51 protein-coding genes (1 of these 51 running past the window's edge) are annotated in these 56,773 nt (G+C 60.8%); 23 read left to right on the plus strand and 28 right to left on the minus strand.

From position 1 onward, the window contains the following. Positions 1–22: 22 nt before the first annotated feature. The 3 genes from folD to AC1DV6_RS09265 form a co-directional block, all read right to left on the minus strand. The gene (gene folD, locus AC1DV6_RS09255) at positions 23–904 is read right to left on the minus strand and encodes a bifunctional methylenetetrahydrofolate dehydrogenase/methenyltetrahydrofolate cyclohydrolase FolD (protein WP_477977162.1); all 882 of its coding nucleotides are present in this window, start codon (positions 902–904) and stop codon (positions 23–25) included. Between the two features lie 89 nt (positions 905–993). Continuing rightward, positions 994–1,620, minus strand: a complete 627-nt coding sequence (locus AC1DV6_RS09260; protein ID WP_477977163.1) for a response regulator transcription factor — start codon at positions 1,618–1,620, stop codon at positions 994–996. 17 nt (positions 1,621–1,637) lie between these two features. Continuing rightward, entirely contained in the window at positions 1,638–4,160 is a 2,523-nt protein-coding gene (locus AC1DV6_RS09265; protein ID WP_477977164.1) for a PAS domain-containing sensor histidine kinase, read from the minus strand. A gap of 562 nt (positions 4,161–4,722) precedes the next feature. Between AC1DV6_RS09265 and aceE the strand changes: the two genes are divergently transcribed. From aceE to AC1DV6_RS09305, 8 genes are all read left to right on the plus strand, one after another. Next, a complete protein-coding gene (gene aceE / locus AC1DV6_RS09270; protein ID WP_477977165.1) occupies positions 4,723–7,422 on the plus strand; it encodes a pyruvate dehydrogenase (acetyl-transferring), homodimeric type in 2,700 nt (899 codons plus the stop codon). A gap of 18 nt (positions 7,423–7,440) precedes the next feature. Then, positions 7,441–9,096, plus strand: a complete 1,656-nt coding sequence (gene aceF / locus AC1DV6_RS09275) for a dihydrolipoyllysine-residue acetyltransferase (protein WP_477977166.1) — start codon at positions 7,441–7,443, stop codon at positions 9,094–9,096. Between the two features lie 9 nt (positions 9,097–9,105). Further along, a complete protein-coding gene (locus AC1DV6_RS09280) occupies positions 9,106–9,693 on the plus strand; it encodes an MFS transporter (protein WP_477977167.1) in 588 nt (195 codons plus the stop codon). Positions 9,694–9,759: 66 nt separating this feature from the next. Further along, complete coding sequence (lpdA, locus tag AC1DV6_RS09285) at positions 9,760–11,598, plus strand: dihydrolipoyl dehydrogenase (protein WP_477977168.1); 1,839 nt, start codon at positions 9,760–9,762, stop codon at positions 11,596–11,598. Positions 11,599–11,747: 149 nt separating this feature from the next. Beyond that, positions 11,748–12,167 (plus strand): CBS domain-containing protein, encoded by a 420-nt coding sequence (locus AC1DV6_RS09290; protein WP_477977169.1) that lies wholly within the window; start codon positions 11,748–11,750, stop codon positions 12,165–12,167. 6 nt (positions 12,168–12,173) lie between these two features. Further along, positions 12,174–14,312 (plus strand): acyl-CoA dehydrogenase, encoded by a 2,139-nt coding sequence (locus AC1DV6_RS09295; protein WP_477977170.1) that lies wholly within the window; start codon positions 12,174–12,176, stop codon positions 14,310–14,312. A 49-nt stretch (positions 14,313–14,361) separates the two neighbouring features. Continuing rightward, positions 14,362–15,420, plus strand: coding sequence for a 16S rRNA (cytosine(1402)-N(4))-methyltransferase RsmH (gene rsmH, locus AC1DV6_RS09300; protein WP_477977171.1), 1,059 nt, complete (start codon positions 14,362–14,364; stop codon positions 15,418–15,420). A 30-nt stretch (positions 15,421–15,450) separates the two neighbouring features. Further along, complete coding sequence (locus AC1DV6_RS09305) at positions 15,451–16,713, plus strand: FAD-dependent oxidoreductase (RefSeq protein WP_477977172.1); 1,263 nt, start codon at positions 15,451–15,453, stop codon at positions 16,711–16,713. Here the strand turns inward: AC1DV6_RS09305 and AC1DV6_RS09310 are convergent. From AC1DV6_RS09310 to AC1DV6_RS09360, 11 genes are all read right to left on the minus strand, one after another. After that, a complete protein-coding gene (locus AC1DV6_RS09310; RefSeq protein WP_477977173.1) occupies positions 16,699–19,551 on the minus strand; it encodes a peptidoglycan-binding protein in 2,853 nt (950 codons plus the stop codon). The genes AC1DV6_RS09305 and AC1DV6_RS09310 overlap by 15 nt on opposite strands. Before the next feature lie 91 nt (positions 19,552–19,642). Then, positions 19,643–20,419, minus strand: a complete 777-nt coding sequence (locus tag AC1DV6_RS09315) for an SAM-dependent methyltransferase (RefSeq protein WP_477977174.1) — start codon at positions 20,417–20,419, stop codon at positions 19,643–19,645. After that, positions 20,416–21,138, minus strand: a complete 723-nt coding sequence (locus AC1DV6_RS09320; RefSeq protein WP_477977175.1) for a YceI family protein — start codon at positions 21,136–21,138, stop codon at positions 20,416–20,418. Before AC1DV6_RS09320 ends, AC1DV6_RS09315 begins: the two co-directional genes overlap by 4 nt. A gap of 15 nt (positions 21,139–21,153) precedes the next feature. Further along, the gene (locus AC1DV6_RS09325) at positions 21,154–21,537 is read right to left on the minus strand and encodes a hypothetical protein (RefSeq protein WP_477977176.1); all 384 of its coding nucleotides are present in this window, start codon (positions 21,535–21,537) and stop codon (positions 21,154–21,156) included. A 91-nt stretch (positions 21,538–21,628) separates the two neighbouring features. Continuing rightward, positions 21,629–22,258, minus strand: a complete 630-nt coding sequence (locus AC1DV6_RS09330; RefSeq protein WP_477977177.1) for a TetR family transcriptional regulator C-terminal domain-containing protein — start codon at positions 22,256–22,258, stop codon at positions 21,629–21,631. A gap of 19 nt (positions 22,259–22,277) precedes the next feature. Continuing rightward, positions 22,278–23,282: an ABC transporter substrate-binding protein gene (locus AC1DV6_RS09335; RefSeq protein WP_477977178.1), complete on the minus strand. Its 1,005-nt coding sequence runs from the start codon at positions 23,280–23,282 to the stop codon at positions 22,278–22,280. Between the two features lie 51 nt (positions 23,283–23,333). After that, positions 23,334–24,212, minus strand: a complete 879-nt coding sequence (locus AC1DV6_RS09340) for an ABC transporter permease (protein ID WP_477977179.1) — start codon at positions 24,210–24,212, stop codon at positions 23,334–23,336. Next, on the minus strand, positions 24,209–25,102 hold the full coding sequence (locus AC1DV6_RS09345) for an ABC transporter permease (RefSeq protein ID WP_477977180.1): 894 nt from the start codon (positions 25,100–25,102) through the stop codon (positions 24,209–24,211). The genes AC1DV6_RS09340 and AC1DV6_RS09345 overlap by 4 nt, the downstream gene beginning before the upstream one ends. Then, entirely contained in the window at positions 25,089–25,904 is an 816-nt protein-coding gene (locus AC1DV6_RS09350) for an ABC transporter ATP-binding protein (RefSeq protein ID WP_477977181.1), read from the minus strand. The genes AC1DV6_RS09345 and AC1DV6_RS09350 overlap by 14 nt, the downstream gene beginning before the upstream one ends. Before the next feature lie 140 nt (positions 25,905–26,044). Next, the gene (locus AC1DV6_RS09355; RefSeq protein ID WP_477977182.1) at positions 26,045–26,518 is read right to left on the minus strand and encodes a nuclear transport factor 2 family protein; all 474 of its coding nucleotides are present in this window, start codon (positions 26,516–26,518) and stop codon (positions 26,045–26,047) included. Positions 26,519–26,537: 19 nt separating this feature from the next. After that, entirely contained in the window at positions 26,538–27,524 is a 987-nt protein-coding gene (locus tag AC1DV6_RS09360; RefSeq protein ID WP_477977183.1) for a hypothetical protein, read from the minus strand. A gap of 94 nt (positions 27,525–27,618) precedes the next feature. On the opposite strand from AC1DV6_RS09360, the gene AC1DV6_RS09365 reads away from it, so the two are divergent. Further along, the gene (locus AC1DV6_RS09365; RefSeq protein WP_477977184.1) at positions 27,619–28,161 is read left to right on the plus strand and encodes a hypothetical protein; all 543 of its coding nucleotides are present in this window, start codon (positions 27,619–27,621) and stop codon (positions 28,159–28,161) included. On the opposite strand, the gene AC1DV6_RS09370 is transcribed toward AC1DV6_RS09365, so the two are convergent. The 3 genes from AC1DV6_RS09370 to AC1DV6_RS09380 all read right to left on the minus strand — a co-directional run bounded on the left by AC1DV6_RS09370 (position 28,162) and on the right by AC1DV6_RS09380 (position 31,589). Continuing rightward, the gene (locus AC1DV6_RS09370) at positions 28,162–29,901 is read right to left on the minus strand and encodes an ABC transporter ATP-binding protein/permease (RefSeq protein ID WP_477977185.1); all 1,740 of its coding nucleotides are present in this window, start codon (positions 29,899–29,901) and stop codon (positions 28,162–28,164) included. A 119-nt stretch (positions 29,902–30,020) separates the two neighbouring features. Beyond that, positions 30,021–30,632: a tRNA-uridine aminocarboxypropyltransferase gene (locus AC1DV6_RS09375; protein WP_477977186.1), complete on the minus strand. Its 612-nt coding sequence runs from the start codon at positions 30,630–30,632 to the stop codon at positions 30,021–30,023. Between the two features lie 6 nt (positions 30,633–30,638). Continuing rightward, positions 30,639–31,589, minus strand: a complete 951-nt coding sequence (locus AC1DV6_RS09380; protein WP_477977187.1) for a LysR family transcriptional regulator — start codon at positions 31,587–31,589, stop codon at positions 30,639–30,641. A gap of 122 nt (positions 31,590–31,711) precedes the next feature. Between AC1DV6_RS09380 and AC1DV6_RS09385 the strand changes: the two genes are divergently transcribed. Together AC1DV6_RS09385 and AC1DV6_RS09390 are read left to right on the plus strand one after the other, a co-directional pair. Further along, a complete protein-coding gene (locus tag AC1DV6_RS09385) occupies positions 31,712–32,398 on the plus strand; it encodes a glutathione S-transferase family protein (protein ID WP_477977188.1) in 687 nt (228 codons plus the stop codon). A gap of 35 nt (positions 32,399–32,433) precedes the next feature. Beyond that, positions 32,434–33,417 carry a hypothetical protein gene (locus AC1DV6_RS09390; RefSeq protein ID WP_477977189.1) on the plus strand — a complete coding sequence of 328 codons (984 nt, stop codon included), beginning with the start codon at positions 32,434–32,436 and terminating at the stop codon, positions 33,415–33,417. Positions 33,418–33,427: 10 nt separating this feature from the next. On the opposite strand, the gene AC1DV6_RS09395 is transcribed toward AC1DV6_RS09390, so the two are convergent. Next, on the minus strand, positions 33,428–34,069 hold the full coding sequence (locus tag AC1DV6_RS09395; RefSeq protein ID WP_477977190.1) for a LysE family translocator: 642 nt from the start codon (positions 34,067–34,069) through the stop codon (positions 33,428–33,430). A gap of 177 nt (positions 34,070–34,246) precedes the next feature. On the opposite strand from AC1DV6_RS09395, the gene AC1DV6_RS09400 reads away from it, so the two are divergent. Both AC1DV6_RS09400 and AC1DV6_RS09405 read left to right on the plus strand, forming a co-directional pair. Beyond that, on the plus strand, positions 34,247–34,810 hold the full coding sequence (locus tag AC1DV6_RS09400; protein ID WP_477977191.1) for a fasciclin domain-containing protein: 564 nt from the start codon (positions 34,247–34,249) through the stop codon (positions 34,808–34,810). A gap of 37 nt (positions 34,811–34,847) precedes the next feature. Then, positions 34,848–35,834, plus strand: a complete 987-nt coding sequence (locus AC1DV6_RS09405; RefSeq protein WP_477977192.1) for an MYG1 family protein — start codon at positions 34,848–34,850, stop codon at positions 35,832–35,834. On the opposite strand, the gene AC1DV6_RS09410 is transcribed toward AC1DV6_RS09405, so the two are convergent. Then, positions 35,794–36,726, minus strand: coding sequence for a LysR family transcriptional regulator (locus AC1DV6_RS09410; protein ID WP_477977193.1), 933 nt, complete (start codon positions 36,724–36,726; stop codon positions 35,794–35,796). The genes AC1DV6_RS09405 and AC1DV6_RS09410 overlap by 41 nt on opposite strands. Positions 36,727–36,823: 97 nt before the next feature. Between AC1DV6_RS09410 and AC1DV6_RS09415 the strand changes: the two genes are divergently transcribed. From AC1DV6_RS09415 to AC1DV6_RS09425, 3 genes are all read left to right on the plus strand, one after another. Further along, on the plus strand, positions 36,824–37,861 hold the full coding sequence (locus tag AC1DV6_RS09415) for an NAD-dependent epimerase/dehydratase family protein (RefSeq protein ID WP_477977194.1): 1,038 nt from the start codon (positions 36,824–36,826) through the stop codon (positions 37,859–37,861). A 63-nt stretch (positions 37,862–37,924) separates the two neighbouring features. After that, positions 37,925–38,245, plus strand: a complete 321-nt coding sequence (locus AC1DV6_RS09420; protein ID WP_477977398.1) for an ArsR/SmtB family transcription factor — start codon at positions 37,925–37,927, stop codon at positions 38,243–38,245. Then, positions 38,235–38,720 (plus strand): SRPBCC family protein, encoded by a 486-nt coding sequence (locus tag AC1DV6_RS09425; RefSeq protein ID WP_477977195.1) that lies wholly within the window; start codon positions 38,235–38,237, stop codon positions 38,718–38,720. The genes AC1DV6_RS09420 and AC1DV6_RS09425 overlap by 11 nt, the downstream gene beginning before the upstream one ends. Positions 38,721–38,757: 37 nt before the next feature. Here the strand turns inward: AC1DV6_RS09425 and AC1DV6_RS09430 are convergent, their stop codons facing one another. Together AC1DV6_RS09430 and AC1DV6_RS09435 are read right to left on the minus strand one after the other, a co-directional pair. Next, on the minus strand, positions 38,758–39,585 hold the full coding sequence (locus tag AC1DV6_RS09430) for a diguanylate cyclase domain-containing protein (protein WP_477977196.1): 828 nt from the start codon (positions 39,583–39,585) through the stop codon (positions 38,758–38,760). A 60-nt stretch (positions 39,586–39,645) separates the two neighbouring features. Further along, complete coding sequence (locus AC1DV6_RS09435) at positions 39,646–40,551, minus strand: LytTR family DNA-binding domain-containing protein (RefSeq protein ID WP_477977197.1); 906 nt, start codon at positions 40,549–40,551, stop codon at positions 39,646–39,648. 154 nt (positions 40,552–40,705) lie between these two features. On the opposite strand from AC1DV6_RS09435, the gene AC1DV6_RS09440 reads away from it, so the two are divergent. The 3 genes from AC1DV6_RS09440 to AC1DV6_RS09450 are packed head-to-tail and all read left to right on the plus strand — an operon-like array spanning position 40,706 to position 43,531. Continuing rightward, entirely contained in the window at positions 40,706–41,851 is a 1,146-nt protein-coding gene (locus AC1DV6_RS09440) for an acyltransferase family protein (RefSeq protein WP_477977198.1), read from the plus strand. Positions 41,852–41,873: 22 nt separating this feature from the next. Further along, positions 41,874–42,989: an acyltransferase family protein gene (locus AC1DV6_RS09445; protein WP_477977199.1), complete on the plus strand. Its 1,116-nt coding sequence runs from the start codon at positions 41,874–41,876 to the stop codon at positions 42,987–42,989. A gap of 14 nt (positions 42,990–43,003) precedes the next feature. Beyond that, entirely contained in the window at positions 43,004–43,531 is a 528-nt protein-coding gene (locus AC1DV6_RS09450; RefSeq protein ID WP_477977200.1) for a hypothetical protein, read from the plus strand. Positions 43,532–43,538: 7 nt separating this feature from the next. On the opposite strand, the gene AC1DV6_RS09455 is transcribed toward AC1DV6_RS09450, so the two are convergent. Next, positions 43,539–43,913, minus strand: coding sequence for an iron chaperone (locus AC1DV6_RS09455; RefSeq protein WP_477977201.1), 375 nt, complete (start codon positions 43,911–43,913; stop codon positions 43,539–43,541). A 129-nt stretch (positions 43,914–44,042) separates the two neighbouring features. On the opposite strand from AC1DV6_RS09455, the gene AC1DV6_RS09460 reads away from it, so the two are divergent. Genes AC1DV6_RS09460 through AC1DV6_RS09470 form a run of 3 tightly spaced genes read left to right on the plus strand, consistent with a single transcriptional unit; the run spans position 44,043 to position 46,621 of the window. Beyond that, complete coding sequence (locus AC1DV6_RS09460) at positions 44,043–45,728, plus strand: M20/M25/M40 family metallo-hydrolase (protein WP_477977202.1); 1,686 nt, start codon at positions 44,043–44,045, stop codon at positions 45,726–45,728. 41 nt (positions 45,729–45,769) lie between these two features. Then, positions 45,770–46,171 (plus strand): nuclear transport factor 2 family protein, encoded by a 402-nt coding sequence (locus AC1DV6_RS09465; RefSeq protein ID WP_477977203.1) that lies wholly within the window; start codon positions 45,770–45,772, stop codon positions 46,169–46,171. A 21-nt stretch (positions 46,172–46,192) separates the two neighbouring features. After that, positions 46,193–46,621, plus strand: coding sequence for a hypothetical protein (locus AC1DV6_RS09470; protein WP_477977204.1), 429 nt, complete (start codon positions 46,193–46,195; stop codon positions 46,619–46,621). A 1-nt stretch (position 46,622) separates the two neighbouring features. Here AC1DV6_RS09470 and mauJ read toward each other — a convergent pair whose 3' ends face one another. From mauJ to AC1DV6_RS09495, 5 genes are all read right to left on the minus strand, one after another. After that, on the minus strand, positions 46,623–47,657 hold the full coding sequence (mauJ, locus tag AC1DV6_RS09475; RefSeq protein WP_477977205.1) for a methylamine utilization protein MauJ: 1,035 nt from the start codon (positions 47,655–47,657) through the stop codon (positions 46,623–46,625). Positions 47,658–47,681: 24 nt separating this feature from the next. After that, positions 47,682–48,953 carry a Zn-dependent hydrolase gene (locus tag AC1DV6_RS09480; RefSeq protein WP_477977206.1) on the minus strand — a complete coding sequence of 424 codons (1,272 nt, stop codon included), beginning with the start codon at positions 48,951–48,953 and terminating at the stop codon, positions 47,682–47,684. A gap of 11 nt (positions 48,954–48,964) precedes the next feature. Further along, positions 48,965–50,407, minus strand: coding sequence for a dihydropyrimidinase (hydA, locus tag AC1DV6_RS09485; protein ID WP_477977207.1), 1,443 nt, complete (start codon positions 50,405–50,407; stop codon positions 48,965–48,967). 87 nt (positions 50,408–50,494) lie between these two features. Beyond that, positions 50,495–51,802 (minus strand): NAD-dependent dihydropyrimidine dehydrogenase subunit PreA, encoded by a 1,308-nt coding sequence (preA, locus tag AC1DV6_RS09490; protein ID WP_477977208.1) that lies wholly within the window; start codon positions 51,800–51,802, stop codon positions 50,495–50,497. Positions 51,803–51,833: 31 nt separating this feature from the next. Beyond that, on the minus strand, positions 51,834–53,213 hold the full coding sequence (locus AC1DV6_RS09495; RefSeq protein WP_477977209.1) for an NAD(P)-dependent oxidoreductase: 1,380 nt from the start codon (positions 53,211–53,213) through the stop codon (positions 51,834–51,836). Positions 53,214–53,360: 147 nt separating this feature from the next. On the opposite strand from AC1DV6_RS09495, the gene AC1DV6_RS09500 reads away from it, so the two are divergent. Then, positions 53,361–54,149, plus strand: a complete 789-nt coding sequence (locus AC1DV6_RS09500) for a tetratricopeptide repeat protein (RefSeq protein WP_477977210.1) — start codon at positions 53,361–53,363, stop codon at positions 54,147–54,149. On the opposite strand, the gene AC1DV6_RS09505 is transcribed toward AC1DV6_RS09500, so the two are convergent. After that, positions 54,146–56,773: the 3' portion of a DEAD/DEAH box helicase gene (locus AC1DV6_RS09505; RefSeq protein ID WP_477977211.1), read on the minus strand. It continues 123 nt past the right edge of the window; only the last 2,628 of its 2,751 coding nucleotides appear in the window; its start codon lies off the right edge, out of view — the gene reads right to left on this strand; the stop codon is at positions 54,146–54,148. The two genes, AC1DV6_RS09500 and AC1DV6_RS09505, sit on opposite strands and share 4 nt — an antisense overlap.

Raw genomic sequence — 56,773 nt, forward strand, 5'->3', positions numbered from 1 at the left:
GTAGATGGGGGCAGACCGGCCCCTATGCAAGACCGCGCTGGGCAGCGTCGCGCTCGGCGGCTTCCAGCGTGTTGACCAGCAGCATCGTGATGGTCATGGGACCCACGCCGCCGGGCACTGGCGTGATGTAACCCGCCACCTGGCTGACACCGGCAAAGTCCACATCGCCGCACAGCTTGCCGTTGTCGTCACGGTTCATTCCCACGTCGATCACGACAGCGCCGGGCTTGACCATGTCGGCAGTCAGCACATTGCGTTTGCCGACGGCGGCGACCACGATGTCGGCTTGGCGTGTGTGGTGGGCCAGGTCGGCCGTGCCACTGTGGGCGACGGTCACCGTGGCATTGGCGGCCAGCAGCATCATGGCCATGGGCTTGCCAACGATGTTGGAGCGGCCGATGACGACGGCATGCTTGCCGCGCAGATCCTTCATGCCTATGCTCTCCAGCATCTTCATGCAGCCGTACGGTGTGCACGCCTTGAAGCCGACTTCGCCCACCATCAGCGCGCCGGCGCTGGCGATGTGGAAGCCGTCCACATCTTTGGCCGGAGAAATCGCCTCTATGACTTTGTGGTCGTCGATGTGTTTGGGCAGCGGCAATTGCACCAGGATGCCGTGAATTGCGGGGTCGTTGTTCAATGCGTCGACGCGTGCCAGCAGTTCGGCTTCGGTCAGGGCCGCATCGTACTTTTCCAGCACCGAATGCAGACCTGCATCGGTACAGGCCTTGACCTTGTTGCGCACATAGACCTGCGAGGCCTGGTTGTCACCGACCAGTACCACGGCCAGGCCGGGCGTCAGGCCACGGGCCTTGAGGGCGGTGGTACGGCGCGCAACATCGGTGCGCAATTGTGCGGACAGGGCGTTGCCATCGATGATTTGGGCGGTGGAGGCAGTAGACATATTCAATTTTTCAAGTAAAAACGCCCGCAAACCAAGGTGGAGCGGGCGCGAGCAGCTATGAAATCAATAGCGTGCGGGACAAGGTATCGTCAGGCTTTCGGTGCATTCTGCCCCAGGGCAATCTTCAGCAAGTCGGCCACGGTGTTGGCGCTGAGCTTTTCCATGATGTTGGCGCGGTGCGCCTCCACCGTCTTGATGCTGATGCCCAGATCGTCGGCGATCTGCTTGTTCAGACGCCCGGCGACGATGCGCTCCAGCACCTGCGATTCGCGCAGCGTCAGCTTGGACAACAGCGCGTCGCGGTTGATCGCGAGCTGGTAGTCGGCAAAGGATTCCTTGGCGTGCTCCAGCATGCGTTCCACCAGGCCCACCAGTTGGTCTTCCTTGAACGGCTTCTGGATGAAATCCATCGCGCCTTTTTTCATCGTGTCGACCGCCATAGGCACGTCGCCGTGGCCGGTGATAAAGACGATAGGCAGCGGTGACTTGGCTTCGATCAGCTTGGTTTGCAGTTCCAGACCCGTCATGCCGCCCATGCGGATATCGACGATCAGGCAGGCGACTTCGCGGGCGTCGTAGCGGCTGAGAAACGATTCGGCAGAGTCAAAGCAGCGTACTCGGTAGCCTTTGCCTTCCAGCAGCCACTGCAGCGAATCGCGCACGGCCTCGTCGTCATCTACAACGTAGACAGTACCTTTTTTGGGGATCAAGCTCATTCGTTTTTTCCAAAATCTCAGGGGGCTGTGCGCAGCAAACGCTGGGCATCGGAGCTGGCTTCTTCCAGGGGGATCCAGAAGGAAAACCGGCATCCAGCAACTTCCGCGCCATTGTAGAGGTTCTCCGCCGTGATACGTCCCAGGTGGGACTCCACGATGGAGCGGCATAGCGAGAGTCCAATGCCCATGCCGTCGGCCTTGGTCGAATAGAACGCTTCGTAGAGCCGGGCGGACACTTCCGGTGCCAGACCCTTGCCGGTGTCCTGCACCGAAAACTCGATCACCGCCTTGCCGTCAATATGCCGGGGCACCACGCGCAACTCGACAATGCGCTCCGAGGTCTGGCGCAGCGCCATGTCAATCGCCTCAGCCGCGTTGCGCAGCAGGTTGACCAGCACCTGCTCAATCAGAATAGGGTCTACCAACAGCGGCGGCAGGCGTGCCGCCACATAGTGGTTCAGGCGTACGTTGAAGCGGCGCAATTCGATTTCGGCCAGTTCCACGGCCTCGGCCACCATCAGGCCTACTTCAGACTGAGTACGGTTGGGCTCACTGCGCTTCACGAACGATCGGATGCGCTGGATGATCTGGCCCGCGCGCTGCGCCTGCTTGGCGGTCTTTTCCAGTGCACCCAGCAGGTCTTCCTCGGAAATCTGCTTTTCCTTGATGCGCGACACCATGCCGTTGCAGTAGTTGTTGATCGCCGTCAGCGGCTGGTTCAGCTCGTGCGCCACGCTGGAGGCCATCTCGCCCATCGTGATCAGGCGGCTCGACGTTTGTGCCCGCTCGGCCTGGCTGGCGGCCTGCTCTTCGGCCAAACGGCGTGTCGTGATGTCGGTGGCAATCACCATTTGCGCCAGGCGACCGTCCACCCAACTGAGGTAACGGGTGCGCACTTCCAGCCATTTGCCTAAAGCGGGAATGAAAATCTCGGCGTTCTCGGCTTCGGTGTCGGCCAGTGAGTCGGTCGGCAATCCGGCAAAGGAATCCACGTTGTCGTTGGACTCATCATTGGTGGGACTGGTAGGCACGCCAGCTTGTGCGACCAGTTGCAGGTGCCCGTCGGAGTGCGTGCCAAACCACTGGCGGTAGGCCTTGTTGGCAAACAGCAGTTCGTCACTGCCCAGCGGTGCCACCGAGATCGACGCGTCCAGCGCCTCCAGCACGGTGGTAAAGCGTTCGTGCGATTGCGACAACTGCTCGCGCACCCGGTTGGGTTCGGTGATGTCGGTCATCGACGTCATCCAGCCGGTCTGTTTGCCGACCGAGTCGATCAACGGCGACACATACAGCCGCGCATCAAACAGGCTGCTGTCGCGCCGCTTGACGCGCACCTGGATACCACCGGGCGTGGTCTTACCAGTGAGCTCGTCTTCCAGGCGCGAGGCTAGGTGCTCGCGGTCGTTGTCGGGCCAGTAGGGGAAGGGCGCCGTGCGGCCGACCAGATCGGATTCTGTCCAACCGGTCATCTGGCAAAAAGCGGCATTCACATAGGTGATACGACCCTGCAAATCCATTGCACGCATGCCGGTCAGCATGGAGTTTTCCATCGCACGGCGGAAATTGGTTTCCGACATCAAGGCCTGCTGGGCCTGCAGGCGCCGGCGTGTGTGTCGCCAGTTGGCAATCAGCATCCATGCCGTCATCACGGACAGCGCGCTCACCAGCCAGAACAGTCCACTGCCGATTACGCCCAGCGACGCGCGGTAGGCCTGTGCCCGTATCACTAGCGCGCTGCCCACCGGCGATACTGGCATTGCGTATTCGTTGGCCTGCGGCGCCCAAGGCAGAGCGCCGACAGAACGCTTGGTCGGAATCACCGTGCCAGCCAGCAGCTTGCCATTGGCATCCAAGAGCGAAATCGCATACCGCGCCGATACCTCGGAAGGTACGCCGTAGCGGTACAGACCATCGACCGATATTTCTGCCAGCAATACGCCGGAGAAAAGTTCCCGATTGCTCAACGGGACGTACATCTGCAGGAAGGGCACCCGCTCGCTGGACCAAGTGCGCTGGATATAGACCGGCTGGTGTGATTCTTGTGCCTGCTGGAAGCCGATGTCTGCATCGCTGCGCCGTAGCGGGTCGACGGGCTGCTGCACTTCGGTAGCCAGACGGATGGTCGTACCAAAGCTGGCCTTGATGTTGCGGCGCTCATCGACCCAAGCGACGCCTTGCAACTCCGGATACTGGTTCAGCATCGCGCTGGCCCGGGTCTTGAAACTGTTGATGTCCAGTTCGCGGTTTCCGATTTCGCGGGCCATGCGCATCAGCTGTTCTTCGCGTTCCAGCAGGCGCAGCCGTAAGCGCTGTTGGGTGTATTCCACGTCGCGCTGTACGGCTTCGCGTTCACGGTCGATTTCCTCGACCCGCAGGTAGCCCAGCGCCGCGACGATCGCGACAAAGAACAGGAACACGGCCGCCAACGGTGCCAGCATCGCAACCCGGTCTTGCCGGTGCGGCGCAAGCCTGTGCCACCAGCGCTCCACCGGTGGTAAATCCATCGGGCTGGGGAGGGAGATTTTGCTGGACAAGGGCATGGGGTGATTCTCCCTTGTTTCTTCTTGCTTCTTTTCTTTTCCCCACTCCCCCCAACCCCCYCCCCCCAGCGGGGCGAGGGGGAGTCTTAACAGCCGATTTGGTTTCTTCGCGCTGGCTACGGCCTTACCGGCGATAGGTTGCGATACGTGTGGGGACGCCCCGGTTGGTGAACCTACGGCTCTAGAGACCTCGAATGCGTTTGCGCGGAACTGGCGGGCGCGGCGCGCGGCCCGCTGTGCGAGAGGCGCTTCGTAGGTGCTCTTTACGACCGTAGGTTCACCAATGTGGGCAACAAGCCCGTACCGCAGCGCCACTCTAGTAATTCCGTATTCGGCGCGAAGCAACCAAATCGGCTGTTAAGGCTCCCCTCGCCCGACGGGGGCGAGGGGCTGGGGGAGTGGGGAGTCAAAAAGAAAGAACATTGAAAGAACGAGCATGTTGCTATAAATTCACAATATGAAATCAATAAGCACAAGTTGAAATTTCAAAATAAATATGGAACAATAGGGTCACCGTACTAAATTACGGTCAAAGTACCCAAAAAAGCACAGGAGACAGACGATGTCAGCAGTTCCCCAACAACCGTCGGGCGGCCTCGATATGGACAGCCAGGAAACCCGCGAATGGATGGACGCGCTGTCCGCCGTCATCGAAGCGGAGGGCCCTGAGCGCGCCCACTTCCTGCTGGAACAACTGCTGGAACATGCCCGCCAGAAAAGCATAGATATGCCTTTCTCGGCCACTACGGGCTACGTCAACACCATCGAGCCCTCTGAAGAAGAGCGCTCGCCTGGCAACCTCGAAATTGAAGAACGCTTGCGCGCGTATATGCGCTGGAACGCGATGGCGATGGTGGTGAAGGCGAATCGCCACCACCCCGTCGACGGCGGTGATCTGGGTGGCCACATCGGCTCGTTCGCATCGCTGGCCAGCCTGTTTGGCGCTGGCTTCAACCACTTCTGGCACGCCGAGAATGAAAACCATGGCGGCGACTGCCTGTACATCCAGGGCCACGTGTCGCCCGGTGTTTACGCCCGCGCTTACCTCGAAGGCCGCCTGACCGAAGAGCAGTTGCTGAACTTCCGCCAGGAAGTGGACGGCAAGGGCCTGTCGAGCTACCCGCACCCCAAGCTGATGCCCGAGTTCTGGCAGTTCCCCACCGTGTCGATGGGCTTGGGCCCATTGATGGCGATTTACCAGGCACGCTTCCTGAAATACCTGCACGCCCGCGGCATTGCCAACACAGAGAACCGCAAGGTCTGGGTGTTCTGCGGCGATGGCGAGATGGACGAAGTCGAATCGCTGGGCGCGATTGGTCTGGCTGCGCGCGAGCGTCTCGACAACCTGGTGTTCGTCGTCAACTGCAATCTGCAGCGCCTGGACGGCCCGGTGCGCGGCAACGGCAAGATCATTCAGGAACTGGAAGGCGAGTTCCGCGGCTCCGGCTGGAACGTGATCAAACTGCTGTGGGGTTCCGGTTGGGACCCACTGTTGGCGCGCGACAAGGAAGGCGCGCTAAAAAAAGTCATGATGGATACGCTGGACGGCGACTATCAGGCGATGAAGGCCAACGACGGTGCCTACGTGCGCAAGCATTTCTTCGGCAAGGACCCGCGCACGGCGGCGATGGTTGAGAAGATGAGCGACGAAGAAGTGTTCGACCTGCGCCGCGGCGGCCACGACTCCAAGAAGGTCTATGCGGCGTTCCACAAGGCCGTGAACCACAAAGACCAACCGACCGTGCTGCTGATCAAGACCGTCAAGGGCTTTGGTATGGGCAAGGCCGGTGAAGGCAAGAACACGGTGCACCAGACCAAGAAGCTAACCGACGAAGACATCAAGGCCTTCCGCGACCGTTTCAACATCCCGATTCCCGACAGCGAACTGGCCAAGGTACCGTTCTACAAACCAGCCGATGACACGCCGGAAATGAAGTACCTGCACGAGCGCCGTAAGGCCTTGGGTGGCTACCTGCCGCACCGCCGCGTCAAGAGCGATGAGAGCTTTACCGTGCCGTCGCTGGAGACGTTCAAGGCTGTGATCGAACCGACCGCCGAAGGCCGCGAGATTTCGACCACGCAAGCCTATGTGCGCTTCTTGACGCAGCTGTTGCGCGATCAGGCGCTGGGTCCGCGTGTGGTGCCAATTTTGGTGGACGAGGCGCGTACCTTCGGCATGGAAGGCCTGTTCCGCCAGGTCGGTATCTACAACCCCGATGGCCAGCAGTACACCCCGGTCGACAAAGACCAGGTCATGTACTACAAGGAAGACAAGGCCGGGCAGATCCTGCAGGAAGGCATCAACGAAGCCGGCGGCATGAGCAGCTGGATCGCAGCAGCGACCAGCTATAGCACCAGCAACCGAATCATGATTCCGTTCTACGTGTACTACTCGATGTTTGGCTTCCAGCGCATTGGCGATCTGGCCTGGGCAGCGGGCGATATGCAGGCACGCGGCTTCCTTCTGGGCGGCACGTCGGGCCGCACCACGCTCAACGGCGAAGGCCTGCAGCACGAAGACGGCCACAGCCACATCATGGCCGGCACGATTCCGAACTGCATCAGCTATGACCCGACCTTTGCGCACGAAGTCGGCGTGATCCTGCACCACGGGCTGAAGCGCATGGTCGAAAAGCAGGACAACGTGTATTTCTACCTGACGCTGCTGAACGAAAACTATCCGATGCCTGGCCTGAAACCCGGCACCGAAGAGCAGATCATCAAGGGTATGTACATGTGCAAGGAAGGCGCCAAGATGACGCCGCGCGTGCAACTGCTGGGATCAGGAACGATCTTGCGTGAGTCGATCGCTGCACAGGAATTGCTGGAAAAGGAATGGGGCGTGGGCGCCGATGTCTGGAGCTGCCCAAGCTTCAACGAACTGACCCGCGATGGCCAGGACGCCGAGCGCTGGAACCTGCTGCATCCGCTGGAAACACCGCGCGTGTCTTTCGTCGCGCAGCAGCTCGAAAAGTTCAAGGGCCCCGTCGTCGCATCGACCGACTACATGAAGGCCTACGCCGAGCAGATTCGTCCGTTCATTCCCAAGGGCCGTACCTACAAGGTGCTGGGCACCGACGGCTTTGGCCGCTCCGACTTCCGCAGCAAGCTGCGTGAACACTTCGAGGTGAACCGCCATTACATCGTCGTTGCTGCGCTGAAGGCGCTGAGCGAGGACGGCACGGTTCCGGTGGCCAAGGTGGCAGAGGCCATCAAGAAGTACGGCATCAATGCCGACAAGATCAATCCGTTGTACGCATAAAAATATCCGGAGACAAACATGGCATTGCTAGAAGTACAAGTCCCGGATATTGGTGATCTGGATGAAGTGGCGGTCATTGAGCTGCTGGTCAAGGTGGGTGATACGGTCAAGGCCGAGCAGAGCCTGATCACCGTCGAGAGCGACAAAGCCTCGATGGAAATTCCGTCCAGCACCGCTGGCGTGGTCAAGGAAATCAAGGTCAAGCTGGGCGAGAAGGTCAAGCAGGGTTCTGTGGTCGTGATGCTGGAGGCTGCAGGCGCAGCAGCGGCGCCAGCCGCCCCAGTTTCAGAGGCTAAATCGGCTCCAACGCCCGTAGTACAGGCGCAAGCAGCTCCTGTTTCTGTAGCGGCGCCTGCGGTCAAAGTTGGCCCGGTTGAAGTGCGCGTGCCCGATATTGGCGACTTCAAGGATGTGGCCGTCATCGAACTGCTGGTCAAGGTCGGCGACACGGTGAAGGTTGAGCAAAGCCTGATCACGGTCGAGAGCGACAAGGCCTCGATGGAAATTCCGTCCAGCACCGCTGGCGTGGTCAAGGAGATCAAAGTCAAGATTGGTGACACCGTCAACATCGGTGACCTGGTGGTGATTCTGGAAGGCTCGGCTGCTGCCGCGGCGCCTGCAGCTTCGGTGCCAAATAGTGCTCCAGCGCCCGCACCCAGTGCGCAAGCAGCTCCTGTTTCTGTAGCAACAGCTACGCCGGCCGCTGTTCCCGCGCATGTTCCCGGCGGCTCAACGTTGGGCTTGCCACACGCATCACCTTCCGTGCGCAAGTTCGCGCGCGAACTGGGCGTGCCGCTGAATGAAGTCAAAGGCAGCGGCATGAAGGGCCGCATCACCGAAGCCGACGTGCAGTCGTTTACCCGCTCCGTAATGAGCGGCGCGGTGCAAACTCTGGCTGGTGCTGCGCAGAACAAGGGCAGCGCGGGTGGCGACGGCGCAGCACTTGGTTTGATCCCCTGGCCCAAGGTCGACTTCGCGAAGTTTGGTCCGATCGAGCGCAAGGAGATGTCGCGTATCAAGAAGATCAGTGGCGCCAACCTGCTGCGCAACGCGATCATGATTCCGGCGGTCACCAACCACGACGATGCCGACATCACCGACCTCGAAGCCTTCCGCGTGCTGACCAACAAGGAAAACGAGAAGGCCGGCATCAAAGTCACGATGCTGGCCTTCCTGATCAAGGCCTGCGTGGCGGCGCTGAAGAAGTACCCCGAGTTCAACAGCTCGCTGGATGGTGATGCGCTGGTCTACAAGAACTACTGGCACATCGGCTTTGCGGCCGACACGCCCAATGGCCTGATGGTTCCGGTGATCAAGGACGCCGACAAGAAAGGCATCTTCCAGATTTCAGCCGAAATGTCCGAGTTGGCTAAGAAAGCGCGCGACGGCAAGCTGAGCCCGGCAGAAATGTCCGGCGCGACCTTCACGATCTCGTCATTGGGCGGTATTGGCGGGACCTATTTCACGCCCATCATCAATGCGCCCGAAGTGGCGATCCTGGGTGTGTGCCGCTCGACCACACAACCGGTGTGGGACGGTAAGGCGTTTGAACCACGGTTGATGTTGCCGCTGTCTTTGACGTGGGACCACCGCGTGATTGATGGCGCTTCGGCTGCACGCTTCAATGTGTACCTGGCGCAGATCCTCGGCGACTTCCGCCGCGTTTTGCTCTAAGAAGTCGGCATGACAACCATTGTCGTGGTCCAGAAAGACCAGCAGGTTGCGATTGCCGCTGACACGCTGGTGACCTTTGGCGACACGCGCCTGGGTCACCGGTTTGAAGCGAACAGCAAGATCTTCAAGGTCGACGCGGCGGGTGGCTTGAGCTACGTGGCTCTGGCGGGCTCCACCGCGCACTTCCCGGTTCTGCGCAAGGCCATGGCCGCGCTGCCGCGCAAGGAGCTGTTGCTGGGCAGCAAGGATGAGGTGTTCGACACCTTCACCCGGTTGCACCCGTTGCTCAAGGAAAACTTTTTCCTGCAAACCAAGGAAGACGACAACGACCCCTACGAGTCCAGCCAGTTCAGCGTGGTGATCGCCAACGCAACTGGCATCTACGGCCTCTACAGCTACCGCGAAGTGTTCGAGTTCAAGGAGTTCTGGGCCATTGGTTCCGGGCGCAGCTTTGCGCTCGGCGCAATGCACGCAGCCTGGAGCACGGCCAAGAGCGCGCGCGAAGTCGCGATGGCCGGGATGCAAGCGGGTTGCGAATTTGACAAGAGCTCGGCCGGCCCGGTCGAGGTCTTCACAATCAAACTAAAGAAAAAGTAACAAGCTTGTGGGTCAGACCACTTTGCACAGCAAATGTGCTCTGACCCCAACTGATTAGAGGTATTTATGGCACTCATCGAAATCAAGGTCCCGGACATTGGCGACTTCGCAGAAGTCACCGTCATCGAGTTGATGGTCAAACCCGGCGACACCATCAAGCCCGAGCAGAGCCTGATCACTGTCGAGAGCGACAAGGCGTCGATGGAAATTCCGGCGAGCCAGGGCGGTGTGGTCAAGGAGCTGAAGGTCGCGATCGGTGACAAGGTCAAGGAAGGTTCTGTCGTTCTGCTGTTGGAAGGTGCCGCTGGAGATTCAGTGCCAAATGTGCCCCCAGTGCCCGCAGAACGTGCGCAAGCAGCTCCTAAATCAGTAGCAACTGCAGCAACACAACCCGCACCAGCGGCAGCCAGTTTCGGCGGCAGTGCCGATCTGGATTGCGATGTGCTCGTCTTGGGCGGTGGCCCTGGCGGTTACTCCGCAGCGTTCCGCGCAGCCGATCTGGGCCTGAAGGTCATCCTGGTCGAGCGCTACGCCACGCTGGGCGGCGTCTGCCTGAACGTAGGCTGCATCCCGTCCAAGGCGCTTCTGCACGTAGCAGCGGTGATGGACGAGGTGAGCCACATGTCTGCGCTGGGCGTGGACTACGGCGCGATGACGCTGGACATCGACAAGCTGCGCGCGCACAAGGAAAAGGTGATCTCCAAATTCACTGGCGGCCTCTCTGGCATGGCCAAGATGCGCAAGGTGACCGTGGTGCGTGGCTACGGCAGCTTTGTCGGCGCCAACCATCTGGAAGTGGAAGAAACCAGCGGCACCGCACAAGAGAAGACCGGCACCAAGAAGGTCGTTGCCTTCAAGAAGGCCATCATCGCGGCTGGCAGTCAGGCTGTGAGCCTGCCCTTCATGCCCGACGATCCACGCGTGGTCGACAGCACCGGTGCGCTGGAGCTGAAAGAGGTTCCCAAGCGCATGCTGATTCTGGGCGGCGGCATCATCGGCTTGGAGATGGGCACTGTCTACAGCACGCTGGGTGCGCGCCTCGACGTGGTCGAGATGATGGATGGCCTGATGCAAGGCGCGGACCGCGATCTGGTCAAGATCTGGCAGAAGATGAATGCGCCGCGTTTTGACAACATCATGCTCAAGACCAAAACGGTAGGTGCGAAGGCGACGCCCGCGGGCATCGAGGTAACGTTTGCGCCGGCTGAAGAGGGTGGTACCGCCCCCGCGCCGCAAACCTACGATCTGGTGCTGCAAGCAGTGGGCCGCACGCCCAATGGCAAGAAGTTAGGGGCAGAGAAAGCCGGCGTGGCAGTGACCGACCGCGGCTTTATCAATGTCGACATCCAGATGCGCACCAACGTGCCCAACATCTTCGCCATCGGCGACATCGTCGGCCAGCCGATGCTGGCGCATAAGGCCGTCCACGAAGGCCATGTGGCCGCAGAAGTGATTGCCGGTGAGTTGCAAGGCAACAAGGAGCTGGCAGCCGCAGCGTTCAACGCCCGCGTAATCCCCAGCGTGGCCTATACAGACCCTGAAGTGGCCTGGGTGGGCCTCACCGAAGACCAGGCCAAGGCGCAAGGCATCAAGGTCAAGAAGGGCCTGTTCCCCTGGAGCGCCTCCGCCCGCGCACTGGCCAATGGTCGCGACGAAGGTGTCACCAAACTTTTGTTCGACGACAGCGATGAAGCCCACGGCCACGGCAAGATCCTGGGCGGCGGCATGGTCGGTACGCACGCCGGCGACATGATCGGCGAGATCGCGTTGGCGATCGAGATGGGTGCAGACGCAGTGGACATCGGCAAGACCATCCACCCGCATCCAACGTTGGGTGAGACGATTGGTTTGGCGGCTGAGGTCGCGCATGGGTCATGTACGGATATGCCGCCAGCACGGAAGTAGTTCGACTCTCTTCCCGTTTTTTAAAAGCCCAAACCCTCACAGGTTTGGGCTTTTTCATTGCGCCGCTGTGCGCCATCGCACGGTTCTCAGCCTGCATGTAGAAGAAGATGGTCTTTCTGATTGCGAACACAACCACAAGGACCAAAACCATGCAGAAACTCAAAGACCTGATGAGCTCCGACGTCAAAGTTATAGACCCCGACATGACTATTCGTGACGCCGCAATACAGATGCGGGAAGGCGACTTTGGAATGCTGCCCGTTGGCGAAAACGACCGCATGATTGGCGCGATTACAGACCGTGACATCGCTATCCGCGCGGTAGCCGAAGGCAAGGACGGCAGCACCAAAGTGCGCGACGTCATGTCCGAGGGCATTGCCTGGGTCTTCGAAGACCAATCGGTCGAAGAAGCCGCCAAGATCATGAGCGAGCGCCAAGTGCGGCGTTTGCCCGTCGTGGACCGCAACAAACGTCTCGTTGGCATTGTTGCGTTGGGTGACTTTGCCGTTGAAAGCTCAGAAATCCGACCGGCCGCCGAAGCGCTGTCTGAAATTTCCAAACCTTCGTAAGCCCTCATGGGGATTGCCTCCATCATCGGCCGGTTGGCCATGGCGCCTTTTGCCAAAGTGTTGCCCGCCATGGGCGATACCGAACGCGCGGCGCTGGAAGCTGGCACCGTCGGCTTTGAGGGGCAGTTGTTCGCTGGCAAGCCTGACTTTGACGCGCTGATCGCCACCGGCCCCAACAGGCTCACCGCAGAAGAGCAGAGCTTTCTTGACAACGAGGTGCACACACTGTGCGGCATGCTCGATGACTTTGCGATCGATACCGCGCGCGACTTGCCGCCGGAGGTGTGGCTGTACCTGCGGGAGAAGCGCTTCTTCGGCATGATCATCCCCAAGGAATGGGGTGGCTTGGGCTTTGGGCACTTTGCCCATGCCGCCGTGGTGACGCGCTTGGCTACGGTCAATGTGTCGGCCGCGGTGACGGCCATGGTGCCTAACTCTCTGGGGCCAGCCGAGTTGCTTCTGCACTACGGCACCGATGCGCAGAAGAAGCACTACCTGCCGCGCCTGGCCGATGGCCGCGACCTGCCTTGCTTTGGACTCACGTCGCCCTATGCAGGTTCTGACGCGGCCTCCATCCCCGACCGCGGCATCCTGACCACGCGCGAGATTGACGGCAAACCGGTGCGCGGCTTCAGCGTTACCTTTTCCAAGCGTTACATCACGTTGGCACCAGTGGCGACTGTTGTCGGTCTGGCCTTTAATGCCAGAGACGAGAGCCGCCCGGAAGGCGAACGCGACTTGGGCATTACCTGCGCGCTGATCCCTGTGCCCACACCGGGCATGCAGATTGGCCGCCGCCACCGCCCCATGGACAGCGCGTTCATGAACGGCCCTATTTTTGGTGAGGACGTGTTCGTGCCCATGGACTGGATCATTGGTGGGGAGAAGCAGATAGGGAAGGGCTGGCGCATGCTGATGGAGAGCCTGGCCGCAGGGCGCGCTATTTCGCTGCCTGCGCTGGGGGCTGCGACCCAGCAAAGCTCCGTCTTTATCGCCAACGGCTACGGCAAAGTGCGCGATCAGTTTGGCATGCCGATCGGCAAGTTCGATGCGATTGCCGGGATCATTGCCGGCATGGCGGTGGAGCTGTACGCAACGGATGCGGCCCGCCGCTTCACCGCCGCCGCACTGGACAACGGCGGTCAGCCCGCCGTGGCCAGCGCCATCTTGAAGGTGCACCTGACCGAGGCCGGCCGCACCTCCATCAACCACGCCATGGATATCCTCGGCGGCAAGGGCATCATCAACGGGCCGTCCAACCTGTTGTCGGTCGCGTACCGTCACATGCCTGTCGCAATTACGGTCGAGGGCGCCAACATCCTCACGCGATCGCTGATCATCTTTGGCCAAGGCGCAGTGCGCTGCCACCCGTTTGTTATGGCAGAGATGCAGGCTGTCGAGCAAAAAGACGTCGAGGCACTCGGCCGTGCGCTGATAGGCCACGGTGGCCATGTGGCGCGCAACTTCTGGCGCAGCCTGTTTGGCGCGCCCGTTGTGGGCACACCGCCGCACGGGCTGGCCAACGAAGCCCGCATGCTGGCCCGCCTGAGCGCGAAATACGCGTTGACCTGCGACCTGGCGATGGGCCTGCTGGGCGGCAAGCTCAAGCGCATGGAACTGTTGTCGTCTCGCCTTGGCGATTGCCTGGCGCACCTCTACATGGCCAGCGCCAGCATCTGGCGCTATTCGATGGAGGGCGACACGCAGATGCTGCCTCTCGCCCAAGCCGCCATGCGTGCGCAACTGGACGCTGCCGAAGAAGTGCTGAAAGACCTGTACGCCAACCTGCCCACCCCTGGGCGACGATTCATTGGCTGGTTGATCCTGAGCCGCACCTCCCATCTGGCGCCGCTACGTGATGTGGAGAAACTGGCCCTGGCCAAACTGCTGCGCGAGAACGCGCAGGTGGTGCAACGCTTGTGCCCTGACATGAGTCTGCCCAAGGGCGGCGGAATGGTTGATTTGATGAAAGCGCTGGAGCTGGCTGCCCAGTTGGGTGACGAGGCTACCGGCCAGCTCAACAAACTGGTTAGGCGCACTGGCTCATTCGAACATGCGGCCGCGGGCACGCCCAATCCGGCGCTGGCGCTGGCCTATCTGCAAGCGGCAGACAAAGTCATTCAGGTCGACGACTTCGCGCCTTGAGTGGGTCGTTGCCAATAGGCCTTTTTTAGCTGGGGCCGCATAATGGCCGATGACCGACGCTTCTCCTCCCCACAAGCGCCGCGTGCGTTATGTTGGTACCCATCCCCGGCAGTTTGAAGAAAAATACAAAGAGCTGGACCCTGTACGCCATGCGCAGGAGGTGGAAAAGGTCATGCAACGCGGGCAAACGCCTGCGGGCATGCACCGCTCCATTTGTGTCGATGAAATCCTTGCCATCCTGAAACCTTTGCCGGGCGAAACTGGCGCAGATCTGACGCTGGGCTTTGGTGGCCACACGCTGGCCATGCTGCCGCTGGTGCAGCCGGGCGGGCGCATGTTTGGCATGGATGTCGATCCGATTGAGCTGCCCCGCACCACGGCGCGGCTGCGGGCATTGGGTTTTGGCGAAGAAGCGCTCAGCGTGCACCGCGCCAACTTCAGCGAACTTGCCACCTTGCTGCCTCAGGCGGGCGGTGGCTTTGACTTCGTGCTGGCCGACCTGGGTGTGTCGTCCATGCAGATTGACAACCCGGCGCGGGGCTTCAGTTTCCGGGCCGATGGCCCTCTGGATTTGCGCCTGGACCCGACCAGTGGACAGTCCGCCAGCGAGCTGCTGTTGTGCGTCACCCGGCATCGGCTGCGGGACTTGCTGACGGACAACTCCGATGAGCCGTTTGCCATTCCCTTGGCCGCGGCCTTGCAAGGCCAGTACCTGGAAACCACGGTGCAGTTGGCCGACCTGGTGCGCTCCACGATGGAGCTGGCATACAAGCGCAGCATGCCGGTAGAAGAGCGCCTGGTGGAGACCAAAAAGGTGTTGCAGCGCACGTTTCAGGCGCTGCGCATTGAGGTGAACGATGAGTTTGGTGTGCTGGACACCATGCTGCTGAACTTACCCGCCTGCCTGAAGCCCGGTGGGCGCGTCGCAATCTTGAGCTTCCATTCCGGGGAAGACAGGCGCGTGAAAAAATGCTTTCAGGCAGGTGAGCGCAACGGCACCTTCAGCAGCGTGGCCGCTGATCCAATTCGCGCGTCGTATGACGAGCAGCGCAGCAACCCGCGCTCATCGTCCGCCAAGTTGCGTTGGGCGGTGCGGGCGATGCACTGACCACACCTTGCCCACTGTTAGCATCGCCCGATGGCGCAACAACGCATCGCAATCATTGGTAGTGGCATGGCTGGTTTGGCGGCGTCGTGGTTTCTGGGCGCAGAGCACGAGGTCACTTTGTTTGAACGCCAGGCCAGTCTGGGCATAGGTGCGCACAGCGTCCAGGCGCCGGGCGGAGTGGTTGATGTGCCGTTGCGCGTCATCTATCCGGGCTACTACCCCGAGTTGTTTGCACTGCTGTCGCAGACCGGAGTTGACGTTGAACCGCTGGACGCGTCCTTGGGCTTCAGCGACCTGGATGGCGACAGCTACTTTCGCTATCGCAACTACCAGGCACTGGGAAAGACGGTGCCGTGGGTTGTGCCCGCTAGCCTGCTGCACGATGCGCCGCGCCAGATCCTGTGGGACTTGGGGCGCTTTCTCCTGAAAACGCCGCTGGCGCTGGCGGCTGGCAAATTGGGCGGGCTTACGCTGGGCGAATATCTGCACGCGGAACACTATTCCAGCGCCTTCGCGGACCGCTTTCTGATTCCCATCTTTGCGGGCATCAACACGGTGAGCTGTCAGGCCGTGCGCGATTACCCGGCCGCTGTGATTGCGCAGTATTTCAACCGTGCCTTCATGCTGTCCAGCGTCTACCGTGCGGTGGGCGGGGCGACGGCCATTGCGCAGGCGCTCTCACAGCGCGTTGCGCACCTGCGCTTGGGCGCACGCATTGAAGGCGTGCAGCGCGAGGGCAGTTCCGTTGTCATCACGATGCAGGACGGAAGTACGGAGACCTTCGACGCTGTAGTGTTTGCCACGCAGGCGAACCAGATTCTCGATTTGCTTGGCGATGCAACCCGCGCCGAGCGTGCCGTGCTGCAGGCGGTGCGCTATGACGCCGTGCGGGTGGTAATGCACAACGACACACGTCTGATGCCCAAGGACCGCAGCGACTGGGGACCGGTCAACTATGTGCTGTCGCCAGAGTTCGATCGGCCGATGATCAGCATCTGGGTCAACCGCCTGCTGCCCTCATACCAACACGCGCAACCGCTGTTTCAAACCATCAACCCCATGCTGCAGCCCGCGCCGGAACTGGTCTTGCAGGACTGCAGTTTGCAGCGCCCGATGGTTGACCTGGCAACCCAGGGTAATCTGGAAAAGCTGCAAACCTTGCATGCGCAGCCGAAGCGGCGCGTGTTTTTCTGCGGGTCCTACGCGGCGCCGGGTATTCCTTTGCTCGAAAGCGCCGTGGCTTCGGCGCAGTCAGTGGCCAAGGCTTGGGCCGCGCGTTCAAAAGCCGCGTAAGTCGTCCACCGCCGCCGCCAGTTTGCCGCCGCGAATGCGCATCATCGTTGTGCGCAGCACCTCAATGCTGTTGTCGAAGCAGCCGTGGTTGGCATCGATTTCGACTTTTGGTTCTGCGGTCTTCACCTTGTCATCCGATACAGCGGTGTAGCGGTCTGGCGAGTTCAAACCCGCATCGGCTGCAGCGCGGCGCCATGCCTTCAGCGTCTCGCCCGTGCTGGAGGCACCGTCCCAGCCGTTGTAGGTCAGGTTGGTGATGTTGTCCAAGCCCAAGAGCGGCGTGCGCAAGTCCATCTCCAGCGCGTTGGACACCATGTACAGCAAGGACTTGCGGTAAATCGCCGCCACATTGTCATTGCGCTCCACCCGGTCTGACAGCACATGCAGGTACAAATTGCGCATCACTTCAGGCAGTGGTGCATAGTGTTCGTTGGCAAACTGCACCGTGCAGGCGGGTGCAAACAGGTGGGTCGATTTAACCAGGCCGTCCAGCTTGCGGGCCTTCATTGCGGACAGCATATGGCCCAGCAGAATGGAGCCAGCCGAATGCCCAACGATGTGGACTTCCAGCGCATCGCCCCAAGTGTCGCGTAGCTTTTGCAGCGCGGTGATTAGCAGATCGCCGCCGCGCCCGTTGCCAAATGCCAGCTCTGCGTTCTCTTTCATTTCACTCCAGACCGGGCGCACCAGGGGCCGGCCAATGACTTTTTCCACCAGCAGGTCGGTTTTCTCGCTAATAGCCTCACCGATGCCGCCTGCCATTGCCGGTTGTTTGCGGAATGCCTCGCTCAGCATATTGGCAATGGACTCCTGCAAGCCTGTCTTCCACACCAGAAACAGTGGGTAGCAATCGTTCGCCATGAAATGGCGGCCCATCGCCCGCGCGCGCGTGATGCCGGCGTCCTCGCTGTTGAGGCCGCCGTGCGCGTAGATCACCAGCCGTTTGGGCTGGTTGCCGCCTTGCGTACGGAACCACTGGTCCGGCAGGCCTGCGCCCTGGTGCAGCAGTGTGCGGCTCAGCTCGTCCTCCGTCAGATAGCGCTTGGCACGTCCATCGTTGCCCAGCACCACGCTGTGCTGGTAGGCCTGGTCTTCGCTCCACCAGGCAGTGGTATCTGCGCCCGCGGCCCTGCCGCCCGCACCCGTCGAGCGCACGCTGACACGGCCCACGACCACACCGGGAACGCCCATTGCCACGACCCAAGCATCCATCGCATTGGCCAGCCAGTCGGCATAGGTCAACACCGCAAATCCGCCCGCACCGAAGTTGGTGCCCCAGGAGTTCTGAATCACAAAGCCTTGGGCGTTAAAGCCCACCAGCGCAAACGCATGGCCGTCCACTTCCGAAGGGCGGCCGTCAAATGCGATGACCGGAAGATCAGAGTGGCCTTTAGGTGGTTTTGGAGTCTTGGGAACGTGGTCCCAGCCCTTGTGCGTGAAGGCGGAAACGTAGATGGCGCCAACGGCCTGGATTGCCGCCTGCATGTCGGTGATGGATTTCAGATCGATGCGGTAATACACGCCCAGTGTGTTGCTGCGTGCGCGGTCGGCATAACCGAATTTGGGTTGCAGGACCTTGGTGTCGCTGAAGGGCCAATCCGTCTCCATGCACACACCGTGGTTGAACCAACCCTTCAATGCGCCGCGGCAGCTCGAGCCCTCGTAGTTTTCACCGGCCAGTTCGTCGTAGCGCCGCGCGAAGTTGTAGAACATGCGGGGGCTGACCGAATGCAGTTTTTCAGGATAGCCCGCCTTGGCCCAGCGCAAGTAGTTGACCACGCCGGCCAAGCCAAAGCCGGTGCAGGCGCCTTCCTGCCCCTGGTTCAGGATCAGCCTGGCGCGGGTGTAGCGCGGCAGGAACTTGGCCATCTCGGCGTCGGTAGGAAACATCTCCTGCAAACCAACCGGGGGCGGCAAGTAGGCGCGGTCATTCAAATCGGTCGGATCCTTGCGCACCGTCAACGAACGCTTCTTGGTCGTGGTGGTTTTCTTCTTGCTGGCCGCGGCCGCCTTGCCCACAGGGGCGGGCGCAGCGGGCCATATGGTCGCTGCAAGTTTGAACACATCGCGAAAGCGTTCCAGCCCGTGTGTGCCGCCATTGACGCGCTGGCGCGCCCGTGCCAGCCGGCCCGCAGCCAGATCGTCGCGCATCGCATCGGCCTGGTTGGCAAGAAACTGCACCAGCAGGCAGGCTGCCACTTCGGGCGCATTCGCCAGTTCTGGATGGGCAATCAGATCAATGCCAACGGCTGGACCATAGATCTCATAGTTGGCGCGGCCTGTTAGCTGCACAAATCCTCGGCCTTTGAAGCGCGCCCCGTCACCGGGCTGGCTGTTGCCCAGTTTCTTTTTCGGGTCGTCGTACAGCGCGAAGGGCGCGCCGCCGGGTGCGGTATTGAACTGTGACTGGAATTCAGAGATCGGCAGAAAGCCTTCGCTCTCTGCGCGGATGGTTGCCAGCGCAGCGCAGACCATGGGTTGGTCCGTCAGGCGCATCGCATCCAGCGCAGCGGAAACGTAGGGCAGATAGCGCGAGATATTGGCCGGCTTGGTCGCAGGAAACAGGCGCTGCACCCACTCCAGCTTCAGCTCCATGGCCAGCGGGCCGGGCTTTCGCAGCCCCAATACCTGTTGGCAATACGGCCCTACCACGCCGTCGGCAATCAGACCAACACCTGATTGCCATCGCCGCACCGCAGCTTCGGCGTCTGCATCCAGAACATCGCCCTGGTCCAGCGCACCGTACAACGCGGCCTCAGGGCCTAGTTGCGCGGCCAGCGCTTGCCGCAGCTTGCGTACATCGTTACCGGTATCGCCCCGTACCCATAAGACTTTCATGGCCATGTCCTCCCTTTACAGTGATTCGATTTGCGCTGCATTGTGTGGCAGCTATCGACTTAGCGCAAATCGAAACAGACTCTGGAGCGCCTTATGTCGGGCGTTTTGCTGTTATCAACACGTAGTGCACCCGCGGCCCACGAAGCAACCAGCCAATGATCGCCGCCGTTGCAAGAACCTTGAGCCCGCCCACGCTGAGAGTCGCCAGGGTGCGTTGGCGTAGCAGGCGCGTTGCAAAGCGCGTGAAGCCGGACAGCACTTCTTCATCCAGTCGCTGCAATGTGACTGCAGTGAAACCCAGATTCGTCAACGCCTGCGCATACGCTGTTTGCGTCAGCAGGTTCTCTGGCGGTATGCCGCATAGCTTGGCCAAACGCGCGTGCTCTGAAGAATGGGTGTCGTCCGCAACGACGATATCGGTCAGTGCGAGCATCCCGCCGGGCATGAGTGTCTGAAAGGCATGGGTGAAGAAGGCAGAGCGGAGCGCAAAGTGGTACGCGCAGTCCAGCGCCAGTACACGGTCATAGCTTTCATCCAAGGGGCCCCAGTTACCGTTGCCGAGGTGAAGCGATACGTCTGTGAACTCTGCGAGCTTGCCCAGTGCCACGCTGACGGCGGATGCATCCGTTTCCACGCCGGTGATGCGACCCACACCAAAATGCTGTTTCCAGATCAGCAACTGGTCCCCACAGCCAAAACCGACATCCAGCACGCTGCATCCTGGCTGCAACTGTGCGGCCCCCGCCAGCGTGATGGCAAGCGCTCGACAGGCTGCGGGATAGTTTTGCGCATCGGTCCAGAACCCCAGATTCCCCCATGTGCTGCCGGGGAAACCGTGGTTCAGCAGTGTGCGGTCAATCGCCGTCATTGCGCCTTGGCGACCAATTCGAATTTAATTTTGATGGTGTCCTGAACCTGCAAGGCGCCAAGCGCGACGCTCAGGGGTGTGATGCCGAAGTCGGTCTGCTTGATTTGAAATTCGCCTTTCGCACGCATGCCGAAATCTATGGATTGCAGCGTAACGGGCAGCGTGACATTCCGGGTCTGGTCTTTGATATGGATGGCCGCCACTACGGTTGGCGCATTCGCATCGCCTTGAACAGTGACGGACCGGATACGAACGAAGGGAAAGTGCGCAGCATCCAATAGTGATTCGCGCAGCATATTGACCTTGGTAGCTTCTTTGGCTTCTTGACTTACATTGGCCGCGAACTCGTCGCCCTCTGTAGCACGTTCGGCACTATCGTCAACGATCAGATCGTTGATGGGAACCGTGATATCAAAGCCCGAACTCTCCGGCGTCGCCTCGCGCCAAATGCGGCCTTGCATGCTGTGCGAGCTGATCACATGGTTGTGCCCCAGTCGTGCCATTGGACCGGCACGATAGACCAGGATATGCAGTGTCGAGGCGGCGGCGTCAATCGCATAAGTCTGGGCAGCCCGTGTCAGCTGCACAGGTGCAAGCTGACTTACCTCGGGGGTGCCTGGGCTGGGCGGAGCCGACGTACATGCGCCCAATGCAACCAGGCTACTGAGCACCAGCCATCGGTATACAGCGTTGGATCCTTGAAGCGTGTCAGCGGCCATCGCCGCATTGTGCCTTCAGAGGTTGTCGGGCAGGGGATGCACCACGCGCAGTTCGGATTCGTCCCGGAAATGGATGGTCCAGAACGTGGGCGTGTGCGGCACATTGGGCAAGACGTAGCTGACGTTGTGCGTGGCGATATGCACCACGCTGGCGCCTTCGGCGGGCGCACCTGCGTGGTAATGCCGAAAGGTTGCCACCAGCGTTGGCAACTGCGCCAATACCTCGACCAAAGGTTCGGTGATGCGGATGCCATCGGTGTGCAAGCCAATCACCTGGATCGACGTTTTGCCGATCTGTGATTCGGGCGGCTCCTCTACGAACAGCACCGCCTCGGTATTGATATGGACCTCGTCATGGGTGGCGGGGTCGGTCGCCTTGTGGAAATGGGCAATGGGCATGAGATTCCTCCTTCCGGTCATGAAGCGACCCGATGGCACATGCTCCGTGATTGCGGCCAGCACTGCTGTGCGCTGGCGAACAGAAGGTGGGCTACAGCAAGCCGCAACCCCGCAAAATCAGGCTCACCACATGCTCTGTTGCACGGGCTTGGTCCTTGGCGGTCAGTTGCGCACGGCCCAGCACGGCCTTGATCTGTTCGTCAAAGTCGGCATAGGTTTGCGTAGACGCCCAGATCGTGAAAAAAAGGTGCACCGGGTCTACTGGCGCCATACGGCCAGCGTCTATCCAGGTTTGCACGACAGCGGCCTTTTCGCGCAGCAGTTTGCGCAGGTCCGTCTCCAGCAGGCCTTTGATGACCGGTGCGCCGTGCAGCAGCTCGTTGGCAAACACCTTGGAGCCATCGGGCCGCTCGGCCGATAGCGCCATCTTGTCGCGGATGTACTGCTCCAGCGCCGCACGCGGGTCGGCATCATCGGTAATGCCATGCGTGGGCGCCAGCCAGTCGTTCAGGATGCGGGCCAGTACCTCGCGGTATAGCACCTCTTTGCTGCCAAAGTAGTAATGCAGATTGGCCTTGGGCAGGCCGCTGGCCTCAGCGATGGCTGCCATCGTCGCGCCGCCAAAGCCTGCGCGGGCAAACACGCGTTCGGCCGCGGACAGGATCAGCGCCTCATTCGTTTGCCGAATGAGGCCCTTGGATGCGTCCACTGCCCTGTCCATGTTTGCCGTGGGTTGCAGATTACTTCTGCGCCGCGTTCCAGATCGCGTGCGAGTACGCGGCTTTGCCCGGATCCTTCTTGATCACCGGATCGCTACCACCGGATAGCAAGACCTTCACCGTGCGTTCATACGCAGCGGGTTCCAGATAGCCGATCTTGGCTGTGCCCGCATTGGTGATCAGCTTGGCGACGTTTTCCATCTGGCGCTTTTGCACCTTCAGGTTGGAGCTGCCGGATGTGTCCGCAGCTACGACGGCCTTGGCTGCGCCTTCGGGGTCTTTGACGGCTTCATTCCAGCCCTTCAATGTAGCCTTCAGGAACTTGCCCATGCGCGCCACAAAGGCCGGGTCTTTCAGATTGGCTTCCAACACATACAGACCGTCTTCCAGTGAGGCCACGCCTTCTTTTTCATAGAAGAAAGTGACCAGGTCTTTTTCCTTGACGCCAGCGTCCACGACTTGCCAGTACTCGTTGTAAATCATCGTGCTGATACAGGCGGCCTGGTTTTGCAACAGTGGGTCGACGTTGAAACCCTGCTTCAGGATCTTGATGTCGGAGTCGGTCTTCAAGCCCAGCTTGGCCATCCAGTTCAGGAACGGATACTCATTGCCGCCGTACCAGACGCCCAATGTCTTGCCCTTGAAGTCCTTGGGTGTGGTCACGCCGCTGGCCTTCTTGCAGGTCAGCATCAGGCCCGACTGGTTGAACACCTGGGCCACGTTGACCAGCGGAACACCGGCTTCACGCGCGGCCAGCGCCGATGGCATCCAGTCAACCACGATGTCGGCCTGTTTGCCGGCAATCACCTGCGTGGGCGCGATGTCCGGGCCACCGGGTTTGATGGTGACGTCCAGCCCTGCGTCCTTGTAATAGCCATTGGCGGCGGCGACGTAGTAGCCGGCGAACTGGGCTTGTGGCACCCACTTCAGTTGCACAGTGACTTTTTCTGCGGCCATAGCGCTAAAGCTGGCGGCGGCCATCGCCACAGCCAGCAGGCGCAGCGTGAACTTGGAAGAACGAATCATGGAAAGCTCCTTCAGAGGGTTAATGACAAGGGACGAAAGAAAATGCGCGAATCATCCTTCACGCACGGACGGATGCCAGAACGCCGCACGGCGTTCCAGCGCAACAAGCAAGGCGTAGGCCAGCGAACCGGTCACTGCCGCCACCACAATCGCACCCCACACCAGCGGCATGTTCATGCGCGCCGCCTCGGTGCTGATGCGAAAACCCAGGCCCGATGTGGGTGAGCCAAAAAACTCCGCCACGATAGCGCCAATCAGCGCCAATGTCGCATTGACCTTCAGCGCGCCAAAGATATAGGGCAGGGCGGCGGGTAGGCGCAAGGCCAGGAGTGTGCGCGAGTAGCTGGCTGCGTAGCTGTGCATTAACTCCAGCTCCAGCTTGCCCGCAGCCTTGAGCCCGGCCAGCGTGGACACCAGCATCGGGAAGAAGGTCATGAGCACCACCACCGCCGCCTTGGACGGCCACTCAAAGCCAAACCACATCACCGCAATCGGCGCAACGCCCACCAGCGGGATCGCGCTGGTCAGCGACGCTACTGGCAGCAAACCGCGCTGCAGGAATGGCAACCGGTCAATGGCAACCGCGACTACAAAACCGAGGGCGCAACCCAGCGCCCAACCGATCAACACCGCCTTGCCTACCGTCTGCACAAAGTCGCCCCACAGCTTGGGCGCGTGGTTGGCCATCGACCCGAGTACCAGACTGGGCGCGGGCAACAACACGCGCGGCACATCCAGCGCGCGCACCAGAATTTCCCAGAAAAGGATGACCCAAGCGCCAAACAGAGCGGCCGTTGCCATCCCCACCCAGCGCCTGCCATTGACAGCTGCCATGCGGTAGACGCTGTACGCGGCAACAACGGTCAGCAACAGCATCGCGGGCCAGAACCAAGGCGCTACGCTGGTTGCGACTTCTGCTGTTTCGTTCATAGGCCTCCTCTGCTGCGCAACACCAGCCGCTCCACCAGAGCCACCGCGCTGGTCAACGCAAGACCTAGCAATGCGGACATCACCAGCGCAGACCAGATTTGCGTGGTCTGCCCGTAGTAAGAACCGGTTAGCAGCTTCGCGCCCAGGCCTGCTTGCGCGCCGGTCGGCAACTCGGCCACCATCGCGCCCACCAAGCCCGCGGCCACGCCCACGCGCAATGCCGGGAACAGGAACGGCAGGGCCGCAGGCAGGCGCAGCAGCCACAGCGACTGCCATGGGGAAGCCGCATAGGTATGCATCATCTCGGTTTCAATTTTCTGCGGCGAGCGCAAACCGGCCACCATCGCGACCGTCACCGGAAAGAAGCACAAATACATCGCAATGAAAGCTTTGGGTGCTGTGCCTGAAAAGCCCAGGCTGCCCAACACTACCAGCACGATAGGCGCAATCGCCAACACCGGTACGGTCTGCGAGGCAACGATCCATGGCAACAGCGCCTTGTCCAAGGTGCGGCTGTGCACGATCAACACCGACAAAAAAAAGCCCAGCGCAGTGCCCATCACAAAGCCTGTCAATGTGGACTGCCCAGTCACCGCCACATGGAACAGCAGGTTGCGCGGCGAGTCCAGTGGCCACTCGGTCAGGCTCTCATAAAAGTCCATTGCAACCTGGTGTGGCGCGGGCATCAGCGGCCGCTCCATGTTCATCGTGGCGCTGAACAATTCTTGCCATGTATAGCCCACTTCTGCATCAAGCACGCGCTCAATCGCGCCAGGTGCGTTGAGTACCCAAGCGGCGATGTACCAGGCCAGAAGTACGGCCGACAGCACCACCGCGACTGGGAGCCAGTCTTGGACGGCACGCTGCGAGAGCGTTTTAGTGGTGGCCATCAGCTAAGGCCTCGCGCACTTCGTGGGCGAGGGCGACAAACTCGGAAGAATCACGCAGACCCAAGTGGCGCGCATCGGGCAGGGTCGAATCAATCACCTTGACGATGCGCCCGGGGCGCGGCGACATCACGACAATCTTGGTTGACAGATAGACCGCCTCGGCGATCGAGTGCGTCACAAACACCACCGTACGCCGCTCGCGCTGCCACAGTTGTTGCAACTGTTCGTTGAGCCGGTCGCGCGTGATCTCGTCCAGCGCGCCAAACGGCTCGTCCATCATCAAAATTTTGGGCTCAAACGACAGCGCCCGGGCGATCGATACGCGTTGCTGCATGCCGCCCGACAGCTGCCACGGGTATTTGCCCTCAAAGCCTTTCAGGCCCACGCGCTCCAGGTGCTCCATCGCAATGCGCTTGGCATCGGCTTTGCCCGTGCCCTGAATCTGCAACGGCAGCGTCACATTCGCCAAAACGGTGCGCCAGGGGAACAGCGCCGGCGCCTGAAACACATAGCCATAGGCCCGCGCCAGCCGCGCATCGTGTGGGCTCACGCCGTTGACCAGTACCTCGCCCGCGCTGATCTTTTCCAGATCGGCAATTACGCGCATCAGCGTGGTCTTGCCGCAGCCCGAAGGGCCGATCAGCGAGACGAACTCGCCCTCGGCAATGTCCAGATCAATATCGGAAAGCGCATGGACTGGCGTGTCGGCGGTCTGGTAGATGACGCTGGCATTGCGCACCGCGACGGCTGTACGCGCCGGTGTGGCATCGGAGGAGGGGCCTGAATCAGCAGATGGGGTCATGGGCTCGCGGGTTGGACGGTGCTGGTGCAACTGTGTGCACCAAAGTTAACCAATCGGTCAACTTATCGCCCGATACTAGCGAATTCCATGCCACCGCGGCGATGGGGTTTGTACTGAAGCCACGCACCCTGTTGGACGCCCTAGTCTGGTATTTTCGAAATCTGCACGCTGACGATTTTCCAGACACCGCCACGGCGCACATAGATGTCTATGTAGCGATAGTGGCTCTTGAAGGGCTTGCCGTCGTAGCTCCCGGTCATGCGCGTGCGTCCGCTCAGTAGCGCGACGTCGCCATACAGGCGCACATCAAAATCTTCTACTGTGTAAGGCGCAATCACCAGCTTGGGCGACAGCAAATCCTCCACGAACGAGGCTTTGGTTTCCACGTTGCCGGCACCATCAATCTGACGAAAGTCTTCGGCCATGTTGCCCACAATCGCCGCCCGATCCTTGCGGACGATGGCTTTGTCCCATTGGTCGGCCTGCGCCGTCAGCGTGGCGATGGTGGCGGCATCCGTCTTCTTTCCTTGCGCCGGTGTGCCAGCGGATACCTGAAAGGCGGCGACCAGCAAAATGCCTTGAAACAAGGCGCGGAGAAAGGTTTGCGTTTTCATGGGAATCTCCAATGGGCCGTCAGGCCTGCACCACACCAGTGTAGATAAACACGCCATACCCCGCCACCAGCACAACGCCCAATGTCCGCGGCAGGCGGCCCAGCGCGGCGATGGACAAGAAGTGCAGTACCGCTGCAGCGGCGATGACGTAGACGCCGATCTGGAAGAACGATGGTATGCGGATCGGGTCGAATAGAGCGAACAGGCCTATACACATCGGGATGCAGATATGCCCGTCGCCCACTTGCGAGCTGACGACAATATCTTGTCGACCGACAAAGCCGTAGTACAGCGCGATGAACGCATTGGGTACCACCATCAGTGCGCCGCTGATCCAGCCCAGGTCTTTTGCGCCGATGTAGGGGCTCTTCACGGTGCCAATCCAGTCCACCAAGAAGTTCACGCTGAAGTACACACCATAGGCGGCGATGCCGATCAGGACCAGGTCAATGACGATGGTCCATTCAAAGCTGCGGCTCTTGCGCACGTTGGTCTTGAGAACTTCAAACACATGCAAGACTTGCCAGAACAGAAACAGGCCGACCAGCACCAGACCGTCGTAAAAGTCCAGCACACCGTCTTTGGCCAGCGCCCACAGTGTGCCGGTGAACAGGAAGAGGGCGACCAGCGTGAACAGCAGTTCCAGTTTGTGGATGCGTTGCTCTTGCGCCATCGCTTTGGTTGCCTTGCCCTTGACGGCCTTGGCGCCAAAGAAGATCGTCGCCAGGCCGAGGATCAACGTCAGGTTGGTCACGTTGTTGACCAGACAGTTTTCTATCACCGTCGTGCCCTTGCCGCCTTCGCGGCTCATCACATAGGCGAACACCAGATTCGCAAAGCCGGAGCAGTACGGCATGATCAATGTGCCCAGCACGGTGCCCTCGAAACCCTTGCCCTCAATGGCCTGCAGCCGCCAGATCATCACGGCGGAGGCCGCCATGAAAATGCCCACTTGGGCCAGAGGGTGCGAGAGGTAGGTGAGGACTTGGGGCGGAACGCTGTACACGGGGCAATGGACGAAAGAGGTGGTGCGAGGATAAGCGCATTTTTGCCCCTGGCGATTCTGTACACTGACCACTTTTACGAAAGAAACTGCTCCCATGACGACTACCCAAGGTCTCCCCGCTGACGCCACGGCCGAACGCATCGTTCGCCACTTTCAGTCTGCAGGGTTCTCCGGCATCACCGAAGCTCTGCTGGTGCGCATCCGGCTGAAAAAAGGCGACCGCATGGAAGTCGACACGGCGTTTGACTTTGCCGTGGAGCGCCAGTTGGCGCCGCCGATGCAGGAGTTTTTCCAGATCCAGCCCTACGGTTTCTTCTCCGGCATTCGGTCGTTTGCCGATGCCAAGGCCGTATTCGCCAGCGATTTCGGCCGCGCTTTGCGCGTGGAACTACCCAGCATTTACTTTGACGCTGCGCCTGTGCTGGTCGACGACGCATTGGCGACCGACACCAAATACGACGCGATGCTCAAGCTGTCCGACAACACCGACGGCTACGCCGTCGCCGTTCTGTTGAACGACCCTAACTCTTCGTTCTTCGAATACCTCAACGCCCAGACGGGCTACGATTGGAAAGAAATTACCGCAGACATGGATGCTGCGGTGAAGTCTTTGGTGTCGGACGTCGACCTGATCTGATCAAGCTGCCGGCGCTGCCTCATCGCGCAGTGTCCAGGCGCCTTCGCCTTGCAGATCCAGAGTATGGCGGTGGTGTTTGGCGATGTCGCTGTGGTGGCTCACGCTGATGGGCGTGATGGCCAACTCGGCAAGCTGGCTGTAGAGGTGCTCCTCATTGGCGGTGTCCAGCGCGCTGGTGGATTCGTCCAGCAGCAAATAGCGCGGCTTGGCAATCAACGCACGGGCAAACGCCAGGCGCTGCTGCTCACCCACTGACAAGACCTTGGACCAGTCCAGCTCCGCGTCCAGCCCACCATAGCGTGTGGCCAGGTTCGGCAGATTCACCAAATCCAGCCACTTCAATAGCTCTGCGTCGGGAATGTCTGTGTCGGTGTTGGGGTAGGTCAACTGGCAGCGCAGGTTGCCCAATGGCAGGTAGGGTTGCTGCGGCAAAAACAGCATGTCGTCTCCACCGGGGCGCGTCACAACGCCGGAGCCGGTTTGCCACAGCCCGGCAATCACCCGCAACAGTGAGCTCTTGCCCGTGCCGCTGCAGCCAATGATCATCAGCCCTTCGCCTTCCTTGACCGTCAGCGACAAATCCTTGACCAGCATCTGCTCGCAGTTGGGGGTGAACACCGTGACGTGACTCAGCGCCAGCGTGTCGCCAAACTCGGTGCGGATAGGGGTGTCCGCGGCTGGCGCCTCTGCGCCAGGAGCAACACAAGGTTGCACCGGCAAGTCGCCCACCTTGTCCAGCGCTTCCGAGAATGCATGCAGCCGGTCCACACCCGCAGAAAAGCGGCTCAGGCTTTCAAAGTTTTGAACAATGATGGTCAGCGCGCTCAGGATGGCGGCGAACGCGCCAGCCGCCTGGATCGCGCGGCCCACTTCCATCTCGCCGGACAGCACATCGTTGGCCACGATCACGGTAGGCAGTGCCACCGTCAAGAAGTTGTGGCTGTACTGCAAGAGGTTGAGTCTGAACTGCCAGCCCAACACCCGCTTGTAGTTGGCATAAACCATTCCAAACACGCGCTGCAGCACCGACATCTCGCGCGCCTCGCCATCGTGGAAGGCAATCGGCTCTGCGTGTTCACGCACGCGCACCAGGCTAAAGCGGAAATCCGCCTCGCGGTGCAACTGGTGAAAGTTCAGATTGATCAGCCGCCGGCCAAATACCGCAGCAGTGAAGAAGGTGCTGACGACTGCGTAGAGGATCAGAAAGACCACCAGCGTGCGCGAGATGGTCCACAGCACGGCCGAGAAGGCGACGAGATCAATCACCGAGCCCAGCGCGATCATCGAAAAATACAGCGACTTCGACGTGAAGCTGTCGATGTCGTCGGCAATCCGCTGGTCCGGGTTGTCGATATCGCTGCCGTTGAGGCGGTAGTAGGCGCGCTTGGCAAAGTAGCGCTTCAAAAAGCTGTCCGTCAGCCAGCGCCGCCAGTGCAGGCCCAGCCGGTCGCGCACGTAGTAGTACAGCGCGTAGATCGGCACGGCCACCACCAGGATAGCGACGTACACGTAAATGGCGGACCAGAACCGGTCGGCGTCGCCCGCCGCCAGCGCGGAGGTGAACTCACCCGTCTGCTGGTTGAACAGCACGTTGAAGGCGGTCTGGCTCAGCAGCAGTGCGATCAAGCCGATGAACATCCCCCACGCGGGGCCGCGGTTGGAGGTCCAGTAAGGCCGCGCAATGGTGACGAAGCGCAGCCATAGGCGCGCGTTGAATCCTGGGAGTTTTTCTTTTGCCATGGGCGCCTGAACGGAATAGGTATCCGTTTATAGGCAAGCCCAGGTGCGCGGTCTGTGTGATGGGCCACCCAGAGAGAATGCTATCAAATCAGGAGCTGCTTACGCACGTTCTATGCGCTTTACAGGCCTTTTCCCCTGGAAAATCCCTGCTGCTGAGCCACAAAACCATCGAATGCCTTGAGCAAGGGTTGGTACTTTTGAGGGTCGCCTTCCAGCTGCGCCAGCGCTGCGCAAGTGGCTTCTAGTGTCGACAACTGCCCCGGCTTGTGCGCCTTGCGAATAGCGTAGCCGGATGGCGGCGCATCCTCTAGCGACAGACGCGGTAGGCCTTGCAACAGCGGGCTTTGGTGCAACATCTTGCGGCTCTTGCGCCAGGTGCCGTCCAGAACCACCAGTCGCACCTTGGCTGGATCGCGCAGTTGTTCTGCATCCAGCGGTGCAGGCATTGCGTGCCCTTCGTAAACGTCTGGCGGATACAGCAGCACCGTGTACTTGGGCTCGGCCATCGCTTCGCGCAGTCTGGCCTCGTCAAATTCTTCCCCAACTAACATGCGGCTACCCGGCAGACTGAGATGCAACAAGCGTGCGGTGTTCTTCGCATGGTCCACTTCCATGGGGTGCTGCAGGATCAGAACTTCACAGGCGTGCTGCGTAGGCGTGGCGAAGCGGCATATGCAGGTGGTTTGCGGGCGCAAACACTGTGCGCAAAGAAGGCGGCGGGAGGTTGGCATCGCGTTTCAGGGCTTGGCGTCGGGCGCGGCCAATGCTGCGCGGTCCCAATAGGGCGGCGTGCCAAAGGACTGTTTCAAGTGGGTGATAAACAGCTGTGCCTTGGCCGAGTGCGAGCGGCCCTTGAGTCGCACCGCATGTATGGCCGGTGCCTGGCTCGTTGACGCCGCAGCCGCAGCGGCGGCCACCGAGTCGGGGAACAGGTTGACCAGCTCGCCCGCAGCCACCTTTTTGTAGACCAGCCAACTGGCCAGATGCGCCACGCCCAGCCCGGCCACGGCGGCCTCCAGCAGCGAGTCCACGTCGTTGCTGCGAAAGCGCCCCTGCACGGCCAAAGGCTTGTCCTGGTTCACACCCGGAAAGGTCCACAGGCCCGTGGGCGTGGAGGGCAGGCACAGGCAACTGTGGTGCAGCAGGTCATCGGGTTTGGCAGGGCGGCCGTGCGCCCGGATGTACGCGGGGCTGGCGCAGGCCACGCGCAACATGGGCGCGAGCCGCGTGGCCAGCAGGTCGCTGTCGGGTAGGGCGCCAATGCGGATGGCCACATCGGCCCGCTGCGCGGCCAGGTCCACCCAGTGGTCGCTGAGCTGCAAGTCCAGCTCGATCAACGGGTACTGCTGCATGAACGACGCCACGGTGGGCGCGATGTGCATGCGCCAAAAGACCGAAGGCGCGGTGACCGACAGCAGGCCACGCGGCTCCGCCTGCGCGTCCAGCAGCGCGGCTTTGGCATCCACCATTTCCGACACGATCAGTTGCGCGCGCGGCAAAAACTGCTCGCCCGCATCGGTAAGCAACAGGCGGCGCGAGCTGCGCTGAAACAGCGCCACGCCCAGCGATTGCTCCAGCGCATCCACTTGCCGCGACACCGACGACACCGCCACGTTGTGCAGCTTGGCCGCGGCCGAAAACGTACCCGCCTTGTGGACGTCGAGAAAGGCCTGGATGTTGTCGAGCATGGTTTGCTTGTCTGAAGTATTTTGCGAATAACGCAAAGAATATTAGCTTTCAAAGTGATTGTTGCCATTGTCGCTAAAAAACACAATCCAACCCGTCACCAACTCATACGAAAGCGACACCCATGTTGAAGTTCTACTACCACCCCTCACCCAACCCGGCCAAGGTGGCCTTGTTTCTGGAAGAGTCCGGCCTGCCTTACGCGCTGGTGCCGGTAGATGTTCGCAAAGGCGAGCAGCACTTGCCCGAGTACCTGGCCATCAACCCCAACGGCAAAACACCCGCGCTGGTAGATGGCGATGCGGTCGTCTTTGACAGCAACGCCATCCTGCTCTACCTGGCCGTCAAGACCGGGAAGTTCCTGCCACGCAACGTACCCGAAGTGCGTTCCCAGATGTATTCGTGGCTCATGTTTGTGGCCACCGGCATTGGGCCATTCTCAGGCCAGGCCGTGCACTTCCGCCACTTTGCACCCGAACCCAAGGCCTATGCGCAGCAGCGTTACGACTTTGAAGCCTGGCGCCACTGGCGCATCGTCAATGAACACTTGGCCACGCGCACCTGGATGGTGGGCGAGGAATTCACCATCGCCGACATGGCGCTGTGGGCCTGGGCACGCGCCGTGCCCTTTGTGCTGGGCGACACGGCCTGGGCTGAGTTGCCGCACGTCAAACGCTTTTTGGACCAGGTCAGCGCCCGCCCAGCCGCCGTGCGTGCCGAGGCACTGGCCGATGCACACACCTTCAAAGCCGAGATGGACCAAGCCGCCATGGACGCGATGTACCCCCACACCAAACCAACCACTGTCTAACCCTTCAACCAAACCGCTCAAACCGAAAGCTCACCATGACTAAATTCACCACCTCCAAACTCGTTCGCAGCCTCACCCTGGCTGCATTGCTGGCTGCCCCTGTGCTGGGCGCAAGCCTGGCCCATGCTGCCGATGGCGTGTCCGCCCAAGGCATCACCTTCACCGCCGAACAGGCCTACCCCGAAGGCATTGCCTGGCACCCCGCACAAAAGGTGTTCTTCGTCAGCTCCGTGCACTCCGGCACCGTGGGCAAGGTCACTCCGCAAGGCGCCTACACACCATTCATTCAAGATGACAAATTGATTGCCAGCGTGGGCTTGGCGTTGGATGTAAAGCGCAACCTGCTGTGGGTTGCCGTTGCAGATCTGGGTGCCTCCACTCGCAGCAGCCCCGCCTCCGCCTACAAGCTGGCCGCCGTGGCCGCATATGACGCCACCACTGGCGAGCGCCGCGCGTACCACGACCTCAGCAATCTGGTGCAGGGCGGCCACATGGCCAACGACCTGGCGGTGGACGCAGCGGGCAATGTCTACGTCACCGACAGCTTTTCGCCAGTGATCTACCGCGTGGACGCCAAAGGCCAGGCCAGCGTGTTCGCGCAAAGCGATCTGTTCAAGGGCGAAGGCTTCAACCTGAATGGCATCGTGGCCCACCCGGACGGCTACCTGCTGGTCAACAAATACAACAGCGGCGAGGTCTTCCGGATCAGCACCCGCAACGGGGCCGACATCCAGCGCGTGAGCCTGCCCGAGGCAGTGAAGGGTGCAGACGGCATGCTGCTGCGTGACAAAACCCATTTGGTCGTGGTGCAAAACGCGGGCAATGACCAGGTGACGGAGCTGGTGTCTACCGACGGCTGGAAAACCGCCACGTTGCAGCCCGCGCGCAAGACGGCCTACTCATTCCCCACAACGGCAACACAAGTGGGTAAAGACGTCTACGTGATGAACTCGCGCCTGGACACTTTGCTCAACAAGGATGCTCCCAAGGTCAGCGAATACTTGTTGCAAAAGTATTGATGAGCTTTGACTAGCTCTTTGCGGTAGCCATCAGCGCCGCAAAGCCGACGAACACGCCCCCTGTGATGCGGTTGAACATCTTCATCACCGGGGCGCGCTGCAAGTAGCTTGAGAGGCGCTTGCCGCTGGCGGCATAGACAAAGTACCAGCCCACCTCAATCACCGTGAAGGTGATCAGCAGAATCGCAAATTGCGGCAATTGGGGTGAATCGGCATGGATGAATTGCGGAAAGAACGCAGCAGCAAAGAGGATGGCCTTGGGGTTGCTCGCTGCCACCAAAAATGCCTGGCGGTAGATGGCCCACGGATTCACGGCGGGCACAGCCACTTGCGATGCTTCTTTGGTGGGGTCTGTTGCGTGCTCTTCCACTGGCGAGCGCCACACCTTCACACCCAGGTAGGCCAGATACGCAGCCCCCGCCAGGCGCAGCGCCTCAAACACCTGGGGTGAGGTATGTAGCACCGCGCCCAGGCCTGCGGCCGACAGACTCATCATCGCCAGCAGTGCCGTCATGCAGCCCAGCATGGCCAACACCGACATGCGCAAACCATGGCGCGCGCTGACGCTCATGATCAGCAACATATTGGGGCCGGGCGTGGCCGAGACGACGAAGGTCATTGCGATAAAGAGCCACAGGGTGCTGAGCGTCATGGGAAATATTCGGTGGGTAGGAGGCGCCCAAGGCTAGCAGATTGCGAAGGAATGTAGGCATGAGTGGTCATGGGCGGTCATGGAGCCATTTAGTTGAATCCGTTTTGCATCCGGCCGCGTATTCATTACAGCCGCGACATTTCGGCTTTGTTTTACAAACTTCTGGAGTACATACACATGACATCTGGTAACACTAATCGCAAGCTCGCATCCTTCAGTCTGGCTCTCATCATGTCGGCCGTGTCTGTGGCCGCTATGGCCGACGTCATGGTGGGCGGCGCGGCCATGCTGCCTTCCAAAGACATCATCGACAACGCTGTGAACTCGAAGGACCACACCACGCTGGTGGCAGCGGTCAAGGCCGCGGGCTTGGTTGAGACATTGAAAGGCCCTGGCCCCTTCACCGTGTTTGCGCCTACGAATGCCGCCTTTGCCGCACTGCCTGCTGGCACGGTAGACACACTGCTCAAGCCTGAAAACAAGGCCACGCTGACCACCATCTTGACCTACCACGTGGTGGCCGGCAAATGGGATGCCGCGGCCATCAGCAAGATGATCATGGAAGGCAAGGGCAAGGCCACCATCAAGACGGTCAGCGGCGGCACATTGACAGCTATGGCAAGCGGCTCCAAGGTCATGCTGACGGACGAAAAGGGCGGTACCGCCACCGTCACCATTGCCGACGTGTACCAGTCCAACGGCGTGATCCACGTGATCGACAAGGTGCTGTTGCCCAAGTAAAACGGTTTGTCATGCGGCGGTTCTTTAAAATCGCCGCATGACCCAAACCACCGCTGCCGCCAACGCCACCACCTCCATCGCCACACACAGTGGCAGCTTCCATGCCGACGACGTGTTCGGCGTTGGCGTTTTGATGGGGGTTTTTCCATCGCACACACTCACCCGCACCCGCAAACAAGAACTCATTGACGCGGCCGACTTTGTGGTCGACGTGGGCGGTACTTGGGACGCAGCCACGGGTCGCTTTGACCACCACCAGCGCGGCTTTGACGGCGCACGGCCTGCACATGAGGTAGACGGCCAAACCAAACCCGGCGTGGGCTATGCCAGTGCAGGACTGGTGTGGACGGCGCATGGTGCTGATTACGTGAAGGCTTGGGCCAGCGCGAACGGCCAGAGCCTGAACGCACAGGCCGTAGACGACATCGTGCGCTCCATCGACCACTCGCTGGTGCAGTACCTCGACATCGTGGACACCGGCCAGGGCGATGTGTCGCCCGGCATCTTTGGCCTCTCCAGCCTGATCGCCCAACTCAACACCCACTGGATGGAAGAGAAGGGCATGGACCAGAGCACCAAAGCCCAGTTGCAGGAAACCCGCTTTCGCGAAGCCATCGCCATCACGCGCAAGTTTCTGGACCACGCCATCAGCAAAAAGGTCGCGCAGATCAGCGCCGTGGATACCGTGCGCGCGGCACCGCGCTTGGTGGGCGGCAAGGTGTTGCATCTGCAAGAGGGCGGCATGCCCTGGACACGCGTGGTGGTGGACGAAATGCCCGAGGTGATGTTTGTGATCTACCCGGATTCGGACGGTGACCAGTACCAGATCAAGACGGTGCCGGTAGAGCCAGGTTCATTCACTGCGCGTATGGATTTGCCGAAGAACTGGGCCGGCCTGCGCGATCAGGAGCTGGCTGCAGTCACTGGCGTCGAAGACAGCGTCTTCTGCCACCTGAACCTGTTCATCGGCGGTGCGCGAAGCTTCAACGGGGCTGTGCGTCTGGCAGAACTGGCGCTGGCGTAATGTAGTTTTGCAGGCCCTGCAGTAGCGCGTCAAAGGTCACTTTGCAGCGCGGCGTGTTGCGCAGGTCTTCGTGCATCGTGAGCCAGGTCTCCAGGCCCATCGTCAGGCCATCGGGCAGCAGGCGCACCAGTTGCGGGTCGCGCGCGGCCAGCGCGACCTGGCAAATGCCAATGCCACAGCCTGCGCGTATCAACGCCAGTTGTCCCACGTCGCTGTCGGTGCGCAAGGTGAACGCATCGCGACTCCATTGCGGAAAGCCCTTGCGCGCTGCCCGCACAAACGGTGTCTCCTCATCAAACCCAATCAGCGCGTGCTGCGCCAGATCGGCCAGCGTCTGCGGCGTGCCGCGGCGTTGCAGATACGCCTTGTGCGCATGAAAGCCCAGGTCCACCTGGCCCACGCGCCGGGCAATCAGCTGCTCCTGTTTGGGCTGCGTCATGCGCACGGCAATATCGGCCTCACGATTCAGCAAATCCTGTACGCGGTTGGTCAGCACCAGTTCGAGTTTCAACTCGGGGTAGGCCGCCTGCAATTCGCTCAGGATGGGCGGCAACACCTCCACGCCAATCACCTCGCTCGCTGTGATGCGCACCGTGCCTTTGATGCCTGAGCCCTGACCCTCTGCCGCGCGCTTCAACGCCGTGGCCGAGGTGCTCATGGCTTGGGCAAAAGGCTGCAACGCCACTGCCGCATCGGTAGGCAATAGCCCGAGCTGTGAGCGGGTAAACAGCGTGACGCCAAGCGCCTTTTCCAGCGCAGCAATGTGCCGCCCCACCGTGGGCTGGGCAATGCCCATCGCACGCGCTGCGCCTGAGAGCGAGCCCTCGTTCAACACACTCAAATACGAGTGGTAAAGCTCCCAGCCGATGTCGCTATGGGTTTCATTAGTCATACAGAAATGTATAGCCGCTACGACATGTTGGTCAATTGCTTAATAGCGCCGCTGCTTTCAAACTTCATCCATCGCAACACTTTTTAGGAGTAATGAAATGAATAGCAACACCGCATTGGGAAATACGGCATTGGGGAATACGGCTTTGGTTCTCGGCGCCACCGGCGGCATCGGCGGCGAAGTGGCACGGCAACTGCGCGACGCAGGCTGGAATGTGCGCGCACTGCGCCGCGGCGGCGAGCTTGCCACCGAGCGGCGTGATGGCATGGTCTGGCTGCGCGGCGACGCGATGAACCGCGACGATGTGATGGCCGCAGCGGAAGGCTGTGCTGTCATCGTGCACGCCGTCAACCCACCCGGCTACCGCCGCTGGGCTGAGCTGGTCTTGCCGATGGTGGACAACACCATTGCCGCAGCACAGGCCAACGGCGCCACCATCGTGCTGCCAGGCACGGTCTACAACTTTGGCCCCAGCGCTTTCCCCATATTGCGGGAAGATTCGCCGCAAGAGCCCGTCACCCGCAAGGGCGCTATCCGTGTGCAGATGGAGCAGCGCTTGCGTGATGCCAGCAGCCAGGGCTGCAAGGTGATCGTGGTGCGCGCGGGTGACTTCTTTGGCCCCAAGGCGGGCAACAGCTGGTTCTCGCAAGGTTTGGTCAAACCGGGTCAGCCCGTCAAAACCATCAGCGTGCCCAACGCGCCGGGCGTGGGCCACCAATGGTCGTACCTTCCCGACGTGGCCCGCACGATGGTGGAGCTGGTACAGCGCCGCGAGACGCTGGAGGCTTTTTCGACTTTTCATATGGCTGGCTATTGGGATGCCGATGGCACGCAGTTGGCCGCAGCCATCAGCCGCGTCGTCGTGAAGCGCGGCGGCGCCCAGCCCAAGGTCAGCGCCTTTCCTTGGTGGTTGATGGCACTGATCGCACCGTTTGTACCCACCGTGCATGAAATGCGCGAGATGCGGTATCTGTGGACCACGCGGGTGGAGATGCGCAACAACAAGCTGGTTGCAACGCTGGGGCATGAGCCGCATACGCCGCTGGACGCGGCGGTTGAGGCTGCGCTGGATGGCATGGGCTGTTTGCCTGCGAAGCAAGTGTGTCAGGTGGGTCGTGTTGAACACATCGCTTGACATGCAAGTATTTACTTGCATATAATTCAACAACGCTTTCAACCGCAACGGCAAATTTTGGACATAGACAAGGTATTCAAGGCACTGGCCGACCCGACCCGCAGGCGTCTGCTGGACCAATTGCATGGTGACAACGGCCAAACGCTGGGCGCGCTGTGCGAGCACATGGACATGTCGCGCCAAGCTGTGACGCAACATTTGCAGTTGCTGGAGGAAGCGAATCTCGTGGCTGTCGTCTGGCAGGGGCGGGAGAAGTTGCACTACCTGAACCCCGTGCCACTGCACGAGATTCAGGCGCGCTGGATCAACAAGTTTGAGCGCAACCGTCTTGACGCGTTGCATACCCTGAAGCAGAAACTGGAAGGCAAAGACCATGACAACTGAAACAACGAAGCCCAGCTTTGTATACGTGAGCTATATCCAAACCACGCCCGAGAAGGTGTGGCAAGCCTTTGTCGATACCGACGTGATGGCGAAATACTGGTTTGGCCCCACGTCGGATTGCGTGCGCGTCAACGTGTCGGACTGGAAGGTCGGCTCTACCTGGGAGCATCAGCGCCTGGACGACGCGCGCACCGTCGACATTTGCGGCAAGGTTGTTGAGTTCAATCCGCCCAAGCGCATGGTCCTCTCATGGGCACGGCCCAGCGAAGCCGCTGATGAATCCAAACACTCGCGCGTGGAAATCGACATCGAACAACGCATTGAAGGGTTGGTGCGCCTGATCGTGAGCCACACCGATCTGGACACCAAAATGCACGAAGGCATCTCGGGTGGCTGGCCCGCAGTGTTGTCCAACCTCAAGACGCTACTGGAAACCGGGTACGGTTTGCCGAGAATTCCGGCGAAAGTCGCTTAAGAAGGCAAAGTCACGCGAACTTTGCGACTGGGCCGGATCAATCGGCGAAAGCGTAGCTGGACTTGCTGCGCTTCGCTTTGTACATGGCTGTATCCGCGCTTTTGATCAAGGCGTCGGCGGAGGTTCCGCCATGCGGGAAGGTCGCAATCCCGATGCTCGCTTTGACGGTGAGTGTGCCTTTCGCGTGCATACACGGCGCCTGAATCGCTGCGGCGATTTTTTCCGCCACGTGCACGACATCCTCTTTGTCGGCGAACTCTGCCATTAGGTAAAGAAACTCGTCTCCACCCAAGCGGCAGACAGTGTCGTCTTCGCGCGTGTTCTCTCGCAGCCGGTCGGATATGGTTTGCAGCACCGCGTCTCCAACGTCGTGGCCATGGGTGTCATTGATCATTTTGAACGCGTCCAGGTCTATGAACATCAGCGCCAAAGTGCGTTCATGGCGTCTGGCTTGCACCAGCCCATGTTCCAGCCGGTTTTCAAACAAGGCGCGGTTGGGCAGTCCGGTCAACGGGTCATGCAACGATGCATGCCGGGCAGCTGCTTCGTCTTTGGTCACGGTTGCCAACTGCGTTTCCAAGTCCTGCCGCGACTGCACCGCAGTCTCCAGCGAAGCGTTGACCATCGCCATTTTTCCGATTGCATCCTGGACCTTGCCTTCGATCAGCTCGCTATCTTTGATGGCCAGCTCAATGCCACCTGTGGGGCTCTCCACTGCGACTTCCAGCTTCAGTGCCGTGTTGACGAGCGACAGCCCTTCGGCGCACTCGTCCATCAAATCCTTGACGTGCTCGGCCTGCCCAAGAACTTGGGTCAGTGGATTGACGTACTCTGGGGCAACAGGCGTTTTTTCGGTGGGGCTCATCGCCTCAGATTAACTGGCGAGTCTGCTTTTATCCGTTCGATGCCTCACATAGTTAGCCAGTTAGCCGCTCGCCGCGGTGCGCCGCAGGTTGTCGCGGTAGCGGCGGCTGACCGGCACGGTGCCTCCGTCGCGCATCCTGGCGCGGGCGTCGCCCGAGTCCAGCGGTTCGATCTGCTGCAGGTAGTCCAGATTCATGATGTAGCTGCGGTGCACGCGCACAAAGCGGGCCGGGTCCAGCCGGGCCTCGACTGCGGCCATCGTGGAACGCAGCGGGTAATCGTGCCCGCGCACGCGCAGGTTCACGTAATTGCCCCAGGCCTGCAGCCATTCCACCTCGGCCGCGGGCAACAAAAACTCCTTGCCCAGCGTGCGCACCAAAAAGCGCTCTGGCCGATCAATCGGCTCCACCGGCGGGCCATCGTCCGGCGCTTCCAGCAGGCTGGCCTCACCTTGCAGGCGCAATAGCAGCAGGCGGTACATGAACAGGAACAACAGGATGCCGAAGTAGGTCCGGAAGTCCTTCAGGTATTCGTAAAACAGCTCGTGTGGCCAACTGCCGAAGTCGTATTCGGCGTTTTGGGTGGAATAGGCCAGCTTGCGCAGGCCCACCATCACCACGACGTGCACGACGCTGAACGCCACGCTGGCCAGCATGTGCCAGCGCCAATTGGCCCGCCAGGTGTTCCAGGTCAGCGCAAAGCGCCGCTCAAACGCAATCACCGCGGGCACCAGTGCCAGCAGCACCAGATTGCTGCTCCATTCCCAGACCGCCGGCTCCCAGGCCGCAAAGTTCAGCTTCACCCGCTCGATATCGAACCAGACCGTCAGGCTGTTTAGAAAGGCCTGGCCGCAAAAAAAGAGGGCCCACAACGCCGGTTCAACGATGGGTTGCCATGGCCGGTAGCGCGCCAGCCAGGCTTGGGCGTCAGTGGCAGGGGCAGGTGAGGAGGGCGGAGCAGACGACATGCCCCGATGTTAGCGGCGCTCGCATTCCATCTCTCAAATCCCGTCCCTGGGGGCCACCGCTCGCCCCTTTTTGCCCCCAAACCGTCACATTTCGCCTCTGAAACGGCCCAAATCCCGAAACTGGCGTCCTCTTTCAACCCAACGCGGAATTTCCATGCAACGACGCCACGATATTGATGCCCTGCGCGCCCTGGCCTTTGGCCTGCTGATCCTGTACCACCTGGCCATGCTCTACGTGACCGACTGGAGCTGGCACCTCAAAAGCAGCTACCTGACCGAGGCGCTGCAAATGCCCATGTTGATGATGAACCGTTGGCGCATGGACCTGATCTTCCTGATCTCCGGCATCTCGACCGCGTTTTTGATGAAGAACACCCGCGTCGCCGGTTTTTTGAAAGACCGGACCTGGCGGCTGATGCTGCCGCTGGTCTTCGGCATGCTGGTCGTCGTGCCGATTCAACCCTATGCCCAGGGCGTCGCCAACGGGCTGGTCGAGCCCGGCTTTCTGCAGTTTCTGGGGCGCTACTACGGCGGCTATGCCTGGCCGGAAAAGGCATTTGACGGATGGGAACACGGCTTCACCTGGAACCACTTGTGGTACCTGGCCTACCTATGGTGCTACACATTGACGCTGGCCTTGTTGCTGCCGCTGCTGAACTCCAAGGTGGGCCAACGCCTGCGTCAGGCATTCACCGGCCTGCGTGGCCTGCCGTTGTTGCTGTTGCCCGCGCTGCCGCTATTCATCTACACCGTCACGCTGCAGACCCGCTTTCCCAATACCAACGACCTGACCCACGACTGGTACGCGCACCCTGTGTACTTCACGATCTTTCTGTACGGCTGGTGTCTGGCGAACTCGGACACCGTCTGGGCCGAACTTGCCGCCCTGCGCAAGCAGGCGTTGGGGCTAGTGCTCGGCGCTGGCGCGGTCTATCTGGCTTTGGTGCGTTTCTACTGGGGCCAAGACGTGAGCGACGCTGCGCAATGGCTGATCTGGGCCGCGCGCAATGTCTACGTCTGGGCCGTCCTCTGCGCCATCCTCGGCTGGGGCCACGCCTACCTGAACCGCCCGATGCGCTGGCTCCCCTGGGCCACGCAAGCTGTCTACCCCTGGTATGTGCTGCACCAGAGTTTGATAGTGCTGCTGGCGTACTGGCTGGTGCCGTTGAAGATCGGGCCCGTAGCCGAGCCGCTGCTGGTGGGCGTTGGCACGGTGTTGGGCTGCTGGGCGCTGACCTCGGGGCTGATTCAGCGAGTCGGGTTTATTCGGCCGCTGTTTGGGCTGAAAGGGAGGAAATAGGCGGCTCTTAGAATTCGCGCCAATGCAATCCAATACAACGCCACACACCAACCGCAATTTCGGTATTGATCTACTACGGGGCTTTTCGATACTGTTTGTCGTGGTGCACCACCTGGCGATGGGTTTTCGCCTGCCGCTGGGGCCTAGTTACTTGGGCGAACTGCTGGGTAAGCGCATCGTCAATGGCATCAGCTTCAACGGCTACGAAGCGGTGTTCATCTTCTTTGTGGTGTCGGGCTTTCTGATTACCCAGCGCAGCCTAGCGCAGTACGGCACGTTGTCGGCGTTGAACTGGCGCAGCTTTTACCTCGCGCGGTTCAGCCGCATTTTTCCGTTGCTGGCGCTGCTGCTCGTCGTGTTGACGGTGCTGCACTTGCTTGGTGTGGGCGGTTATGTCGTCGAAGCCAAGGGACAAACGCTGTGGCGGGCGCTGGTGTCGGCGTTGGGCTTGCATCTGAACTGGTACGAGGCGCAAACCACCTGGCTGCCCGCGTCGTGGGATGTGTTGTGGTCGCTGTCGATTGAAGAGGTGTTCTACCTCGCGTTCCCTATCCTTTGCATCGTCTTGCCACGGCGCTTGTTCATCGTGTTGCTATTGGCGCTGGCCCTGTCATTGCCTTGGGTGCGCCCGGGGCTGGACGCCAATGAACTGTGGCGCGAAAAAGCCTATCTGCCCGGCATGTCGGCGATTGCCTTTGGTGTGCTGACTGCGATGCTGGCGCAGGTCTGGAAGCCATCCAAAAACTTCGCACGCAGCCTGTGCGTGCTGGGTATGGTCGGCCTCATCGGCGTGTTCTTCTTTGGCGACGCCCTGTGGCGCGTGATCCATGACCACGTGATGCTGCTCCTATGTTTCTCGGCCTGCTTCCTGCTGTTTGCCGCTGACACGGTGAAGATCGAACCTGTGAAGGGCCTGGGCTGGCTGGCCAGCATGGGTCGCCTGAGCTACGAGATCTACCTGAGCCACATGTTCATCGTGCTGAGCGTCTGCAGCGCCTACCGGGCGTACATGGTCAAAGACATGTCCTGGACGTTCGCTGTCTACCTGCCTACGATCTTTGCCTGCGTGTTGCTGGGGCTGGCGTTGGAGCGATGGGTCAGCGTGCCGAGTATGGTTTGGCTGCGGAACAGAAAATAACCGAAAGCAAATTCATGTCCACCATCCATCCCTGTGAATTGCCCGAAGGCGCTCTACTCAGCCAGTACGCAGGGACAGGCAGCTACGCGGATTGCTATGCCGTAGAGGTATTGCAAAGCGTCTCGCACATCCAGTTCGTCGAAGCTTTCTACACGACGGCGGTTTTCAAGATCGAGCGTTTCATTCTCGGCGCAGCGGTTTCCCGGCCCTCTACTGACGCCGAGGTGGGGCAACTGGCGCGTGGCGAGGTCAATGCGTTTGCGGCGTGGACCGTGGAGGGCAGGGCAGACCACCAGTTACTGCTGTGCGACTTTGCCGGACGCACTCGATCCTGGCTGATGGTCGTACCTGCACGCAATGGTGGGGCCGTCCGCACGCGGCTGTACTTCGGCTCTGCCGTCGTTCCGGCCCGCGCCAAGGGCGATGGCCGCAGCGACATGGGTTGGGTGTTCCGCGCCTTGCTGGGCTTCCACAAGCTCTACTCGCGGGTACTTCTGCGCGCCGCTGTGTCGCGGCTTTCTCGCCAAGTGCGAAAAGGCTAAACCCGATTCACCAGAAAGAGTCGTCCGTCCGCTCGCTGACCACGCGAACGCTGTACTCCGCGATCTTGCGGATCAGGTCTTCGGGCAGTGGCATGTTGTAGGCGACTTTCAGGAAATTCTTGGTGGTGTCCTGGCCTGCAAGCTCTTTGGCAAATTCCACCAAGGCCGTTTCGCCCGGCGCGAAGCTCAGATGCGCCTTGTGCGCGGAGAAGGCAAATAGGAAGCGTGGCTCAACAAAGAACGGGTTGCCCCACTTGATTTCCTCGTCAGCCTTGGGCGCGGCTTTCTTCAGAATGGCGCGCAAGCGGCGCAGATGCGGCTGGCCTGCTGCGGGCGCGGCCAGTATGTATTCGTCAACCGTCGTGGGGCGTTTGTCTGCCATGTCTCTTGTCTCCATCGCAAGTGCTTCCGCGCCATTATTCCCGCCGCCAGTCTCCATACCCCATGCCATACTCACGGCGCCTATCCGGCGTTTGAATTCCTAACCATCTTTCACCACAAAGTTTTGCTTATGAAGAAGTTCAGTCACGCGGTCGCAATCAGCTGCCTGCTCCTGCCATCCCTGGTGTGCGCTAAACCGGACCCCGAGGTCATCAACGCGATTCGCGATGAGGGTTTCAACCACTCGCAAGTCATGCGGACCTTTCAACACCTGACCGACACCCTCGGGCCGCGGCTGACCAACTCACCCAAGATGCGCGAGGCCAGTCTCTGGGCGGTGGAAAAACTGAAGAGCTGGGGCTTGAGCAATGTCCACCAAGAGGCGTTTGAATTCGGTCGTGGCTGGAGCTACGACAAAGCCACGATCGATCTATTGGCGCCCCGAAAGACCTCGCTGCATGGCATTCCTCTGGCCTGGACGCCGGGTACTGCAGGCCCGCAAGAGGCGGAGGTGGTGTACCTCGATGCCGTTAATGAAGCAGAGCTGCAAAAGTACCGCGGCAAGCTGAAAAACAAAGTGGTGATGCTGAACGAGCCCATGGATGTGGAGGAGCCACGGCGTGAGATCTCCAAACGCTATTCCGCTGCAGAGTTGGCCGAGATGAAGACTTTTGACCTGAAGGCCCCAGCCAGCGATGCACCTGCATCGCAGGACAGCGTCGCCCAGCGTCAGAAGAGCCTGCGCTTTAACGAAGTGCGGGAAGCCTTCCTCAAAGCGGAGCAGGTCAAGGGAGCATTGTTTCGCAGCTCCTGGGATGGCGGCCTGATCCGCGTCATGGGACAAAACCACCGCGTTGGCAAGACCTTCCCGGTGCCTGCGCTGATGTTGAGTGTGGAGCATTACAACTTGCTGGCGCGCGCGCTGGACAGCGGCGTGGTGCCAAAGATCGCTTTCAATGTCGAGGCGCGCTTTCATGATGAAGACGTGAACGCGCACAACACGCTGGCCGAAATTGCGGGCAAAGGGGAGAACCCTGAAATCGTGATGCTGGGCGGTCATCTGGACTCGTGGCATGGCGCTACCGGCGGTGTGGACAATGCAGCAGGTGTGGCCATCACGATGGAGGCGATTCGCATCCTGAAGGCCATCAAGCTGCAACCCGTGCGAACCGTCCGTCTTGGCCTGTGGAGCGGCGAGGAGCAGGGACTCATTGGTTCTGCTGCCTATGTGGAGCAGCACTTCGCGACCCGCCCTAAGCCCGCCAATGCCGAAGAACGACAAATGCCCCGCTGGGCCTGGAGCACACCGGGCTGGCCCATCACCAAACTCAAGGAACACGACAAGCTGTCGCTGTACTTCAACGTGGACAACGGCAGTGGAAAACTTCGTGGCATTGCGACACAAGGCAACGCCGCCGCCAGGCCCATTTTTGCCGAATGGTTTGGGCAAGTCGCCGATTTGAGCGACGGCACGATCAGCAACAACTCCAAGGGTTCGACGGACCACGTGTCCTTTGACCAGGTGGGGCTACCGGGCTTTCAGTTCATTCAGGACCCATTGGACTATTTCACCCGCCTGCACCATACCCATGTCGACTCGTTCGACCATGCGGTGCCGGAAGACATGAAGCAAGCCGCGGTTGTGTTGGCCACATTGGTTTACAACGCAGCCACGGCTGAAGCCCGCTTGCCGCGCAAGCCCATGCCCGTGGAGGCATCGGAAGCGGAGCAAGTCATTGAAAAGAAGAAGGCAGACAAGCGTACCCGCGACCGCGATCGCAAGGCACTGGGGGACTTGTCCGGAGCCAGCCGCTGACCAGGCCCTGCCGGAATGTAGAACTTGCCTCTGGGGGAACCATGAGCAAAGAGATTGAAATCCTGGAGCAGTTCTTCGCCGCGATCAACCGCAATGACATGCAGGCGATCACTAAGGATTTTGATCCGCAGATTGTGCGCATCGAGCCAGAGGGATTTCCTACGGCGGGTACCTATCGCAGCGTTGCGGAAGTGCAGGCCCATGTGACGAAAGGGCGCGGCACCTGGGCCGAGGGAACCTGCGAGCCAGAGGAGTTCTTTGCCAATGGAGACAAGGTAGTTGTTTATCTCCACGCCCGGGTCCGCCTGCATGGCGCGAACGACTGGGTCGGCGGGCGGTTTGCAGATGGTTTCATGTTTCAGAATGGCAAGATCATCGAATACCGCTCTTTTGGAAAGCGGGTGGATGCGCTCCAATGGGCGGGAATTGACACTTCAGGTTAGTGACCGATTCAAGGAGTTTGTATGAGCGTGCAACAGGACATCGATGCGTACATTGCTTCTCTACCCGAAGCAAAACGAAGTGACATGCAGGAGCTGCACCAAAGCGTGCTGAAGCTGATGCCAAAGGCCAGGCTGTGGTTTCTGGATGGCAAAGACGAAAGAGGCAAAGTGGTTTCCAACCCCAACATCGGCTATGGCGTGCGGACTATCCGCTACGCCGATGGAAAGTCCAAAGAGTTCTACCAGATTGGCATCAGTGGCAACACTACCGGAATTTCTGTCTACATCATGGGCATAGACGACAAGAAGTATCTTCCCGACACCTATGCAAAGCAGCTAGGTAAGGCCAGCGTGACCGGGTATTGCATCAAGTTCAAGGCGCTGAAGGATATTGATCTTGCTGTTTTGCAAGCGGCCATCCGGGACGGGGTTGCGCAAACGAGCGCCTGAGTCAGGAAGACTTAACCGACTGATTGATAGGGGGTTGGGCGTGCCAAGTCACCTGGGCCTTTACGTCAGGAATTTGATCGTTTGTTGGATGTTCTAAATTCCCTTCATACGTAAAAGTTCCTGTGGCGATCACATTCAATTCACCTACGACTACTTTCCCGCCAGGGGGAAAGAAGGCAATCTTTCCGGTTGTAAAGGTCGCACCTGGAATCAATAGTCTTAGGCAAAACCAGACTGCCTTTGATAAATCGCCGATGACTTCATCCAGCGGCTGTCCGATTTCTTTGGCAACCGAAGTTTCTGAACCGCCGTGCGTAAGCTTGTCTCTGCAGGTTTTTAGTTTGGCGAGGAATTTTTTCGTATCGGGGACCTTTATGAGCTCTAAGACATCGCGCATCGCGGCAATTGGCGTGGGAATTCTCTCTGGTTTGTCGCCACAAACCTCGCAAGCAAGAAAGCCTCCATCACAGCGTCTGCACGTTAGGCGCAACCGGGTTGGCTGCTTGCTGCCTTCGGCCAGAACTTCCAGAGCCCGCCAAAATTCGAGAAACTGGTCAGCTGCTATCGGCGTGATCATTGCCTTTCGATAGCAGTGGAGTCCACGTCGCAGGTACTCCGGCATCTCCATTGCGCTTAGGTCCTCGATGCTTTTCGCGAAACCAGAATGAAGTGCAAGTTGTGGCGGGAACCTTGCATCCATCGTGTGCGTGCTTCGAATTTGTCGTTCTTTCTTTCCGGACTCCCAATCGACGACCCGAATCACTTTAATGATCTGAAAGCGGACAGAAGTGAGCATGCAGAGGCAATCAAGTGCTTGGGCTAAATAGCCCCGAAATTGCGTTTCAACATCCTCAAAAGTCTCAGAGTCTCCGTAGACTTCGCCGATCAAGTATTCGGTTTGCTGGGACTCTCCCACAGGACCATTGCGGAGAATTATTTCGACATTTGGCCCAGGGACGCTGAACTTTAGTACAGCCAAATCTTCTTGCAGAGCTAGGTCTGCTCGGATTTCCAGATCGGCTCGGTAGCGTGTCATAGAGTCGGTCTGGGAAGTTGCAAATCAAACCACTTTCGCCCGCTCCAACATCGCATGCAACAACACATTGCACCCCGCCGTAATGTGCTCCGGCTTTGCGTCTTCAATCTCGTTGTGGCTGATGCCGTCTTTGCAGGGGATGAAGATCATGCCGGCGGGGGCCAGCTTGGCCATGTAGACGGCGTCGTGGCCGGCGCCTGATACGGCGGGCATGTTGGAGTAGCCCAGCTTTTCGGCAGCGCGGCCGACGGCGTCTACGCAGTCGTCGTGGAACTTGATGGCGGAGTAGCTGGAGACCATTTCAATCTTCACATCGAGGCCGCTGTCCTTGGCCATCTTCGCGGCGAAGGCTTTGACTTCGTCGGCCATCTGGTCGACCAGTGCGTCAGTGCTGTTGCGCAGGTCGATGCTGAACTTCACGCGGCCGGGGATCACGTTGCGGCTGTTGGGGAAGACCTGCACCATGCCCACGGTGCCGCGGCCATGCGGCGCGTAGCGCAGGGCGGATGCAACCACCTCTTGCATGATGTACGTGGCGACCTGCATGGCGTCCTTGCGCAGCGCCATGGGCGTTGGGCCGGCGTGGGCTTCCATGCCGGTGACGGTGCAGTCGAACCAGCGGATGCCCAGCACGCCGCTGACCACGCCAATCGTGGTGTCGTTGTCTTCCAGCACCGGGCCTTGTTCGATGTGCGTCTCAAAGTACGCGCCAATCGGGTGGTCGCCGGGTTCCTGCGTGCCGATGTAGCCGATGCGTTCCAGTTCGCCCTTGACGGTCTTGCCCTCGGTGTCGGTGGCGGCGTAGGCGTGCTCCAGAGTGAAGGCCTTGGCGAACACGCCCGAGCCCATCATCACAGGCACAAAGCGCGAACCTTCTTCGTTGGTCCAGAAGGCGACCTCGATCGGCGCTTCGGTTTCTATGCACAAATCATTGAGCGTGCGCACGACTTCGATGCCCGCCAGAACGCCGTAGTTGCCATCGAACTTGCCGCCGGTGGGTTGGGTGTCGATGTGGCTGCCGGTCATGATGGGCGGCAGGTCGTTGTTGCGACCAGCGCGGCGCATGAAGCCGTTGCCAATCTTGTCGATGGTGATGCTCATGCCCGCTTCTTCGGCCCACTTCAGCACGAGGTCACGGCCCTGTTTGTCCAAGTCGGTCAGCGTCAGGCGACAGACGCCGCCCTTTGGCGTGGCCCCGATCTGCGCCAGCTCCATCAGCGACGCCCACAGGCGTTTGCCGTTGATGCGGATCTTGTCAATGTCTACAACGGTATCGATAACGGTGTCGGTGGCCATGGTGTGACTCCTTAACGTTTGACGGCGGTCGGTGCCAGGGTTTCTGCGCGCAGCTTGTTGGCTGCGAAATTGTCGCTGAAGGCGGGGCGTTTGATGTAGCGGCCCTTGCCTTTGACGGCGCGCAAGTCGCCTTTGACAAACACCAGCTCGCCCTGGCTGATGGTGTGGCTGGGGATGCCCTTGACGGTGCGGCCTTCGAAGATGTTGAAGTCGCCTTTGCTGAACTGCGTCTTGGCCGACAGCGTCTTGGTGCCTGCGGGGTCCCACACCACCAGGTCGGCATCGGCGCCCACAGAGACGCTGCCTTTTTGCGGGTAGATGTTGAACAGCTTGGCGGTGTTGGCGGACGTCACCGCGACAAACTCGGAGGGCGTCAGGCGGCCGGTGTTGACGCCTTCATCCCAGACCACGGCCAGGCGCTCTTCCACGCCGCCGCAGCCGTTGGGGATCTTTGAAAAATCGTCTTTGCCCGCAGCCTTTTGCGCGGCACAGAAGGTGCAGTGGTCGGTGGCGGTGGTGTGCAGGTTGCCGCTTTGCAGGCCTTTCCACAGGAACTCGCTGTTGCCCTTGGGGCGGAACGGCGGGCTCATCACGTGGGCTGCGGCGGTCGCAAAGTCCGGGTGGCGGTAGACGCTGTCGTCCAGCACCAGATGGCCCGCCAGCACTTCGCCATACACACGCTGGCCGCGCGCGCGGGCGCGGGCGATAGCCTCGGCAGACTCAATGCAGCTCACGTGCACCACATAGATCGGCACGTTCAGCACGTCTGCAATGGCGATGGCGCGGTTGGCCGCCTCGGCTTCGACCATGGGCGGGCGCGACAGTGGGTGGCCTTCAGGCCCTTTGATGCCCATGTCGGATACCGTCTTTTGCAACAGGTAGACCAGCTCGCCGTTTTCGGCGTGCACGGTAGGCATCGCGCCCAACTCCAGCGAACGCTTGAAGCTGTTCACCAGCGTTTCGTCGTCACACATGATGGCGTTCTTGTAGGCCATGAAGTGCTTGAAGCTGTTGACGCCTTCTTCCTTCACCAGCGTGCCCATGTCCTGGCGCACCTGCTCGCTCCACCAGGTGATGGCGACGTGGAAGGAATAGTCACTCGCCGACTTCTCGGCCCAGCCGCGCCACTTGCGGTAGGCGTCGAGGATGTTCTCCTGCGGGTCGGGGATGACGAAGTCGATGATGGTGGTGTTGCCACCGGCCAGGCCCGCCGCCGTTCCCGTGTAGAAGTCGTCCATCGTGGTCGTGCCCATGAAGGGCAGTTGCATGTGGGTGTGCGGGTCGATGCCGCCGGGCATCACGTACTGGCCGCCCGCGTCTACCGTGGTCGCGCCCGCTGGGGCGGTCAGGTTGTCGCCCACGGCGACGATCTTGCCGTCTTGCGTCAACACATCGGCGCGGAAAGCGCGGTCGGCGTTCACCACGGTGCCGCCTTTGATCAGAATGCTCGTCATGTCTGCTCCTAATTCAGTAGCTGCTTACGCACGTTCTACGGGCGTTTCAGGCACTTTTTATTCCAATTTACCTCTGTAGCCTTGGGCCTATGCCTCCTGGCGCATCGGGTTGTTCGGGTGCGTCGTCCAGTTGGCGTACTGGTCGCTCACCACCTTGCCCGTGCGCTCGTCGGTTTCGCCGGGCTTCAAGTCCCGCAGGGTAATACATTCCGGCACCGGGCACACGGTCACGCACAGGTTGCAGCCGACGCATTCGTCTTCCATCACTTCAAAGTGGCGCTTGCCGTCTTTCTGGAAGGTGATGGCCTGGTGCGAGGTGTCTTCGCAAGCAATGTGGCAGCGGCCGCATTGGATGCAACTGTCCTGATTGATCACCGCCTTGCTGATGTGGTTCAGGTTCAGGAACTGCCAGTTGGTGACGGTCGGCACGGCCTTGCCGACGATCTGGTCCACGCTGGTAAAGCCCATTTCGTCCATGTAGTTGGACAGGCCATCCGCCATGTCCTGCACGATCTTGAAGCCATAGACCATGGCGGCAGTGCAGACCTGCACCGTGCCCGAGCCGAGAGCAATGAAGTCCAGCGCATCGCGCCAGTTGCCAATGCCGCCAATGCCGCTGATGGGCAGGCCGGCGGTCTCTGGGTCGCGCGCAATCTCGGCCACCATGTTCAGCGCAATCGGTTTCACCGCCGGGCCGCAGTAGCCGCCATGGCTGCCCATGCCGCCAGTGTTGGGGCTCATCTTCAGCGTGTACGGGTCCACGCCCATGATGGAGTTGATGGTGTTGATCAGACTCACCGCATCGGCACCGCCCGCCTTGGCGGCGCGGGCCGGCATGCGCACGTCGGTGATGTTGGGCGTGAGCTTCACGATCACCGGCAGTTTGGTGTACTGCTTGCACCACGCGGTGACCATCTGGATGTATTCGGGCACCTGGCCCACGGCCGCGCCCATGCCGCGCTCGCTCATGCCATGCGGGCAGCCAAAGTTCAGCTCAATCGCGTCGGCGCCCGTGTCTTCAACGCGCGGCAGGATGGCTTTCCACGATTGCTCTTCACAGGGCACCATCAGCGACACGACCATCGCGCGATCCGGCCAGTTGCGTTTGACTTCGGTGATCTCGCGCAGGTTCAGTTCCAGGTCGCGGTCGGTGATCAGCTCGATGTTGTTGAAGCCCATCAGGCGGCGGTCGGGCGAGAGCAGGGCGCCGTAGCGCGGGCCGTTGACGTTGACAACCGGTGGCCCGGCTTCGCCCAGCGTCTTCCAGACTACGCCGCCCCAGCCCGCTTCAAACGCGCGGTTGACGTTGTAGGCCTTGTCGGTGGGCGGGGCAGAGGCGAGCCAGAAAGGGTTGGGGCTTTTGACGCCAGCGAAAGTGGTTGCGAGATTGGCCATATTGGTTCTCCGTTATTCAGTGTGCGCCGGATCAGGCTTTGAGGAAAGCGTGGATCGCTTTGGCGGATTGCTTGCCGTGCTCGACGGCTTCAACGGTCAGGTCCAGCCCGCCCGCGCGGCAGTCGCCACCGGCCCATACGCCCTTGAGGTTGGTTGTGCCTTCGGCATCGGTGGCGATGCGGCCGTCTTTCAACGCCAAACCGCCTTGTTCCAGCACCGGGTTGCCCAGCTTTTGGCCGATGGCTTTGAGCACCATGTCGGCTTCAAATGTGATCTCGCGGCCGGTGGATTGCAGCCTGCCGTTGACCAGCGACTGGTCGGCAAAGCGCACCGCCGTCACATGGCCGTCGCGGCCCAAAATCTCTACGGGTGAAAGGCACTGGTGCAGCACCACGCCATTGGTCTGCGCCCATTCCTGCTCGGCTTTGGAGGCGCCCATCGCATCGCGCCCGCGGCGGTACACCATGTGGACCACCTTGGCGCCCAGGAGCTTGCTTTGCACGGCGGCGTCTACCGCGGTCATGCCGCCGCCAATCACGACGACGCGGCGGCCAATCGGCAGTTTGGATTTGTCTTCTGCCTGCCGCAGCGCGGCGATGAAGTCCACCGCGTCCTGCACGTCCGTCAAATGCTCGCCCGCCACGCCAAGCTGGTGCGTGGTGGACAGGCCCATGCCCAGGAACAGGGCGTCGTAGTCTTTGCGCAGTGCGTGCAATTGTTCTGCTGTTTCCAGCTTCCAGCCGTTCTGGATCGTGATGCCGCCAATGCCCAGCAGCCATTCGATTTCCTTTTGGGCGAAGTTGTCGGGCGTCTTGTAGCTGGCCAGTCCGTATTCATTCAGGCCGCCAGCTTTCGGGTTGGCGTCAAAGATCACCACGTTATGCCCCTCACGCGCCAGCATGTACGCGCAAGACAGGCCAGCCGGGCCAGCGCCAACCACGGCGATCTTCTTGCCGGTCGCGGGCGGGCGGGTAAAGACCTGCGGCTTGTCGCTTTCCATCAGCGCGTCCACAGCGTGGCGCTGCAGGCGACCAATCGACACCGGGCGGTCTTCTTGCGTGTTGCGCACGCAGACTGCCTCGCACAGGTTCTCGGTCGGGCACACGCGGGCGCACATGCCGCCCAGCGGGTTGCTGTCCAGAATCGTTTTGGCCGAGCCGCGCAGATTGCCATCGGCAATGCGCTTGATGAACGAAGGCACATCGATGCTGGTGGGGCAGGCCGTGGCGCAAGGCGCGTCATAGCAATACAGGCAGCGCTCGGCCTCCAGCAGCGCCTGCGTCGCAGTGAGGCGCGGCGTGGCATCGGCAAAGCGCTCTGCGTATTCAGCAGGCGTCAGGCGACCAGCGCGTACGTCCGGCAAAGAGGAGGGCGAAGAGCTATGCGAAGTGGGCAAAGAGGGCATCGTCATATGGGTATCTCCAAAAAACTGACCGTTTAGTCAAGTTATTGCAATGCATGCTAGCAATCCACGTGCCAATGCGACATTGGGGTTTGTACGTGGCATGGGCGGTATGAATGGCACAATTGAGAACTATTCTTGTTTGAGTTGCCTTCCATGTCCCCGTCGATCCCTGATCTCCCTGCGCTGCCAACCTCTTTGGAAGGTTTGGCGCGTCTGACCCCCGATGAATGGAAAGCTGTGATTGCTGCGGAACCCAAAGTCGCGGTGCCATGGATGGAGCAAGCAGCTGAACTGGGCCATCCCGATGCGCAGATCGCGTTGGGCCAATGGCTGCTGGATGGCCATGGCACGGAGCGCGATCCAGCGCGGGCGCTCAGTCTCTTTTTGAAAGCAGCCCAGCAGGGGCATGTGATGGGCATGAACATGGCGGGCCGTTGCTTTGACAATGGCTGGGGCACCGAGGCCGACCATTTCATCGCCGCCAACTGGTTCCGCCAGGCGGCCCATGCCGGGCTGGACGCAGGCAAATACAACTACGCCAACCTGCTTGCCGCCGGCAAGGGTGTGCCACAGAACCATGCGGAGGCGATCCAGTGGTACCGCCAGGCCGCGGACCAGGGCCACGCCAAATCGATGACCAAGCTGGGCCACTATTACGAAGACGGTCGTGTCGTGCCCAAGGACATGGACGCGGCATTCTTCTGTTTTGAGGAAGGCGCGCGCGGCGGCGATTTTCGGGGGATGTTCAACTACGCAGGCATGCTGGCCGCTCGTGGGCAAATGGAGCTGGCGCTGGACTGGCTGCGCAAGGTGCCGCTGACGGCAACGCCGCGTTACAAGAAGGAAGCAGGAGAGTTGTTGCTCCAGTCACCGCATCCGGCGTTTCGCGAAATCGGTCAGCAGATGCTCGATAGCGTCTCTGCGCGCACCACCACGGCTTAGGCCCGGCTACCGCTGCGCCCCCAGCGCCGCGCAGCTTCTTCGGGCGTTTGCCCAGCAGCTGTCATCGCACCTAGCGGAGCAAGCAGGGCGTCGAGGTCTGTCTCATCAAACTTCAGCGCGCCCGCCGCGTCATGCCCCAACACGCTGTCGGCCAACGCGAGCTTGCGCGCTTGCAACTCCAGCATGCGCTCCTCAATGCTGCCTTCCACCACCAGCTTGTAGACAAACACGGGTTGGTCCTGGCCGATGCGGTGGGCGCGGGCGGTGGCCTGTTCTTCGACGGCCGGGTTCCACCATGGGTCCATATGGATCACCGTGTCGGCCGCGGTGAGGTTGAGGCCCACGCCACCGGCCTTCAGGCTCAGCAGCAGCACGGGCACTTCCTGCGCCTGAAAACGTTGCACCACATCGCCACGCTCCGTGGTGGCGGTCTTGCCGGTGAGGCTTAGGAAAGGCAGGGCTTGGGCGTGCAGCTGGTCGGCAATCAAATCAAGCAGCTCCGTGAACTGCGAGAACACCAGCACGCGCCGGCCTTCCTCCACCAGTGCCGGCAGCATGTCGGCCAGCAGTTCCAGCTTGGCGCGCTCCATGGTGTCAGCCAGCTTGCTTCCTTTGACCAGATACGGGTCGCAGCAAACCTGGCGTAGCTTCAGCAGCGCATCCAGAATGCTGATCTGCGCGCCGTTGAAGCTTTGGCGCTGCAACACGCGGCGCACCTGTTTGTCGGCGGCTACGCGCACGCTTTCGTACAGCTCGCGTTGCTGGCCTTGCAGTTGCACGCGCTTGATGACTTCGGTACGCGGCGGCAGTTCGCTGGCCACATCCTGCTTGCGGCGGCGCAGGATGAAGGGGCGCACGCGCTGGGCCAGCAGTGCTGCGCGCAGGGTTTCGCCATTCTCTTCAATCGGCTTGCGCCAGCGTGCGGCAAAGTGGCGAGCGTCGCCCAGAAAACCCGGCATCAGCCAGTCGAATTGCGCCCACAGTTCGCCCAGGTGGTTTTCCATCGGCGTGCCCGTCAGGCACAGGCTGTGGCGGGTCTGCAGGCGGCGCAGCGCGCGGGCGCTGCGGCTGCCAGCGTTTTTTACCATTTGCGCTTCATCCAATATGACGAGGTGAAAACGCTGCGTGGCCAGTGCATCCATGTCGCGCCACAGCAGTGGGTAAGTGGTCAACACCAAATCATGGTGGGACATCTGCGCGAACAGGCCTGCGCGGTCCGGGCCTTGCAGCGTGAGCAGGCGCAGTTCTGGCGCCATGCGTTGGGCTTCTGCCTGCCAGTTAAAGATCAACGAAGTGGGTAGCACCACGAGTACGGGTAGGTCCAGCCGCCCCGCGTGTTTTTCGGTCAGCACGTGGGCCAAAGCCTGCGCGGTTTTGCCCAGGCCCATGTCGTCGGCCAATATGCCGCCCAGGCTGTGGAAGCGCAGGTACTGTAGCCAGGCCAGGCCTTCGAGTTGGTAGCTGCGCAGTTGCACCTGCAGACCTTCGGGTGCGGCCACGGGCTGTGGTGTGCCCAATGCTTTCAGGCGTTTGGCCAAGCTGGCCAGACCCATGTCGCCTTCCAGTTGCCACGCGTTGTGCGGGCCTACGCGGTGTGCGTCCAACAGGCTGGCGCGCAGGGCATCCAGGCGCCGCGCTTCCCATGCGCCCAGATGCAAACCCTGGTCCTGGTTGCGCTGCGGGTCGGTCAGTAGGTCCACCATCGCGCCGACGATGGCCTTCAGGGGCGCCGCCGGTGCGTCGATGCGTTTGCCGCCCGGTGCGCGAAGCGAGACGATGGAGAGATCGTCGATGGCGGCGATCTGCGCGGCGTTGAGCCAGCGGTGGTCGCGGCGCAGCAGATCGGCCAGCATGGGCGCCAGGTCCAACGTCTGGCCGTCGATCTCAATCCCAAGGCTTAGCAGCCAGGCGCCCTCGCGTGCGGGGAGGTGCAGTTTCTCCACGCCGCGCCCGGGTTTGACCAGCGGGCTGTCCAACTCTTTACCCAGAATTTCGCCGGTGTCGGGGCTGACCACCAGTTTCCAGCGCTGCACCGGCACGCTCTCGTGGGCGAAGCCGGGCTTGACCACGACGGACCAGCCCTTGGCTTGCAGTTGCGGCACCTGGTCGGCCCAGAAGTCACCAAAGAACTCTTCTTGCGGCAGCGTCCACACCGAACCCAAAGCAGGGCCATGCTCGCGGCTGCGCCACTGGAACGATGCCTCTGCCAGCGGCACAAAGCCCATGTCCCACACCAGGTCCATCGCATCGGCTTCTGCCGCGAGATCACGCTGCATACGCACGACGGGGCCGCCAGTGTCGAAGATTTCCTGAACCGCGTTGGGGCGGTTGTTGAGGATGGAAGTGGGAGCAGGCGTGTGCCAACGGTCACCGGTATCTGTCTGGTAGGTCCAGTCGAATTGCGCCAGCGTCACGCTATCGCCGCGCGGGCCTAACTTGCCCTGCGGTTTGAGTCCAAGCAGGCCATCGCCGCGGCCCAGGGTTTGTAGTGTGAGGCGAGGGCGGAACTGGCCGGGCACGCCGTCTGTTGGCGTTTCCATCACCGGCGCTGGCTCGGCAGGCGGCGGGCTGTCCATGCGCAGCAGCGCCATGACGCGGGCCGCATCCGCATCAGAGAGCGTTGG

The organism is Rhodoferax sp. P2_H8_2 (genome assembly GCF_056403235.1).

Excerpts from the sequence above, each read along its gene's own strand:
- AC1DV6_RS09365 (WP_477977184.1), top strand. The coding sequence starts at position 27,619 with ATGACGACTACCCAAGGTCTCCCCGCTGACGCCACGGCCGAACGCATC.
- AC1DV6_RS09355 (WP_477977182.1), bottom strand. The coding sequence starts at position 26,518 with ATGAAAACGCAAACCTTTCTCCGCGCCTTGTTTCAAGGCATTTTGCTG.
- AC1DV6_RS09430 (WP_477977196.1), bottom strand. The coding sequence starts at position 39,585 with ATGAGCCCCACCGAAAAAACGCCTGTTGCCCCAGAGTACGTCAATCCA.
- AC1DV6_RS09320 (WP_477977175.1), bottom strand. The coding sequence starts at position 21,138 with ATGGCCGCTGACACGCTTCAAGGATCCAACGCTGTATACCGATGGCTG.
- AC1DV6_RS09350 (WP_477977181.1), bottom strand. The coding sequence starts at position 25,904 with ATGACCCCATCTGCTGATTCAGGCCCCTCCTCCGATGCCACACCGGCG.
- AC1DV6_RS09385 (WP_477977188.1), top strand. The coding sequence starts at position 31,712 with ATGTTGAAGTTCTACTACCACCCCTCACCCAACCCGGCCAAGGTGGCC.
- AC1DV6_RS09340 (WP_477977179.1), bottom strand. The coding sequence starts at position 24,212 with ATGAACGAAACAGCAGAAGTCGCAACCAGCGTAGCGCCTTGGTTCTGG.
- AC1DV6_RS09265 (WP_477977164.1), bottom strand. The coding sequence starts at position 4,160 with ATGCCCTTGTCCAGCAAAATCTCCCTCCCCAGCCCGATGGATTTACCA.
- AC1DV6_RS09480 (WP_477977206.1), bottom strand. The coding sequence starts at position 48,953 with ATGGCCACCGACACCGTTATCGATACCGTTGTAGACATTGACAAGATC.
- AC1DV6_RS09500 (WP_477977210.1), top strand. The coding sequence starts at position 53,361 with ATGTCCCCGTCGATCCCTGATCTCCCTGCGCTGCCAACCTCTTTGGAA.
- lpdA (WP_477977168.1), top strand. The coding sequence starts at position 9,760 with ATGGCACTCATCGAAATCAAGGTCCCGGACATTGGCGACTTCGCAGAA.
- AC1DV6_RS09460 (WP_477977202.1), top strand. The coding sequence starts at position 44,043 with ATGAAGAAGTTCAGTCACGCGGTCGCAATCAGCTGCCTGCTCCTGCCA.
- AC1DV6_RS09375 (WP_477977186.1), bottom strand. The coding sequence starts at position 30,632 with ATGCCAACCTCCCGCCGCCTTCTTTGCGCACAGTGTTTGCGCCCGCAA.
- AC1DV6_RS09260 (WP_477977163.1), bottom strand. The coding sequence starts at position 1,620 with ATGAGCTTGATCCCCAAAAAAGGTACTGTCTACGTTGTAGATGACGAC.
- AC1DV6_RS09380 (WP_477977187.1), bottom strand. The coding sequence starts at position 31,589 with ATGCTCGACAACATCCAGGCCTTTCTCGACGTCCACAAGGCGGGTACG.
- AC1DV6_RS09295 (WP_477977170.1), top strand. The coding sequence starts at position 12,174 with ATGGGGATTGCCTCCATCATCGGCCGGTTGGCCATGGCGCCTTTTGCC.
- AC1DV6_RS09290 (WP_477977169.1), top strand. The coding sequence starts at position 11,748 with ATGCAGAAACTCAAAGACCTGATGAGCTCCGACGTCAAAGTTATAGAC.
- AC1DV6_RS09370 (WP_477977185.1), bottom strand. The coding sequence starts at position 29,901 with ATGGCAAAAGAAAAACTCCCAGGATTCAACGCGCGCCTATGGCTGCGC.
- AC1DV6_RS09450 (WP_477977200.1), top strand. The coding sequence starts at position 43,004 with ATGTCCACCATCCATCCCTGTGAATTGCCCGAAGGCGCTCTACTCAGC.
- aceE (WP_477977165.1), top strand. The coding sequence starts at position 4,723 with ATGTCAGCAGTTCCCCAACAACCGTCGGGCGGCCTCGATATGGACAGC.
- AC1DV6_RS09400 (WP_477977191.1), top strand. The coding sequence starts at position 34,247 with ATGACATCTGGTAACACTAATCGCAAGCTCGCATCCTTCAGTCTGGCT.
- AC1DV6_RS09335 (WP_477977178.1), bottom strand. The coding sequence starts at position 23,282 with ATGATTCGTTCTTCCAAGTTCACGCTGCGCCTGCTGGCTGTGGCGATG.
- AC1DV6_RS09445 (WP_477977199.1), top strand. The coding sequence starts at position 41,874 with ATGCAATCCAATACAACGCCACACACCAACCGCAATTTCGGTATTGAT.
- AC1DV6_RS09425 (WP_477977195.1), top strand. The coding sequence starts at position 38,235 with ATGACAACTGAAACAACGAAGCCCAGCTTTGTATACGTGAGCTATATC.
- AC1DV6_RS09410 (WP_477977193.1), bottom strand. The coding sequence starts at position 36,726 with ATGACTAATGAAACCCATAGCGACATCGGCTGGGAGCTTTACCACTCG.
- AC1DV6_RS09465 (WP_477977203.1), top strand. The coding sequence starts at position 45,770 with ATGAGCAAAGAGATTGAAATCCTGGAGCAGTTCTTCGCCGCGATCAAC.
- rsmH (WP_477977171.1), top strand. The coding sequence starts at position 14,362 with ATGACCGACGCTTCTCCTCCCCACAAGCGCCGCGTGCGTTATGTTGGT.
- AC1DV6_RS09455 (WP_477977201.1), bottom strand. The coding sequence starts at position 43,913 with ATGGCAGACAAACGCCCCACGACGGTTGACGAATACATACTGGCCGCG.
- folD (WP_477977162.1), bottom strand. The coding sequence starts at position 904 with ATGTCTACTGCCTCCACCGCCCAAATCATCGATGGCAACGCCCTGTCC.
- AC1DV6_RS09405 (WP_477977192.1), top strand. The coding sequence starts at position 34,848 with ATGACCCAAACCACCGCTGCCGCCAACGCCACCACCTCCATCGCCACA.
- AC1DV6_RS09390 (WP_477977189.1), top strand. The coding sequence starts at position 32,434 with ATGACTAAATTCACCACCTCCAAACTCGTTCGCAGCCTCACCCTGGCT.
- preA (WP_477977208.1), bottom strand. The coding sequence starts at position 51,802 with ATGGCCAATCTCGCAACCACTTTCGCTGGCGTCAAAAGCCCCAACCCT.
- AC1DV6_RS09345 (WP_477977180.1), bottom strand. The coding sequence starts at position 25,102 with ATGGCCACCACTAAAACGCTCTCGCAGCGTGCCGTCCAAGACTGGCTC.
- mauJ (WP_477977205.1), bottom strand. The coding sequence starts at position 47,657 with ATGACACGCTACCGAGCCGATCTGGAAATCCGAGCAGACCTAGCTCTG.
- AC1DV6_RS09305 (WP_477977172.1), top strand. The coding sequence starts at position 15,451 with ATGGCGCAACAACGCATCGCAATCATTGGTAGTGGCATGGCTGGTTTG.
- aceF (WP_477977166.1), top strand. The coding sequence starts at position 7,441 with ATGGCATTGCTAGAAGTACAAGTCCCGGATATTGGTGATCTGGATGAA.
- AC1DV6_RS09280 (WP_477977167.1), top strand. The coding sequence starts at position 9,106 with ATGACAACCATTGTCGTGGTCCAGAAAGACCAGCAGGTTGCGATTGCC.
- AC1DV6_RS09315 (WP_477977174.1), bottom strand. The coding sequence starts at position 20,419 with ATGACGGCGATTGACCGCACACTGCTGAACCACGGTTTCCCCGGCAGC.
- AC1DV6_RS09310 (WP_477977173.1), bottom strand. The coding sequence starts at position 19,551 with ATGAAAGTCTTATGGGTACGGGGCGATACCGGTAACGATGTACGCAAG.
- AC1DV6_RS09415 (WP_477977194.1), top strand. The coding sequence starts at position 36,824 with ATGAATAGCAACACCGCATTGGGAAATACGGCATTGGGGAATACGGCT.
- AC1DV6_RS09440 (WP_477977198.1), top strand. The coding sequence starts at position 40,706 with ATGCAACGACGCCACGATATTGATGCCCTGCGCGCCCTGGCCTTTGGC.
- AC1DV6_RS09495 (WP_477977209.1), bottom strand. The coding sequence starts at position 53,213 with ATGACGATGCCCTCTTTGCCCACTTCGCATAGCTCTTCGCCCTCCTCT.
- AC1DV6_RS09395 (WP_477977190.1), bottom strand. The coding sequence starts at position 34,069 with ATGACGCTCAGCACCCTGTGGCTCTTTATCGCAATGACCTTCGTCGTC.
- AC1DV6_RS09435 (WP_477977197.1), bottom strand. The coding sequence starts at position 40,551 with ATGTCGTCTGCTCCGCCCTCCTCACCTGCCCCTGCCACTGACGCCCAA.
- AC1DV6_RS09325 (WP_477977176.1), bottom strand. The coding sequence starts at position 21,537 with ATGCCCATTGCCCATTTCCACAAGGCGACCGACCCCGCCACCCATGAC.
- AC1DV6_RS09470 (WP_477977204.1), top strand. The coding sequence starts at position 46,193 with ATGAGCGTGCAACAGGACATCGATGCGTACATTGCTTCTCTACCCGAA.
- AC1DV6_RS09330 (WP_477977177.1), bottom strand. The coding sequence starts at position 22,258 with ATGGACAGGGCAGTGGACGCATCCAAGGGCCTCATTCGGCAAACGAAT.
- hydA (WP_477977207.1), bottom strand. The coding sequence starts at position 50,407 with ATGACGAGCATTCTGATCAAAGGCGGCACCGTGGTGAACGCCGACCGC.